Annotated in this window: 48 protein-coding genes (2 of these 48 only partly in view); 26 read left to right on the top strand and 22 right to left on the bottom strand. The window is 65.8% G+C overall.

What is annotated here, in order from left to right:
* From ACMVY4_RS19300 to ACMVY4_RS19275, 6 genes are all read right to left on the bottom strand, one after another.
* Positions 1-397 carry the beginning of a hypothetical protein gene (locus ACMVY4_RS19300; RefSeq protein WP_416897587.1) on the bottom strand. It extends 851 nt beyond the left edge of the window, so the window shows 397 of its 1,248 coding nt (coding positions 1-397); it begins with the start codon at positions 395-397; its stop codon lies off the left edge, out of view.
* Between the two features lie 68 nt (positions 398-465).
* Positions 466-2,799: an adenosylcobalamin-dependent ribonucleoside-diphosphate reductase gene (locus ACMVY4_RS19295; RefSeq protein ID WP_416897586.1), complete on the bottom strand. Its 2,334-nt coding sequence runs from the start codon at positions 2,797-2,799 to the stop codon at positions 466-468.
* Positions 2,800-2,948: 149 nt separating this feature from the next.
* Positions 2,949-3,683, bottom strand: coding sequence for a lysophospholipid acyltransferase family protein (locus tag ACMVY4_RS19290; protein ID WP_416897585.1), 735 nt, complete (start codon positions 3,681-3,683; stop codon positions 2,949-2,951).
* The gene (locus ACMVY4_RS19285; protein ID WP_416897584.1) at positions 3,680-4,282 is read right to left on the bottom strand and encodes a YdcF family protein; all 603 of its coding nucleotides are present in this window, start codon (positions 4,280-4,282) and stop codon (positions 3,680-3,682) included. Before ACMVY4_RS19285 ends, ACMVY4_RS19290 begins: the two co-directional genes overlap by 4 nt.
* Positions 4,279-5,133, bottom strand: coding sequence for a cell division protein FtsX (locus tag ACMVY4_RS19280; protein ID WP_416897583.1), 855 nt, complete (start codon positions 5,131-5,133; stop codon positions 4,279-4,281). Before ACMVY4_RS19280 ends, ACMVY4_RS19285 begins: the two co-directional genes overlap by 4 nt.
* Positions 5,130-5,840, bottom strand: a complete 711-nt coding sequence (locus ACMVY4_RS19275; RefSeq protein ID WP_416897582.1) for a cell division ATP-binding protein FtsE — start codon at positions 5,838-5,840, stop codon at positions 5,130-5,132. The genes ACMVY4_RS19280 and ACMVY4_RS19275 overlap by 4 nt, the downstream gene beginning before the upstream one ends.
* Before the next feature lie 143 nt (positions 5,841-5,983).
* Here ACMVY4_RS19275 and ACMVY4_RS19270 point away from each other — a divergent pair, with 143 nt between their 5' ends.
* Together ACMVY4_RS19270 and ACMVY4_RS19265 are read left to right on the top strand one after the other, a co-directional pair.
* Entirely contained in the window at positions 5,984-6,772 is a 789-nt protein-coding gene (locus ACMVY4_RS19270; protein WP_416897581.1) for a DUF3426 domain-containing protein, read from the top strand.
* Positions 6,773-6,777: 5 nt separating this feature from the next.
* The gene (locus tag ACMVY4_RS19265; protein ID WP_416897580.1) at positions 6,778-7,152 is read left to right on the top strand and encodes a response regulator; all 375 of its coding nucleotides are present in this window, start codon (positions 6,778-6,780) and stop codon (positions 7,150-7,152) included.
* A gap of 70 nt (positions 7,153-7,222) precedes the next feature.
* On the opposite strand, the gene ACMVY4_RS19260 is transcribed toward ACMVY4_RS19265, so the two are convergent.
* A complete protein-coding gene (locus ACMVY4_RS19260; protein WP_416897579.1) occupies positions 7,223-7,939 on the bottom strand; it encodes a TorF family putative porin in 717 nt (238 codons plus the stop codon).
* Between the two features lie 395 nt (positions 7,940-8,334).
* On the opposite strand from ACMVY4_RS19260, the gene ACMVY4_RS19255 reads away from it, so the two are divergent.
* The 3 genes from ACMVY4_RS19255 (at position 8,335) to ACMVY4_RS19245 (ending at position 16,074) form a co-directional block, all read left to right on the top strand.
* Complete coding sequence (locus tag ACMVY4_RS19255) at positions 8,335-9,405, top strand: hypothetical protein (RefSeq protein ID WP_416897578.1); 1,071 nt, start codon at positions 8,335-8,337, stop codon at positions 9,403-9,405.
* Positions 9,398-11,686, top strand: a complete 2,289-nt coding sequence (locus ACMVY4_RS19250; RefSeq protein ID WP_416897577.1) for a GAF domain-containing protein — start codon at positions 9,398-9,400, stop codon at positions 11,684-11,686. The genes ACMVY4_RS19255 and ACMVY4_RS19250 overlap by 8 nt, the downstream gene beginning before the upstream one ends.
* Before the next feature lie 260 nt (positions 11,687-11,946).
* Entirely contained in the window at positions 11,947-16,074 is a 4,128-nt protein-coding gene (locus ACMVY4_RS19245) for a calcium-binding protein (protein WP_416897576.1), read from the top strand.
* Between the two features lie 241 nt (positions 16,075-16,315).
* Here the strand turns inward: ACMVY4_RS19245 and ACMVY4_RS19240 are convergent, their stop codons facing one another.
* Complete coding sequence (locus ACMVY4_RS19240; protein WP_416897575.1) at positions 16,316-16,552, bottom strand: hypothetical protein; 237 nt, start codon at positions 16,550-16,552, stop codon at positions 16,316-16,318.
* Between the two features lie 86 nt (positions 16,553-16,638).
* Here ACMVY4_RS19240 and ACMVY4_RS19235 point away from each other — a divergent pair, with 86 nt between their 5' ends.
* On the top strand, positions 16,639-16,974 hold the full coding sequence (locus tag ACMVY4_RS19235; protein WP_416897574.1) for a hypothetical protein: 336 nt from the start codon (positions 16,639-16,641) through the stop codon (positions 16,972-16,974).
* 166 nt (positions 16,975-17,140) lie between these two features.
* The gene (locus ACMVY4_RS19230) at positions 17,141-17,551 is read left to right on the top strand and encodes a hypothetical protein (protein ID WP_416897573.1); all 411 of its coding nucleotides are present in this window, start codon (positions 17,141-17,143) and stop codon (positions 17,549-17,551) included.
* A gap of 99 nt (positions 17,552-17,650) precedes the next feature.
* On the opposite strand, the gene ACMVY4_RS19225 is transcribed toward ACMVY4_RS19230, so the two are convergent.
* Positions 17,651-18,532 carry an IS1595 family transposase gene (locus ACMVY4_RS19225; protein WP_416897572.1) on the bottom strand — a complete coding sequence of 294 codons (882 nt, stop codon included), beginning with the start codon at positions 18,530-18,532 and terminating at the stop codon, positions 17,651-17,653.
* 99 nt (positions 18,533-18,631) lie between these two features.
* Between ACMVY4_RS19225 and ACMVY4_RS19220 the strand changes: the two genes are divergently transcribed.
* Entirely contained in the window at positions 18,632-29,983 is an 11,352-nt protein-coding gene (locus ACMVY4_RS19220) for a matrixin family metalloprotease (protein ID WP_416897571.1), read from the top strand.
* Between the two features lie 28 nt (positions 29,984-30,011).
* On the opposite strand, the gene ACMVY4_RS19215 is transcribed toward ACMVY4_RS19220, so the two are convergent.
* The 4 genes from ACMVY4_RS19215 to ACMVY4_RS19200 form a co-directional block, all read right to left on the bottom strand.
* A complete protein-coding gene (locus ACMVY4_RS19215; protein ID WP_416897570.1) occupies positions 30,012-30,140 on the bottom strand; it encodes an aa3-type cytochrome c oxidase subunit IV in 129 nt (42 codons plus the stop codon).
* 89 nt (positions 30,141-30,229) lie between these two features.
* On the bottom strand, positions 30,230-31,114 hold the full coding sequence (locus ACMVY4_RS19210; protein ID WP_416897569.1) for a polysaccharide deacetylase family protein: 885 nt from the start codon (positions 31,112-31,114) through the stop codon (positions 30,230-30,232).
* Between the two features lie 34 nt (positions 31,115-31,148).
* Positions 31,149-31,955 (bottom strand): class I SAM-dependent methyltransferase, encoded by an 807-nt coding sequence (locus ACMVY4_RS19205; RefSeq protein WP_416897568.1) that lies wholly within the window; start codon positions 31,953-31,955, stop codon positions 31,149-31,151.
* A 38-nt stretch (positions 31,956-31,993) separates the two neighbouring features.
* Positions 31,994-32,755 (bottom strand): MBL fold metallo-hydrolase, encoded by a 762-nt coding sequence (locus tag ACMVY4_RS19200; protein WP_416897567.1) that lies wholly within the window; start codon positions 32,753-32,755, stop codon positions 31,994-31,996.
* 221 nt (positions 32,756-32,976) lie between these two features.
* Between ACMVY4_RS19200 and ACMVY4_RS19195 the strand changes: the two genes are divergently transcribed.
* From ACMVY4_RS19195 to ACMVY4_RS19175, 5 genes are all read left to right on the top strand, one after another.
* Positions 32,977-33,738: an enoyl-CoA hydratase/isomerase family protein gene (locus ACMVY4_RS19195; protein ID WP_416897566.1), complete on the top strand. Its 762-nt coding sequence runs from the start codon at positions 32,977-32,979 to the stop codon at positions 33,736-33,738.
* 3 nt (positions 33,739-33,741) lie between these two features.
* The gene (locus ACMVY4_RS19190; RefSeq protein ID WP_416897565.1) at positions 33,742-34,248 is read left to right on the top strand and encodes a prolyl-tRNA synthetase associated domain-containing protein; all 507 of its coding nucleotides are present in this window, start codon (positions 33,742-33,744) and stop codon (positions 34,246-34,248) included.
* A 29-nt stretch (positions 34,249-34,277) separates the two neighbouring features.
* Positions 34,278-35,129, top strand: a complete 852-nt coding sequence (gene cobA, locus ACMVY4_RS19185) for a uroporphyrinogen-III C-methyltransferase (protein ID WP_416897564.1) — start codon at positions 34,278-34,280, stop codon at positions 35,127-35,129.
* 4 nt (positions 35,130-35,133) lie between these two features.
* Positions 35,134-36,420, top strand: coding sequence for a cobyrinate a,c-diamide synthase (locus ACMVY4_RS19180; protein ID WP_416897563.1), 1,287 nt, complete (start codon positions 35,134-35,136; stop codon positions 36,418-36,420).
* A gap of 79 nt (positions 36,421-36,499) precedes the next feature.
* Positions 36,500-37,012, top strand: a complete 513-nt coding sequence (locus tag ACMVY4_RS19175; RefSeq protein ID WP_416897562.1) for a PAS domain-containing protein — start codon at positions 36,500-36,502, stop codon at positions 37,010-37,012.
* 19 nt (positions 37,013-37,031) lie between these two features.
* Here ACMVY4_RS19175 and ACMVY4_RS19170 read toward each other — a convergent pair whose 3' ends face one another.
* Entirely contained in the window at positions 37,032-38,825 is a 1,794-nt protein-coding gene (locus ACMVY4_RS19170; RefSeq protein WP_416897561.1) for a tetratricopeptide repeat-containing protein, read from the bottom strand.
* Between the two features lie 71 nt (positions 38,826-38,896).
* A complete protein-coding gene (locus ACMVY4_RS19165; protein WP_416897560.1) occupies positions 38,897-39,106 on the bottom strand; it encodes a cold-shock protein in 210 nt (69 codons plus the stop codon).
* Here ACMVY4_RS19165 and ACMVY4_RS19160 point away from each other — a divergent pair.
* The 5 genes from ACMVY4_RS19160 (at position 39,017) to ACMVY4_RS19140 (ending at position 46,203) form a co-directional block, all read left to right on the top strand.
* Complete coding sequence (locus tag ACMVY4_RS19160; RefSeq protein WP_416897559.1) at positions 39,017-42,730, top strand: hypothetical protein; 3,714 nt, start codon at positions 39,017-39,019, stop codon at positions 42,728-42,730. The genes ACMVY4_RS19165 and ACMVY4_RS19160 overlap by 90 nt on opposite strands.
* Before the next feature lie 120 nt (positions 42,731-42,850).
* The gene (locus ACMVY4_RS19155) at positions 42,851-43,321 is read left to right on the top strand and encodes a hypothetical protein (RefSeq protein ID WP_416897558.1); all 471 of its coding nucleotides are present in this window, start codon (positions 42,851-42,853) and stop codon (positions 43,319-43,321) included.
* Complete coding sequence (locus tag ACMVY4_RS19150) at positions 43,305-43,529, top strand: hypothetical protein (protein WP_416897557.1); 225 nt, start codon at positions 43,305-43,307, stop codon at positions 43,527-43,529. Before ACMVY4_RS19155 ends, ACMVY4_RS19150 begins: the two co-directional genes overlap by 17 nt.
* A gap of 2 nt (positions 43,530-43,531) precedes the next feature.
* Positions 43,532-44,050 (top strand): hypothetical protein, encoded by a 519-nt coding sequence (locus tag ACMVY4_RS19145; protein WP_416897556.1) that lies wholly within the window; start codon positions 43,532-43,534, stop codon positions 44,048-44,050.
* Positions 44,050-46,203: a hypothetical protein gene (locus ACMVY4_RS19140; RefSeq protein ID WP_416897555.1), complete on the top strand. Its 2,154-nt coding sequence runs from the start codon at positions 44,050-44,052 to the stop codon at positions 46,201-46,203. The genes ACMVY4_RS19145 and ACMVY4_RS19140 overlap by 1 nt, the downstream gene beginning before the upstream one ends.
* Before the next feature lie 6 nt (positions 46,204-46,209).
* Here the strand turns inward: ACMVY4_RS19140 and ACMVY4_RS19135 are convergent, their stop codons facing one another.
* Both ACMVY4_RS19135 and ACMVY4_RS19130 read right to left on the bottom strand, forming a co-directional pair.
* Positions 46,210-47,379, bottom strand: a complete 1,170-nt coding sequence (locus ACMVY4_RS19135) for a DUF1501 domain-containing protein (protein WP_416897554.1) — start codon at positions 47,377-47,379, stop codon at positions 46,210-46,212.
* 2 nt (positions 47,380-47,381) lie between these two features.
* On the bottom strand, positions 47,382-48,713 hold the full coding sequence (locus tag ACMVY4_RS19130) for a DUF1800 domain-containing protein (RefSeq protein ID WP_416897553.1): 1,332 nt from the start codon (positions 48,711-48,713) through the stop codon (positions 47,382-47,384).
* 155 nt (positions 48,714-48,868) lie between these two features.
* Here ACMVY4_RS19130 and ACMVY4_RS19125 point away from each other — a divergent pair, with 155 nt between their 5' ends.
* From ACMVY4_RS19125 to ACMVY4_RS19115, 3 genes are read left to right on the top strand one after another with little or no spacing between them, the layout of a single operon-like run.
* Positions 48,869-49,543: a cupin domain-containing protein gene (locus ACMVY4_RS19125; RefSeq protein ID WP_416897552.1), complete on the top strand. Its 675-nt coding sequence runs from the start codon at positions 48,869-48,871 to the stop codon at positions 49,541-49,543.
* Positions 49,540-50,148 carry a DsbA family protein gene (locus ACMVY4_RS19120; RefSeq protein WP_416897551.1) on the top strand — a complete coding sequence of 203 codons (609 nt, stop codon included), beginning with the start codon at positions 49,540-49,542 and terminating at the stop codon, positions 50,146-50,148. Before ACMVY4_RS19125 ends, ACMVY4_RS19120 begins: the two co-directional genes overlap by 4 nt.
* Entirely contained in the window at positions 50,141-51,583 is a 1,443-nt protein-coding gene (locus tag ACMVY4_RS19115) for an N-acyl-D-amino-acid deacylase family protein (protein WP_416897550.1), read from the top strand. The genes ACMVY4_RS19120 and ACMVY4_RS19115 overlap by 8 nt, the downstream gene beginning before the upstream one ends.
* 3 nt (positions 51,584-51,586) lie before the next feature.
* Here the strand turns inward: ACMVY4_RS19115 and ACMVY4_RS19110 are convergent, their stop codons facing one another.
* The 3 genes from ACMVY4_RS19110 to ACMVY4_RS19100 form a co-directional block, all read right to left on the bottom strand.
* Entirely contained in the window at positions 51,587-52,108 is a 522-nt protein-coding gene (locus ACMVY4_RS19110) for a hypothetical protein (protein ID WP_416897549.1), read from the bottom strand.
* A gap of 69 nt (positions 52,109-52,177) precedes the next feature.
* On the bottom strand, positions 52,178-52,816 hold the full coding sequence (locus ACMVY4_RS19105) for an FMN-binding negative transcriptional regulator (protein ID WP_416897548.1): 639 nt from the start codon (positions 52,814-52,816) through the stop codon (positions 52,178-52,180).
* Between the two features lie 78 nt (positions 52,817-52,894).
* Complete coding sequence (locus ACMVY4_RS19100) at positions 52,895-53,320, bottom strand: TIGR03668 family PPOX class F420-dependent oxidoreductase (protein ID WP_416897547.1); 426 nt, start codon at positions 53,318-53,320, stop codon at positions 52,895-52,897.
* Between the two features lie 66 nt (positions 53,321-53,386).
* Here ACMVY4_RS19100 and ACMVY4_RS19095 point away from each other — a divergent pair, with 66 nt between their 5' ends.
* The 5 genes from ACMVY4_RS19095 (at position 53,387) to ACMVY4_RS19075 (ending at position 56,582) form a co-directional block, all read left to right on the top strand.
* Positions 53,387-54,343, top strand: a complete 957-nt coding sequence (locus ACMVY4_RS19095) for an LLM class F420-dependent oxidoreductase (RefSeq protein WP_416897546.1) — start codon at positions 53,387-53,389, stop codon at positions 54,341-54,343.
* Positions 54,340-54,798, top strand: a complete 459-nt coding sequence (locus ACMVY4_RS19090; protein ID WP_416897545.1) for a PaaI family thioesterase — start codon at positions 54,340-54,342, stop codon at positions 54,796-54,798. The genes ACMVY4_RS19095 and ACMVY4_RS19090 overlap by 4 nt, the downstream gene beginning before the upstream one ends.
* On the top strand, positions 54,795-55,259 hold the full coding sequence (locus ACMVY4_RS19085; protein ID WP_416897544.1) for a PaaI family thioesterase: 465 nt from the start codon (positions 54,795-54,797) through the stop codon (positions 55,257-55,259). The genes ACMVY4_RS19090 and ACMVY4_RS19085 overlap by 4 nt, the downstream gene beginning before the upstream one ends.
* Positions 55,260-55,323: 64 nt before the next feature.
* Entirely contained in the window at positions 55,324-56,139 is an 816-nt protein-coding gene (locus ACMVY4_RS19080) for a lipid kinase (RefSeq protein ID WP_416900354.1), read from the top strand.
* 29 nt (positions 56,140-56,168) lie between these two features.
* Positions 56,169-56,582, top strand: coding sequence for a hypothetical protein (locus tag ACMVY4_RS19075; RefSeq protein WP_416897543.1), 414 nt, complete (start codon positions 56,169-56,171; stop codon positions 56,580-56,582).
* Positions 56,583-56,585: 3 nt separating this feature from the next.
* Here ACMVY4_RS19075 and ACMVY4_RS19070 read toward each other — a convergent pair whose 3' ends face one another.
* A complete protein-coding gene (locus tag ACMVY4_RS19070) occupies positions 56,586-57,593 on the bottom strand; it encodes an NADP-dependent oxidoreductase (protein ID WP_416897542.1) in 1,008 nt (335 codons plus the stop codon).
* 16 nt (positions 57,594-57,609) lie between these two features.
* Positions 57,610-57,671 carry the end of a haloacid dehalogenase type II gene (locus tag ACMVY4_RS19065; RefSeq protein WP_416897541.1) on the bottom strand. 646 nt of this gene lie beyond the right edge of the window, so 62 of the gene's 708 nt are visible here — the last part of the coding sequence; the start codon falls outside the window, past its right edge — the gene reads right to left on this strand; its stop codon occupies positions 57,610-57,612.

The raw sequence follows: 57,671 nt of genomic DNA, 5'->3' as shown, positions 1-57,671 counted from the left end.
CGTCGTCCTGGCGGTAGTGGAAGGCGGCGTGACTGACATCGACATTGCCCGGGCGGTCGGATGCGCCCGAGACGAAGAAGTTCACATTGGTCGCGCCGTTCGGATGGCAGGTGTCGCAGGAGATGCCGCGCCGGGCCGCATCGCGCCCGAGTGTCAGGGGGCTGCGGAACACCAGTTCCCCGAGCCGCGCCAGATAACCCATCTGGCCGCCCTTCATCTCGCTCTCGATCCAGCGTGCGGGGCGTTCTGTCAGCGTGGTCTCGATCTTCGAGCCCGGCGGCAGCCAGTCCTGCAGATCCTCGACCGCCGCCGCAGGCGAAGCCGCGAAGGCCGCGAGCACGGTGAGGCACGCGAAGCGCGCCGCCCATCCCTGCCGGACCTTGCCGAAGACGTCCATGCAGCGGGTATGCGCCCAAACGAGCGGCGGCTCAAGAGGATGCCGCCGCACCGCTCAGCCTTGTGATCTCAGCCGCATTTCGAATGACCACAGGAAAGGCATGTGTCGCAGCCTTCCATGCGGGCCAGGCTGGCCTCGCCGCAGCGCGGGCACTGGCGCATCGGCGCGCCGGCGCGCTTCTCCTCGCCGACCGCGAGTTTCCGGCTCTCGACCTCGATGGCCGGACGGTTGGGATCGGCCATGAAGCCGATCGAGATCATGTGCTGCTCGATCACCTGGCCGATGGCGGCGAGGATCGACGGCACGTACTTGCCCTTGATCCAGGCGCCGCCGCGCGGGTCGAAGACGGCCTTCAGCTCCTCGACGACGAAGCTGACGTCGCCGCCACGGCGGAACACGGCCGAGATCATCCGGGTCAGCGCGACGGTCCAGGCGAAATGCTCGACGTTCTTGGAGTTGATGAAGATCTCGAAGGGCCGGCGGCGGCCGTCCTGGACGATGTCGTTCAGCGTCAGATAGATCGCGTGGTCGCTCTCCGGCCAGTTCAGCTTGTAGGTCTGGCCGGGCAGGACGCCGGGGCGGTCGAGCGGCTGGGTCATGTAGACGACGCCGCCGGACTCGTAGGGATCCTTCGGCCGGGCAGGTGCGGGCTCCTTCGGCGCGAGCGGCAGTTCGGCCTGCGAGACCTCGTCGGCCTTCTTCTCGTCAGCCTTCTTCACCGACAGCACCGAACCCGTGACCTCGTTCGGCCGATAGGTCGTGCAACCCTTGCAGCCGCTGTCGTAGGCCAGCATGTAGACGTCCTTGAACGCCTCGAAATCGATCTCTTCCGGGCAATTGATGGTCTTGGAGATCGAGGCGTCGATGAATTTCTGCACCACCGCCTGCATGGCGACATGCTCGGACGGCGACAGCGACTGCGCGTCGACGAAATAGTCCGGCAGCGGCTTCTCGCCATGCATCTGCCGCCACAGCCGGTAGGCGAAGTCGGTGACTTCCTCGGTCCGGCGGCTGCCGTCGGGCATCAGCACCGCGCGGTTGTAGGAGAAGCTGAAGACCGGCTCCAGGCCCGACGAGATGTTGTCGGCGAAGAGCGAGATGGTGCCCGTCGGCGCGATGGAAGTGACCAGCGCGTTCCGGATGCCGTGCTCGGCGATGGCGGCCTGCACGTCGTCGTCCAGCTCCGCGATCGTTTCGCTGGCGAGATAAGGCTCCCGGTCGAACAGCGGGAACGGACCCTTCTCCTTCGCCAGATCGACCGAGGCGAGATAGGCGTGCCGGCGGATCGCGGCCATCCATTTCCCGGTCAGCGCGACAGCGTCGGCGCGGCCGTAGCGGGCGCGGCACATGATCAGGGCGTCGGCGAGGCCGGTGACGCCCAGACCGATGCGCCGTTTGGCCTGCGCTTCCCGGCGCTGTTCCTCCAGCGGGAAATTGGAGACGTCGGTGACGTTGTCCATCATGCGGACGGCGACGGTGACCAGCTCGGCCAGCGCCGCCTCGTCCAGATGCGCCTCGGCGGTGAACGGCTCCCGCACCAGCGCCGCCAGATTGACCGATCCCAGCAGGCAGGCGCCGTAGGGCGGCAGGGGCTGCTCGCCGCAGGGGTTCGTCGCCGCGATGGTCTCGCAGTAATGCAGGTTGTTCCGCTTGTTGATGCGGTCGATGAAGATCACGCCCGGTTCGGCATAGGCGAAGGTCGCCCGCATGATCCGGTCCCAGAGCTCCCGGGCTTTCAGCACGCGGTAGGTGCGGCCGCCGAAACGCAGTTCCCAGTTCTCGTCGGCCTTCACCGCGGCCATGAAGTCGTCGGTCACGAGCACGGAGAGATTGAACATCCGCAGCCGGCCCGCGTCTTCCTTGGCGGCGATGAAATCCTCGATGTCGGGGTGATCGCAGCGCATGGTCGCCATCATCGCGCCGCGCCGGTGGCCGGCCGACATGATGGTGCGGCACATGGCGTCCCAGACATCCATGAAGCTGAGCGGACCCGAAGCGTCCGCGCCGACGCCCTTCACCGGCGCGCCCTTCGGCCGGAGCGTCGAGAAGTCGTAGCCGATGCCGCCGCCGGCCTGCATGGTCAGCGCGGCTTCCTTCAGATGCTCGAAGATGCCCGACATGTCGTCGGGGACCTCGCCCATGACGAAGCAGTTGAACAGCGTCACACGACGGGCCGATCCCGCCCCGGCGATGATGCGCCCGGCCGGCAGGAACTTGAAGCCTTCCAGCGCCTCGTTGAACCGGTCCTCCCAGACGGCCGGGTCGGTTTCGACGCTGGCCAGCGCGCGCGCCACCCGGCGCCAGGTGTCGCCCAGGTTCTGGTCGACGGGCTGGCCGTCGGCGCCTTTCAGGCGGTACTTCATGTCCCAGATCTGCTGGGAAATCGGAGCGATCGCGTTCATCGTGAATGCTCTGGAGAGATGGTCGGAACCTGGGTGGAGATTACCTCAGACGGACCTGTCCGGCAAGGCCGCGTTCCTTTTTTGTTTCCAAGATCGGGCCCCGGTTTCCTCAACAGGCCGGCCGCTGGAAACGCCGAAGAAGCGGCGTGTTATCCACGCCCTGTGGACGATTTTCCGGCTTCCGCTTCCAGGGCGTCGGTAGCGCTCTCGATGGCGTCTTCCAGACGGCTCATGAACTCCTTGCGCGGCAGTCCTGCAGGAATGGGCTCCAGATATTCCAGCACGATCTCGCCCGGCTTCTTCGTGAAGGCGTTCCGGCCCCAGAACAGGCCGGAATTCAGTGCCACGGGAACGACCGGCAGGCCGAGATCGCGGTAGAGCGCCGCCACGCCGGGCAGATAGGCGCGTTTCTCGCCCGGGGCCATGCGCGTGCCCTGCGGGAAGATGATCAGATGCCGGCTGGCGTCGCGGGCGGCCCTTGCATGGACCAGCATGTCCTTCAATGCCGCCGTCTTGCCCGCACGGTCGATCGGGATCTGCTTCGTGTGCCGGCAGTACCAGCCGTACACGGGGATACGCAGCAGTTCCTTCTTCATCACGATGGCCGGGTCGTCGACCTCGATATGCCAGATGATCGTGTCCCACATCGACTGGTGCTTGCACGCGATGATCACTGGCCCGGGCAGCAGGTTTCCACGACCGCGCACGGTCCACCTAAGCCCCACCAGATGCCTGAGCCCCCAGTTCAGGCCCATGGCCCAGACCCGCTGGCCGGCCATCACCACCCGCCGCGGCAAAAGCAGCGCTGGCAGGAAGGCGACATTCATCACCGCCGACCAGAGCCAGAACCAGATGTTGAACAGCAGCGTGCGGATGAAGGTCATCGAACACTCACGTCGCCGATGTCGTCCAGCAACCGGGCGCGGACGAGGCTGAAGATGTACTTGTTGAACTCGACGATGATCCGCTGCAGCGCGCCGATGCTCTGCCACCAGCCCTGCGGATTGTCCTCCCCGGCCCGTGTCGGCAGCCGCTCCAGGCGGATCCCGTCCATGTGACGCCGCATCTCGACGATGCTCCGCGGCATGTGCGAGGCGGAGGTCACCACGATCACCGAACCGAGTTTGTTTCGCCGGACCCAGAGCGCGGTCTGCTCGGCATTGCCGACCGTGTCCTTGGCCTGTCGGTCCAGCTCGATGCAGCAGTCGAACAGCGCCGATTCACCGGGGAAGGCTTCTGCCAATTCTTCTCGGGCGGTGCCGTCGCCGACGCCGGTGATCAGCATCTTCGCCGAGGGCCGCTGCTTCAGAAGCTCCAGGCCGGCCGTGATGCGTCCGGCAGATCCCGTCAGCACGGCAATCCCGTCGGCAGGCGCAGGGGCCGGCGGCGTATCGGCGACACGCTCCGCAAAGGCCAGGAAGCCACCGCACCACAACGCCGAAAGCAACAGGAACAGGCGAATGACGAAACCGGTCTGACTCACCAGCGATTCCTCAACATCTCCAGTACCGTATAGCGCGCCGTCAGCGTGGCGACGAGGGCGATCAGCGCCGGCAGAAGCCCGATACACAGCCAGCCGGTCCAGCCGGGATTCAGGCCGGCGATCAGTTCGGCGCCTTCCAGCCGGGCTGCGCCGACGCCCAGCCCGACGATGACGGCGCCCGGCGCGACGCCGGCGATGCCGCCCGTGATGGCCTGCCGGAAACCATGCCGCTGGAAACGGCGGGCGATGTAGCGTTCCTCCGCCCCCATCTGGCGCAGAAGCTCCACCGTGGCGGACTGTGCCGACAGGGCGGCGCGTATGGCGAATACGGTGACAAGGACGATGACGGACACGGACAGCAGGGCGAGGCCCATGGCGACAATCCCGGCCAGTCCGGCGAGACGCTGGAGCGGCTCAAGCCAGCCGCGCGTGCTGTCGACCGTGGCGCCTGGCCATGCCTCCAGCGCCCGGCGGACCTCGCGTTCTGCGGCCGGGTCGGCAAGCTGCACGTCGATCAGCCAGGGCAGGGGCAGTTCCGTCTCGCTGGCCGTTGCGCCGCCGAGCCAGGGCTCCAGTAGCGCCCGCACTTCGTCGCGGGGCAGAAGTCGGGCCTGCGCGACCCTCGGTTCCGCTGCCAGCCCGGAGGCGGCAGCGCGGGCCGCGTCGCCGTCTTCTGCCGCGTAGCGCACGATCAGGCGGTCGTTACCGATCACACCCCATGACGCCGTGAGTTCGGCCAGAGAGAACGACACGCCGACGGCGACGGCCACGACCAGCGACAGCGCGGCGACGATCCAGGGCAGAAAGCGGCCAGACGGGTCACGGTCGAGAGCGAGGGCGCGGTCCTTCATGGTTGCGCCGCCGACGCCGGGTGCAGCCGCCCGTCTTCCAGATGCAGGATCGGGAAGCCGAATCGGCTTGTCAGTTCCGAATCATGCGTGGCGACCATCACCGTCGTGCCGAGCTGGTTGAGGCGGATGAAGAGCGTCATCAGCCGCTCGGCCATGTCGCGGTCGACATTGCCCGTCGGCTCGTCGGCGAGCAGCAGCTTCGGCCCGGCGATCACTGCCCGCGCGATGGCGATCCGCTGTTTCTCGCCGCCCGACAGGGTGGCCGGCAGCGCATCGGCCTGATCGGCCAGCCCGACCCAGGCGAGCATCTCCCGCACGAACTGTTCCGATTTCTCGTCGGACAGACCGCCTGCGAGCTTCAGCGGCAGGACCACGTTTTCCGCCGCCGTCAGATGGTTCAGCAGGCGGAAATCCTGAAAGACGACGCCGACACGGCGGCGCATGGCGGGCAGCGCCGTGGCCGGCGCCTCGTTGACGTCGGCGCCGAACATGCGCATCAGGCCGCGGCTCGGCCGGCGGGCCAGTTGCAGCAGGCTGAGCAGGGAGGACTTGCCGGCGCCGGAGCGGCCGGTCAGGAAATGGAACGAGCCGGCCGGCAGGTCGAGATCGAGGTCGCGCAGAACCTCGGGCCCGTCCCCGTAGCGGAGGCCGATATTGCGCAGGCTGACCAATGGGCCGCTGCCGGAACTGCCGGATAACTGGGTCAAACCTCGCGTCCGCCTTGAATGGCTGCCGACATCTCGCCTATATGCTCAGATCGTTTTGAGGCCGGAGTCCGTAAAGGGCCAGCCTGTCAGGAAGGTCGACGACCGTTCGATAATCGACAAGGACCAACTGGATCAATGACGGAATGTTCCTGACCTGCCCGTCCTGCGCTGCCAAGTTCCGTGTCCGGCCCGAGATGTTCGAGGCCGGACCCCGGAAGGTGCGCTGTTCCCGCTGCGGCCACCAATGGGTCGGCGAGCCGGACCTCGAGCCGGTCGAGCCTGCACCCGAGCCGCAAGGCTTCGATCCCGAACCCGAACCCGCCGAGGCGGGGTTCTCCGGCACGATCCCCGGGCAGCCTGCCGACTGGGAAGACATGATACGCGCCGAGCGGGATCCCGATCCGGATGATGCCTGGAACGGCGACGCGTTTCCGCTGTCCGCGGAGGCCCGCTCATTGGGCGGCAGGCCGGCGGGCCGAAAGACCCCGAGCTGGGTCTGGGCCGGCTGGGCGCTGATTGCTGCGGTGCTGGTTGTCACCGCTCTCGGGCTGGCGTTTCTCAAGCCCGTGCTGGTCGCGGCTTGGCCCCCGGTCGAGCGGCTGTATCATGTGGCCGGCGCGGCCGGTCTCTCGAATGCCGGGCCGGCGGTCAGCTACCGCATCGAACGGTCGTCGCTGACCGAGAGCGAGGGCCGGCGGCGCATGGAGATCAGATTGACGGCGACGAATGCGACCGACAAGCCGCAAGCGCTGCCGATCGCCGCGATCGACCTGATCGACCAGTCCGGCGAGGTCATTCGCACGGTGCCGGTGCGGATGCCCGGAGAAGAGAAGCCTCTCGAGGCGCATGAGAGCCGCGAGGTTCCGCTGGTTCTCGACGATGTGCCGAAGCGGCTGGACCGGGTCCGGGCGTCGGTCTGGCAGGGGGAGTGACGGGCATGGCGCGCATCCTGGTGGCGGAAGACGAGCCCGATATCCGCGACATCATCGACCGTGCCCTCTCGGGCGCCGGCCATTCGGTCGTGACGGCCGCAGACGGCGCCGCGGCGCTGGAGCAGATGCGCGGCCAGAAGTTCGATCTGCTGCTGACCGATATCGTCATGCCGATCATGGACGGCGTTGCGCTGGCGCTGAATGTCGCCAAGGCACATCCGGACGTCAGGATCCTGATGATGACAGGTTATGCCGACCAGCGGGACCGCGCGCACAACCTGGATCTGCTGATCCATGACATCGTGCTGAAGCCCTTCACCATCGGCGAGATCGTGCTGAAGGTGGACGAGGCGCTCAGCGCGCCGCACCGGCGCGGCTGAGCGATCATCCGAATCCGGCGGGCGGCGGCCGGAGGGCCAGCCGCCGCCCGATCCGGACCTGTCCGGGAGCCTAGAAGCTCCGCGAGACCGAGAAGATCACCGTCGCACCGCAACCGTCGCCGCAGGAGCCTTCGTCGGTGTCGACATAGGCAAGGCCGAAGTCGAAGCCGTAGAAACTGCGGGCCAGCGAGACCGACCAGTTCAGGTAGTCCGGCACGCCGAAGGTCGCTTCATCGTCGATGATCTGGTAGCCGATGGTGGCGCCAAGCTCGAAGTCGTAGGGCAGGGGCACCGCAACGCCGGCTTCGGTGTAGAAGGCATCACCCGACGCGCCGAAGTTCTCCGGCGAGTAGTTCATGCCCAGAGACACCGAGGCGACTTCGAAGTCGTAGCCCATACCCAGGGCCACCTCGACGAAGTCGAAGTCCTGGTTCCGGCGCGCGCCGGGGTACCAGTAGTAGATCACGCCGAGATCGTAGGAGAAGTTGCCGACGGTATTCGCGTAGCCGCCGTAGAAATCCATCTCGATATGGGCGTCGTTGAACTCGACGTTGGACGCCCAGGTGCCCAGATAGATGCCGCTGTCATGCGCCCAGTCGAAACCGCCCTGAATGGCCGGCTCGTTCTGTGTCTGGGTGATGCCACGGAACCGGTAGTCCGTCAAAAAGGCGACATTCGCGGAGAATTCGCCCGGGATCATCATTTCTTCCTCGTCCGCGAGGACCGGTTGAAGGCTGGCCATCCCCAACGCGAGCCCAACGCCCGCCATGGCAATCAGCTTCTTCATGGTACGCACTCCCTCTCTGCTGGTGCATTCGCCGCCGCAACGGCGACGTCCGCGCCATGGCAAGAGAGGGGCCATTCATAAAAAGGTCACAAGTCCTTCATATTGCAGAGAAAGTTAATCTGATGCCTTTTTCTGCACTGCACAACAAATAGACATTGCAACTTTCATTTGCACTTTATTTGAACTGACGAGGCGTATTGCCGTAAGGTCAGGTAAATCCGGGGCCGGGCGCGCCACCGACGGTGCAGTGCAAAATGCGCGGAGGCGGGGTCCCGTTCCGTCGGCAATTAGGATTCTTTCAGCTTTACCATGCACATGATAGGCTCCGGAAACCTGTGGGGACTGATTCATGCGCGCTCGAAGCCACATGCTTTCGACACGGCGCTGGTGCTGATATGGCCGTAACCGCCGTCGATCTCGAAGCTGAAAACCGGCAGCTGCAACGCACTGTCTCGGTCATGCGCGAGACGCTCGAGGACAAGGACCTCGAGATCAAGCGCCGTGTCCAGCGGGCGGAAGCCAACGCTGCCGGCGAGATTTCGACGCTCAAGGACACCGCTCAGGCGCTGCGCGACAAGATCGAGGATCAGCGCCGTGAGGCCGCGGTCCAGGTGCAGCGGGAAAAGCAGGCCGGCGCTTCCGAGATCGGTCAGCTGAAGGATACGGCGCAGGCCCTGCGCGACACGCTGGAGGATCAGCGCGCCGAAACCCGCCGCCTGGTCCAGCAGGAGCGGCAGGCGGCCGCGTCCGAGATCCAGCAACTCAAGGACACGGCCCAGGCGCTGCGTGACGAGATGGAGGAGCAGCGGCTCGAGGCGCAGCGCTCGGTGCAGGCGGCAAGGCAGGCCGGCGCCGCCGAGATCGCGCAGCTGAAGGATACCGCGCAGGCCCTGCGGGACACGCTGGAGGAGCAGCGCGCGGAGACGCAGCGGCTCGTTCAGGCCGAGAAGCAGGCCGCGGCGGCCGAAATCGCGCAATTGAAGAGCGCGGCCCAGGCGCTGCGCGACACGCTGGACGAACAGCGGCTGGAAGCGCAGCGCGCGGTGCAGGCGGAGAAACAGACCGCAGCCGCCGAGATCGCGCAGCTGAAGGAAACGGCGCAGGCGCTCAGGGATTCGCTGGAGGACCAGAGGGTGGAAACCCAAAGGCTGGTGCAGTCCGAAAAGCAGGCGGCGGCGTCCGAGATCGCCCAGTTGAAGAAGACCGCACAGGAACTGCGCGACGAGATGGACGAGATCAGGCGCAAGGGTCAGGCCGAGACCCAGCGGGCCAGGGCCGTAGGTGCTGCCGAAATATCGCAGCTTCAGAAGACGGCACAGTCCTTGCGCGACGAGATGGACGAGATCAGGCTGGATCACCGCGACCAGCGGCAGGAGATGGAGCAGGCGCACCGGGCCGAGCTGCAGCAATTGCATGCTACGATCCAGAAGCTTCGGGACCGCCTGGAGGAGAACGAGCATGTATGACAATCCGCGCACGACGAAGAAGGCGCAGAACCTGTCGCAGTCGGAGCACATCAAGCAGCTCCAGATGATGCTCGACGTCTCGCGCCAGGTCGCGGCGCTGGACACGCTCGATGCGGTGCTCGACACGCTGGTCAGTGTCGCCGTGGCCGAGACCAAGGCCGAGCGCGGCACGCTGTTCCTGCACGACGCGACGACGGGCGAACTGTTCAGCCGCGTGGCCCAGGGCCTGAAGCGTCACGAGATCCGCATCCTCGACAATGTCGGCATCGCCGGGTTCACCTTCCAGAACGGCGACGGACAGATCATCCACGACGCCTACAACGACGAACGCTTCAACCGCGACGTCGACGCGGAGACGGGTTTCACCACCAAATCGATTCTTGCCGCGCCGGTGCGCAACGCGAAGGGCGAGGTCATCGGCGTCGCCCAGGTGCTGAACAAGAAGGACGGCCAGTTCACCGAGCTGGATCTGGCCGTGCTGGAAGGCATGACGACCCAGTGCGCGATCACCCTGCAGTCGATGCAGCTGGTCGAACGCATGGAGGTCACGCGCCAGCGCGAGATCGAGTTCCTGAACATCGTTTCCGACATGACCTCGGAACTGGAACTGACCCGGCTGCTGCAGCGGGTCATGTCCGAGGCGACCCGGATGCTGGACGCCGAGCGGTCGACGCTGTTCATCAACGACGAGAAGACGAACGAACTGTTCAGCCATGTCGGCGAGGGCCTGGACTCGGTCGAGATCCGCCTGCCCAATCATCTGGGCATTGCCGGCGCCGTGTTCACCTCGGGCGATACGGTGAACATTCCCTACGCCTACGCCGATCTCCGCTTCAATCCGGGCTTCGACAAGCAGACCGGCTTCTTCACCCGCTCGATCCTCTGCGTGCCCGTGGTCAACAAGGCCGGCAAGGTCATCGGCGTGACCCAGGCGCTGAACAAGCGCGGCGGGCCCTTCACCGAGGATGACGAGAGCCGCCTGAAGGCCTTTACCGCGCAGATCGCGATCGGCCTGGAGAACGCCAAGCTGTTCGGCGACGTCCAGGCGATGAAGAACTACAACGAATCGATGCTTCAATCGATGTCGAACGGCGTCATCACCTTCGACGAGGAAGGCGAGAACAAGACCTGCAACGCCGCCGGCGCGCGCATCATGCGCACCTCCGCCAAGGAGATTCTCGGCAAGAAGCCCGAGGACGTCTTCGGCGAGGCCAACCAGTGGCTGATCGACAAGATCGCCCGCGTCGCCGAGAGCGATGTCGGCGAGAACATGATGGATACCGAGCTGGTCTTCGACGGCGACAAGGCGTCGGTGAACGTCACCGTGCTGCCGATGGAATCCGGCGAAGGCACGTCGCTGGGCACGCTGGTGATGATCGAGGACATTTCCGACGCCAAGCGCGCCAAGTCCACGCTCTCGCGCTACATGGACCCGGGTCTCGCCGACCAGATGCTCGCGGGCGGCAACCAGGACGACATCCTGGGCGGCAAGGACACCGTCGCGACCGTACTGTTCTCGGACGTGCGCAGCTTCACAACGATCACCGAGAAGCTCGGCGCGCAGGGCACGGTGGCCCTGCTCAACGACTATTTCGAGCTGATGGTCGACTGCATCTCCGAACAGGGCGGCATGCTCGACAAGTTCATCGGCGACGCCATCATGGCGGCCTTCGGCATCCCGCTGCCGCATGACGACGATGAGGACCGCGGTCTTCGCGCCGGGATCAACATGATCAAGCGGTTGTGGGAATGGAACAAGGCGCGGGCGGCCCGCGGCGAGATGGAAATCGACATGGGCCTCGGTCTGAACACCGATTCCATCGTGGCCGGCAACATCGGCTCGAAGAAGCGCATGGACTACACCATGATCGGCGACGGCGTGAACCTCGCTGCCCGTCTGGAAAGCGCCTGCAAGCAGTATTCGGCGCGCATCCTTCTGTCGGAGTACACCGTCGCCAAGCTGAAGGGCGTCTACCGCCTGCGCGAGGTCGACAAGGTGGTGGTGAAGGGCAAGACCCAGCCGGTCGGCGTGTTCGAATGCCTCGATTATCACACCGACGAGACCTTCCCGAACCTGATGGACGTGCTGGGCAACTTCAACGAAGGCGTCAAGCAGTACCGCAAGCAGGAGTGGGACCGCGCGGTCCACTATTTCCAGGACGCGCTGAAGGCGAACGAGCACGACAAGCTCGGCCACACCTACATCGAGCGCTGCGAGCTCATGAGGCAGAACCCGCCCGGCGACGACTGGGACGGCGTCTGGATCATGAAGGACAAGTAGGGGCCGTCGCCGCCGTCTTTCACCGGCCTGAAATTACAGACAATTTTCCGAGAATTCGTATCGAATCCCGTCCGGAATTCGATCCGTTCGCAGGAACTTGCCATCAGGCTTCCGCTCATGGCGACGCCCGGCCACTTGGCATGTGCCTCGCATACTGAGAACCAGTATCGGTTGCCGCAGTATCATGATGCCACGCTGACGGGCTGCGGGACCAAAATTGCAATGTCTTGTGCCATTGCTGCACAGGTGGGAGTGAAGCGATGTCTCTGCTGTTCCAGATTTCGGGCCTCGACGGGTGCCGCGGTATTGCCCGGGCCACGATCAACGGTGACGGCACGAGCGAGAACCTGCAGGGAACGTCGGACGACGACCGCATCTTCGGCGGTGGCGGCGACGACACCATCAACGGCCTTGCCGGCAATGACACCGTCCGCGGCGGGGACGACGACGACAATGTTCTGGGCGGCGGCGGCGACGACGTGGTGCGCGGCGATGCCGGCGACGACCGCGTGTTCGGCGGCGGCGGCAATGACAGCCTGACCGGCGACGACGGCAATGACAGCCTGGTCGGCAATGACGGCGATGACACGGTCCGCGGCAACAACGGCGACGACACCATCAAGGGCGACGCCGGCGACGACGAGATTTTCGGCGGCGGTGGCCGCGACGAGGTCGACTACCGGGCGACCGACGGCGACGTGAATGTCGATCTGGGCGCCGGCGGCAATGACAACGGCGTCGCCACAAGCGACGATTTCGGCACCGATCTGCTGGATTCCATCGAGATCGTGAAGACCGGCGACGGCAATGACTTCGTGGCCGGCGACGATTCCAACGAGGAGATCGAGACCGGCGCCGGCGACGACATTCTGGTCGGCAACAATGGCGACGACCTGCTGGAAGGCGGCGACGGCCAGGACGAGCTGTTCGGCGGCAACGGCCAGGACACGCTGCGCGGCGACGCCGGCGACGACTACGCCGAGGGCGGCGCGGACGACGACGTGCTGTTCGGCGGTGACGGCAGCGACGACCTGCAGGGCCAGGACGGCAACGACACGATTTCCGGCGAGGGCGGCGACGACTTCCTGTTCGGCGGCCTCGGTCTCGACGTCATCAACGGCAATGACGGCAATGACGACATCGAGGGCGGCGACGGCAATGACGACCTCCGTGGCGGCAACGGTAATGACGATATCCGGGGCCAGGGCGGCAATGACCGTATCACCGGCGAGGAAGGCGACGACTTCCTGTTCGGCGGCGACGGCAACGACACCATCAACGGCAACAACGGCGTCGACGAGATCGTCGGCGGTCTGCTGAACGACCTGCTGTTCGGTGGCGACGGCGACGACACGATGTCGGGCGACGAGGGCGACGACACGCTGTTCGGCGAGGGCGGCGACGATGAGCTGAACGGCGGCGCGGGCAATGACGATATCCGCGGCGGCGTGGGCAATGACATCGCCATTGGCGGGATCGGCCAGGATCTGATCCAGCTGATGTCCGGCGACGACTACGCCGAGGGCGGTGACGGCGACGACACCATCCGCGGCAACGAGGACGACGACATCCTGTTCGGCGGCAACGGCAACGACACCGTCCGCGGCGACGAGGGCGACGACTGCGTGCATGGCGACGAGGGCGACGACTTCGTCACCGGCGGCGCGGGCAATGACTCCATGGAAGGCAATGGCGGCGCCGACCTGCTGCTGGGCGATGATGGCGACGACTTCATCTCCGGCGGCGAGGGCGATGACGAGATCCAGGGCGGGACCGGCAATGACGATCTGGACGGCGACGCGGGCAACGACATCATCCTCGGCCAGGCCGGCAACGACATCATGTCCGGCGGCGACGGCGACGATCTGCTGAACGGCGACGTCGGCGACGACACCCTGTTCGGCGACGCGGGCGTCGACGAACTGCGCGGCGGCGACGGCAATGACGAACTGAACGGCGGCGATGGCGGCGACAGCCTGACCGGCGGCGCGGGCAACGACCTGATGAACGGCGACGCAGGCCGCGACTCGCTGGAGGCCGGTGACGGCGACGACACCGTCGACGGCGGCGCGGACTGCGACACCATCGACGGCGGCATCGGCAACGACGTCATCGACGGCGGCGCCTGCGACGACGACATCATTGCCGGCGAGGGCGACGATACGGTTCGCGGCGGCGAAGGCGCCGACGTGATCGAGGGCAATCTCGGCAACGACTACATCGAGGGCAACGAGGGCATCGACTTCGTGCTCGCCGGCCGCGGCGACGACGTCGTCTATGGCGGCGACAATGACGACTACCTCGGCGAGGACCTGATCGTCTCCGTCTCGAAGCCGCCCGAGCAGGATCACGACACCGGTTCCGGCGGTTCGAAGGGATCGTGGGGCTCGAAGGGTTCCTGGGGATCCAAGGGTTCCTGGGGTTCCCATGGCTCGAAGGGCGGCAAGGGGTCCGACGGCTCCCGCGGTTCGAAGGGCAGCAAGGGTGGCAAGGGCTCGGACGGCTCCCATGGCTGGAAGAGCAGCAAGGGTTCCGACGGTTCGCACGGTTCGAAGGGCGGCAAGGGCTCGGACGGCTCCTACAGCTGGTGGGGCAAGGGTTCCGATGGCTCGCACGGTTCGAAGGGCGGCAAGGGCTCTGACGGCTCCTACAACTGGTGGGGCAAGGGTTCCGATGGCTCGCACGGCTCGAAGGGCAGCAAGGGTTCGAAAGGATCGAAGGGCAGCAAGGGCTCGCTCGATTTCGACGATTACCTGACCGGCGGCATCGGTGACGACGAGATCTTCAACGAGATCCACACCGCCGAGGTCCCGTGCACGGGCATCTTCCGGCTCGAGTTCACGTTCTCGACGGACTTCCAGGAGTGGTGCCGCAAGTACGGCGCCGATTCGCAGATCGAGGTCCGCGTTGGCGGCGAGACGGTCGCGACGCTGAATGCGACGCAGACGCTGCAGTCGTTCAGCCAGGACCTGCTGCTGCATACCGGCACCACCGAGATCGAGTTCGTCGGCGTGGACGGCGGTTACTACGCTCCGGAAGTCGAGAGCGTCACCCTGCGCCAGGTGATCACCGAGACCCTGTTCGGCAATGAAGGCAACGACGTCGTCTACGGCGACGGCGGCAAGGACTTCATCGACGGCGGTATCGGCAACGATACGGTCGACGGCGGCGATGGCGACGATCTGGTCTGCGGCGGCGACGACGACGACATCATCCGCGGCGGCAAGGGCGCCGATACCATTCACGGCGGCCAGGGCTACGACATCGCCGATTACTCCAATGCCTGCGAGGGCGTGACCATCGCCTTCTCCAATACCGACCACAACGGTATCGGCGGCTACTACCGCTCGGTCGAGGCCGGCGGCCTGGCCGGTGAGGCGCTGGGCGACACCTTCATCGAGATCGAGGCGTTCCGCGGTTCCGACTTCGGTGACAGGATCTACAGCGCCGACTTCGCCATGAAGTACGAGCTCGGCGGCGGCAATGACGTCTTCGACACCGATTACTACGCCGATGTCGCGGACACCGTCGACGGCGGCGCTGGCAACGACACCATCTGGACCGGCAACGGCGACGACGTGGTGACAGGCGGCAGCGGCAACGACCGGATCGACGGCGAGAAGGGCGACGACACCATCGAAGGCGGCGCAGGCAACGACACCATGTCCGGCGGCGAGGGCGAGGACACCTTCGTCTTCGGCGAGGGCGACTTCGGCTGCGACGTCATCGAGGACTTCTGCAACGGCACCGACAAGCTCGACTTCACCGGCCTGGGCCTGAAGTTCTCGGACCTGTCGATCAGCCAGACCGGCTGGTGGGGCCGCGACACGCTGATCGAGGCGCCCGACGGCAGCAAGATCATCCTGAAGGGCTTCGCGAAGAGCGATCTCAATGCCCGCGACTTCGAAGGCCTCGAGCCCGAAGCGAACGGCATGAGCCCCGACGCCATCGTCGGCAACGACTGGTCGGAATACATCTACGGCACGCGCGGCGAGGATGAGATCCATGGTCTTGGCGGCAAGGACAAGATCTATGGCGGCTCGGGCGACGACGCCATCTTCGGCGGCGAGGGCCGGGACAAGCTGATCGGAAGCTGGGGCAACGACACGCTGGACGGTGGCGCCGACGACGACAAGCTCTATGGCGGTGCCGGCGCGGATACCTTCCGCTTCTCCGGCGACGACATCGGCTGCGACGTGATCGCGGACTGGTGCGAGGCAGAAGGCGACAAGATGGATGTCAGCGCGCTCGGATTGTCGTTCAGCGACATCCAGATCATCGACATCGGCCGAGACGTGCTTGTGAAGCTTGGCGACCATGGTTCGATCCGGATCGAGGACACCTATACCAGCTCGATCGGCGAGGACGACTTCACCGGCCTCGTCTGATCCGGCACCGAGGCAGCTGCACAGGCCGGTTTCCGCGCCCGGACACGGGCCGGCCTGCTGTGATCGCCATCGTAGCGTGCGCGGATCGAACTATGCCCTGAAGGCCCCAGAGGTTACAATTCCGCGGGGGTGTATCCCCTGAGCATACGGTGGGTCGCTTCGGCGGCTTTTTTTGATTCTGGAGGGCCTAATGCGCATCTGTCCTAAAGACGCGGGGGCCTTGGCGGCGATCCGTGAATTGTCAGAGCTTGCGGTAGGTCGGCCCGATGTTGTCGAACGCATCAAGCATCTCGTTGATGTAGGTGCGCCACTCTTTCGAAGTGAGGTCGATGCGGGCGCCACAAGCCTCGCAGGGGAGTTCGTCGCGGTCTTTGAGCCTAGCAGCGATCTCCATGCTCTCATTGCCGCACTTCGGGCAGGGGACCGGTAGCGGGACCACCCATTTGAGTTCGCTGCGGTTGGGATTGCTGTCGCTCATTGGTGGAGCTTGAGCGGCTCCAGGCGAGGAGTCAAATTGACCCGGTTGCGCGGGCGTGCCAGCCTTCCCGCAGAGAGGGAGGCACCATGTCTGACGGGAATTCTGATCAAGGCGCAACTGAATCAGTCTTCGCGCCATCTGGCACTCCGGTAGCCTACGCGGAGTTTGTGTCAAATCTCGCGTACAGCCGGGAGGTGGTGAAATACTATTTCGTTCGTAACGATCCGGCGATCAATGCCGTCGGACCGGCGCAACCCAATGTTGTCGCTCAGGTCGTTATGTCCACTCCCGGGTTCTTGGCCACGGCAGCGTTTTTTTCGCGCATGGTGAGCCAGATGGTTCGAGAGGGGGTCGTTACCCAAGAGCAGGTGGACTTTTGGCGTCAATCTGATGAGGGCCGTGAGGATGAAGCCGACGCGTGACAGCCTAGCGGATGTCACGCGGGGCCAGAGATATGCAGCAAACACAGCAACAGCCGCGGCTTCTTTTACGAACAGCCCCGCGCCCTCTGGTCGAGATTTGCTTCGCCAATTTGGCGTAGAATCACCACATCCAAGGGAAACGCCCGGCACCGAGAGGACCGCTGACATGGCAGAGATTTCACGAGAGGAGGTGCAAGCAGAGCTTCGCGCAGTTCGCGCAGAGAATGACGCGCGCTTTACTCAAGTGCTGTCAAGCGTTGATGGCCTAACTAAGCACTTCGATGCAGAACTTACGAAGTTTCATGCTGCAAGGGAGAGTCTTCCGACAAAGTACGGCATGCTCTGGACGACGGTTGTTTCGGTTGCAAGTGGTGTTGCTGCCACCGTCACTATCATGCTTGGCGTTCTGGCGATTGCTGGTGACAGGTTCGACGGCGGCATCGGGGCCGCGACCGTGTCCGTTGAGCAGGCTGTCGAGGCAAGGCGCATCTCACGAGAAAATGCTGAACAGGTTGAGCGCCTAAATTCCAAGATGGATACGCTGCTGGACGTGTTGAGGGGGCGGGTTGAGGAATGACCACGCTCAAGAAGGCGATCAAGGAAGGCAAGCTGGAGCAGTTCATCCGGGAGCACGAGAACGACGCTCCCGGCGATCTGGAGAAGCTGGATAAGGCCCTCAAGCGTCCGGATAAGTCGAAAGCAACTCCGAAAGCATCGTCTCAGGACGCATCCGACGATTGAAGCGGTACTCGAATTCCTTGGCGTAGTGCTCAAGGTATGCTGGAGAGACGCTGGTATGCGTTCCCTTGATGGAGCACTTGAGGTGCCGCCAAAAGTTCTCGATGGCGTTCACCGTGGTCCCGTCGTCGGCAACGTACCGACCGTCAGTGTGATTGACGCGGGTGTGCTGGTATCCCGCCTTTGAGAGCGCATCGTAGGACTTCAGTTCGTCAGTGTTGATGGCGGTGCCCTTGACGACACTGGCTTCGATCACCGGCAGCAGGGTGGCGCGGCGGACGTTCGGGACAACCCGCACCATCACGTCGCCCTCGCGTTCCAACATACCGAGCACGACCGTCTTGCCAGCGGCTCCGCGACCGCGCTTGCCGCCCCTGCGGACACCGCCGACCAGCGTCTCGTCAATCTCGACCGTCCGGCCCGAGCCGCCGAGCGGGTCTTCGCCGTCGATCTGGGCCATGTGCTCGCGCACCTTCTGGCCCATGCGCCACGCCGTCTTGTAGGTCACGCCGGTCTGGCGCTGGATCTCCTTGCCGGACACGCCGTGCCGGGTCGTGGTGAACAGGAAGATCACATAGAACCACGTCTGGAGCGACGTGCGGGACTTCTCGAAGATCGTGCCGACTGTCGGGTGAATGTGGTGACCGCACCACTGGCAGGAGAAGGCGCGTTCGGCCTTGATCGGATACCAGCGGGCTTCGCGCTCGCACTTGGGGCAGACGTGATCCTGGCCGAAGCGAACGTCAAACAGATGCGCCAAGCAGGCATCGTCATCGGGGAACTGCTTGAAGAATTCACGGACTGTCGTCGGCTTGGGCATCGGATCATCTCTCCTATGCCCTTTAGATGGTGGTCGTCCCACCGTATGTCAAGGGGATACACCCCATTCCGCGCATCTGACCCCGGAGGTGCGTGCGTGATGACCTCGACCGACATGCTGAATGTCTACGAGCTTGCCGTCGAAGCCCTGGAGGCGGAGGCGGCGGTCGAAGAGATCGCGGTTGCCCGCATCTGCTCATGCTGCGGCGGCGACCACGATACCCACGAGCACGCGCTGATTTCCGGCGATCCCGAGGCTCCGGGCGGCGGATCGTCCGAGATCGATCCCGGGACGCCGGCGGCGAACTTCGTCGCCGAGGGCTCCAAATGGGGTGAGAACGGCACGCTGGGCACGCCCGGCGGGGTCGTCACCTGGTCGATCGCCGAAGTCAACGTCTCGGCCTTCAACGGCGACACGGTCGTTCCGCTGTCGAGCTTCATGCCGGCGGGCTTCGAGGCCGACATCCAGGCGGCCTTCGACGCGTGGGAAGCCGTCAGCGACATCCGCTTCGTCCGGGTCCAGGATGAAGGCGGGCTGGTCGGCGACGAACCGATCGGCGACATCCGCATCGGCGGCACGACCATCGACGGTCCGAACAACACCCTCGCCTTCGCCTTCTTCCCCGGCGAGTACACCGGCGGCGCGGTCAACATCAACGGCGAGCTGACGACCGACGCCATCAATGGCGACATCGCCTTCGACACCGTCGAGGCCTGGCAGACGTCGACCGCCGGCCCGGAAGACGGCGTTTCCGTCTTCCTGGTCGCCCTGCACGAGATCGGCCATTCGATCGGTCTGGATCACGAGGAAACCAACCTCGCGATCATGAACGCGATCATCAACGAGACGCTGACCGGTCTGCAGGCCGACGACATCAATGGCGCCCAGGCGATCTATGGCAATGCCGGCACGGTCGCGGATCCGACCGAGGTGACGGGCAGCGCGAACGGCGACACGATCACCGGCGCCGGGACCACCAACGCGATCTTCGGGCTGGACGGCAACGACTCGCTGACCGGCGGCGCCAGCTTCGACGTGCTGCAGGGCGGCGCGGGCGACGACACGCTCTCGGGCGGCGGCGAACGCGACAAGATCTCGGGCGGCGACGGCAACGACCGTCTCGACGGCGGCGCGGGCAACGACGTCATGTCCGGCGGGGCAGGCAACGACACCTATGTCTTCGACAGCGCCAATGACGCCATCTTCGAGGCGGCGGGCGGCGGCACGGACACCGTCGAGGTGGACGGCGTCAACTACTCGATCGACGCGAACATCGAGATCGTCCAGGTCATCGGCAACACCACCATCATCATCTTCGGCAGCGCCAACGCCGATGTGGTCCTGGGCAGCGCCGTCGGCGACCAGCTTCAGGGCGCCGCGGGCGCGGACACGCTGACCGGCAATGACGGCAACGACACCCTGTTCGGCGGGGCCGACGGCGATACCCTGACCGGCGATGTCGGCAACGACCAGCTGCAGGGCGGCACGGGCGCCGACCTGCTCCGGGGCGGTAGCGGCACCGACCTGCTGTTCGGCGGCACCGGGCTCGACACGCTGGACGGCGGCGCCGGCAGCGACCAGCTCAGCGGCCAGGACGGCAACAACGAGGTCTTCGTCTATTCCGAGGGCGACGAATCCCTGACCGGTTTCGAGGGCGGCGCAGGATCGGGCGACGTCATCGACATCAGCGCCCGCAACGACGTGACCGACTTCGCCGGAATCCAGGCCATCGCCAGCCAGAACGGCGCCAACGGCATCATCGACTTCGGCGGCGGCGACCGCATCATCCTGTTCGACGAGAACATCAGCGCCCTGACCGAGTCCGATTTCGTCTTCGCCGTAGCCAATCTGACCCTGACCGGCGACGAGAATGCGAACACCCTGACCGGCGGCGACGGCGACGACACCATCTCCGGCCTGGGCGGCCCAGACAACCTCAGCGGTGCGGGCGGCAATGACTCGATAACCGGTGGCGATGGCAACGACACAATCGACGGCGGCGCCGGGAATGACACGGTCGTCTATGCGGGTTCTGCCGCAAACTTTGTCGTATCGGTCTCGGACATCGACGGTTCGATCACAGTGTCCGACACGCTCGGCAGTGAGGGCACGGATGTCCTGTCGGGTATAGAGCAGGTCCAGTTCTCGGACGTTACATTCGACGTCGACGGTACCGGGTCGGGCGGCAACGACACGATTTCTGGCGGTGCAGACAATGATGCCATCGCTGGACTTGGCGGCGACGATATCCTTTCCGGTGCCGATGTCATCGACGGCGGTAGCGGCGATGACGACATATCCGGCGATGCAGGCAATGACACGCTGACCGGTGGTGCCGGTGGTGACCTTATCGATGGCGGCGACGGTATCGACTTCGTCGATTACAGCCAGGAAGGCGGTTCATCAGGTGTCACGGTCGACCTGGGGGCAGGGACAGCGACCGACAGTTTCAGCAACTTCGACACGCTGGTCGGCGTTGAATATGTCGTTGGAACAGATTTCGCCGACAGCCTTCGGGGCAGCGACAATGTCAATTTGATCCGGGCGTTGGATGGCAATGACACGCTCGATGCTCTCGATGGGAATGATACCCTGGTTGGTGGTCGAGGCGACGATTTCCTGCAAGGAGGCAGCGGGGATGATCTGTTCGTCTTTGTCGCGGGCGATGGCGATGACACTGTTTCGACCGGCCAGTTCGGCGATCAGGACTCGATCCTGTTCGAGAGCGGCGTGGCGTTGGGCGATATCCGCTTGGTCCGGTTTGCCAATTCGAGCGATATCCTGCTCTTCAACGACGGAACCGGCGACCGCATCGAGATCTCGGGCGCGATCAATAGCCAGACCAATGCGCTGAACGGCACGCTGCGCCAGATCGATTTCACCGACGGCGGCCAGATCCTGTTCGACAACGGGCTGAACATCCTGGGCGACAGCCTGACCAACAATCTGGAAGGCTCGACGCTCGGCGATACGATCGATGGCGCCGGTGGCAACGATGCGCTGCTCGGTGGCGAGGGCGGAGACACGCTCATCGGTGGCGTCGGGAACGATTTCCTGAACGGCGATGCGGGCAACGATGTCTTCTCCTTTGGTGCCGGCGATGGCGATGACACTGTTTCGACCGGGCAGAGCGGCGATCAGGACTCGATCCTTTTCGAGAGCGGCGTGGCGTTGGGCGATATCCGCTTGGTCCGGTTTGCCAATTCGAGCGATATCCTGCTCTTCAACGACGGAACCGGCGACCGCATCGAGATCTCGGGCGCGATCAATAGCCAGACCAATGCGCTGAACGGCACGCTGCGCCAGATCGATTTCACCGACGGCGGCCAGATCCTGTTCGACAACGGGCTGAACATCCTGGGCGACAGCCTGACCAACAATCTGGAAGGCTCGACGCTCGGCGATACGATCGATGGCGCCGGCGGCAACGATGCGCTGCTCGGTGGCGAGGGCGGAGACACGCTCATCGGTGGCGTCGGGAACGATTTCCTGAACGGCGATGCGGGCAACGATGTCTTCTCCTTTGGTGCCGGCGATGGCGATGACACTGTTTCGACCGGGCAGAGCGGCGATCAGGACTCGATCCTTTTCGAGAGCGGCGTGGCGTTGGGCGATATCCGCTTGGTCCGGTTTGCCAATTCGAGCGATATCCTGCTCTTCAACGACGGAACCGGCGACCGCATCGAGATCTCGGGCGCGATCAATAGCCAGACCAATGCGCTGAACGGCACGCTGCGCCAGATCGATTTCACCGACGGCGGCCAGATCCTGTTCGACAACGGGCTGAACATCCTGGGCGACTCGCTGTCGAACAGTTTCGAGGGCTCCAGCCTGGGGGACACCATCGACGGCGCCGGCGGCAATGACAATCTCCAGGGCCAGACCGGTGACGACACGATCATCGGCGGGGCGGGGGACGATTTCCTGAACGGCGATGCGGGCAACGACGTCTTCTCACTTGGCGCCGGGGATGGCGATGACACTGTTTCGAATGGCCAAAGCGGCGATGAGGACTCGATCCTGTTCGAGAGCGGCGTGGCGTTGGGCGATATCCGCTTGGTACGGTTTGCCAATTCGAGCGATATCCTGCTCTTCAACGACGGAACCGGCGATCGCATCGAGATTTCGGGCGCGATCAACAGCTCAAACAATGCGCTGAACGGAACGCTGCGCCAGATCGAATTCACCGACGGCGGTCAGATCCTTTTCGACAATGGGCTGAACATTCTCGGCGACAGCCTTGCCAACAATCTGGAAGGCTCGACGCTCGGCGATACGATGGATGGCGCCGGCGGTGACGACACGCTGGAGGGGGGCGACGGTGCCGACACGCTGATCGGTGGCGTCGGGGACGATTTCCTGAACGGTGATGCCGGTACAGACTCGATCTTCGGCGGCGAAGGAAATGATTCGCTTGTTGGCGGAGCCGGGGCCGGTGCGTTGCTTGATGGCGGCGCGGGCGACGATTCTCTGGAAGGACTGGATTCGAATGACGAGACCTTTGTCTACTCTGCCGGTTCCGACACAATTGACGGGTTCCAGGCGGGAGCAACGTTCGGTGACGTTGTTGACCTGACCGCCCGTGCTGAGGTTACGAGCCTCGCAGCGCTCTTGGGGTTCACGACGCAATCTGGTTCTGATGTCCTGGTCGATTTTGGAAGCGGTAACCTGTTACGTCTCCAGGGCGTTGATACAGGTGACCTTACTGACGCAGATTTCACGTTTGCCGCCTCTGCCGGTGAGTCCCTGACCGGCGACGGCGACGCGAACACGCTGACCGGCGGCGACGGCGACGACACCATCGTCGGCCTCGGCGGCGCCGACAGCCTGAGCGGTGCGGGCGGCAATGATTCGATCAGCGGCGGCGACGGCGCCGACACCATCGACGGCGGCGCCGGCAACGATACGCTGCGGGGCGATGTCGGTACGGACCGTCTGGTCGGCGGTACGGGCGACGATGTTCTCGATGGCGGGGCGGGGACCTTCGACGTCGCAGACTACCGGGCGGATTCCGGCGGCGTTTCGGCGGACCTCGCAGCCGGCACCGCAACCGGCGCCGGCATCGGCACGGACACGCTGATCGGCATCGAACGGCTGGAAGGCGGCAGCGGAAACGACAGCCTGGCCGGCGACGACAATGCCAACGTCATCTCGGGCGACCTCGGCAACGACACGATGGACGGCCGGGGCGGCGACGACCTGTTCGGTTCCAATCTGGGCACCGGCAACGACACGATCATCGGCGGCGCGGGCACCGACACCTTCCGGCTGGTGAATGCCGGCGACGCCGCGGTGCTGGTCACCGTCACGTCCACGGGCGACAACGATACGGTGGCCAGCGGCGCCGAGACCTTCCAGCTCTCCACCGTCGAGACGATCGAGTATCTGGGCGGCAATCTGAACGACACGCTGGACGCCAGCGGCGCGACCGCGAACCTGCGGCTGAACGGCGCCGGGGGCGACGATCTGTTCACCGGCGGCTCGGGCGCCGACACGGTCTTCTATTCCGGTGCGGCGGCGAATTTCGACGTCTCGATCTCGGATGTGGACGGGACGCTCACCGTCGCCGACACGGTGGGCGGCGAAGGCACCGACACGCTGACCGGGATCGACCGGATCGACTTCGGCGATATCGGCTTCGACATCGACCAGACCGCGACCGGCGGCAATGATTCCATCACCGGCAGCGGCGAGAATGACGGCATCGCGGGCCTGGCCGGCGACGACACGCTGAGCGGCCTCGCCGGCTACGACGTGCTGGTCGGCGGCGCGGGCAATGACTGCCTGTCCGGTGGCGACGACGGCGACGATCTGGACGGTGGCGTTGACGACGACACCCTGCTCGGCGAGGGCGGCGATGACACCATCAATGGCGGTGACGGGACCGACCGCCTGATCGGCGGCGGCGGCAATGACAGCCTGAACGGCGGCGCGGGCGCCGGCGACGTGGCGGACTACAGCGGCGAGACCGCCGGCATCAATGCAAACCTGACGACCGGTCTGGCGACCGGCGCAGGCTCCGACACGCTGGCGAATATCGAGAACCTGGAAGGCGGTTCGGGCGCCGACAGCCTGAGTGGCGACGCCGGGGCCAATGTCATTGATGGCGGCGACGGCATCGACACGATGAACGGCGGTGCGGGCAACGACACGCTGAATGGCGGCATCGGCAACGATGTGCTGAACGGCGGCACGGATGCGGACACGGTCAATGGCGACGCCGGCGAGGACACGCTGGGCGGCGGCGGCGGGGATGACGTGCTGTCCGGCGGTGAAGACGCGGACCAGATCTTCGGCGAGCTGGGCAACGACACCATCAACGGCGATGGCGGCGCCGATGATCTGCGGGGCAACGAGGGCGACGACCTTGTCTTCGGCGGTGACGGCAACGACACGATCAACTTCAACAGCGGCGAACTCGACGGCAACGACACGATGCATGGTGACGCCGGCGACGACGTCATCCTCGCGCATGCCGGCAACGACGTCCTTTTCGGCGGCATCGGCGCGGATTCCCTGCTCGGCCTCGGCGATGACGATTCCATCGATGGCGGCGTCGGCAACGACACGCTGGAAGGTTTCACCGGCAACGACACGCTCATCGGCGGCGACGGCGATGACAGCCTGAGAGATATCGACGGCACGGACCTGCTGAACGGCGGCGCGGGCAACGACACCATGCAGGGCGGTGTCGACAACGACACGCTGATCGGCGGCACCGGCGACGACAGCATGTTCGGCGGCAGCGGCGGCGACCTGATGGATGGCGGCGACGATGCCGACAGTCTCTTCGGTGAGGACGACTCCGACACCCTGACCGGCGGCGGGGGCGCGGACCGTCTGGACGGCGGCGCGTTGAACGACAGCCTGGACGGCGGCGCGGACAATGACACGCTGCTCGGCCAGACGGGCGACGACACGATGCTGGGCGGCGACGGCCTCGACCTGATGCTGGGCGGCGACGGCAATGACAGCCTGGAAGGCGGCGCCGGGAACGACGATATCCGCGGCGGCAACAATGACGACACCCTCGCCGGCGGGACGGGCAACGACATCATCCGCGGCGAGGCCGGCAACGACCTGATCCTCTACACCGCCGGCATCGACACCGTCACCGACTTCACTGCGGGCGCCGGGGTGGCCGACGTCATCGACGTCTCGGCCTTCACCGGCATCACCAACCTGACGGAACTGCTGGCGATCTCGCGGAACTCGGGAACGACGCTGGTCATCGAGTTCAATGACGGTGTGGACGAGTTGCTCGTCCAGGGCACGAACACCGGCGATCTGGTCGCTGACGACTTCATTTTCGCGGTCCCGGACAATGCCGCGCCGGTGCTGGCCTTTGCCGCGCTGGATCCTGTCGACATCGCGCTCAGCGCCGTCGCCGCCGGGACCGGCGGGTTCCGTATCGACGGGCTGGCCGGCAATGATTTCTTCGGCCGCGAGGTCGATTTCGTCGGCGATCTGAACGGCGACGGGTTCGACGACTTCCTGGTCGGCGCGTCCGGCGACGACCCCGACGGCTACAATTCCGGTTCGGTGTTCGTTGTCTTCGGAAAATCCGACGGCACGGCGGTGGACCTGACCGATATCGAGGGCGGCACCGGTGGCTTTGTGATCGCCGGCGGCGGGACCAGTGACGGGCTCGGCAACACGGATCAGGTATCCAGCGCCGGCGACGTCAACAATGACGGTCTCGATGACGTCATCATCGGTCTCAACACCGCCGACCCCAACGCCAGCAATGCCGGTCAGGCCGTCGTGATCTTCGGCAAGGCCGACGGTACGGCCGTCGACATCGCCGATGCCGTCGCCGGGACCGGCGGCTTCGCCATCAACGGCGTGGCAGACGCCGACAATGCCGGCCGCGGCGTCCAAAGCGCGGGCGACGTCAATGGCGACGGTTTCGACGACTTGATCGTCGGCGCGATGGGCGACGATCCGAACGGCAACCAGTCCGGCGCGGTCTTCGTCGTCTTCGGCAAGGCCGACGGCACCGCGGTCGAGCTCTCGGCCGTACAGGCCGGGACCGGCGGCTTCGTCATCAACGGCGTCGAGGCCAACGACCTTCTGGGACGCGATATCTCCAGCGCCGGCGACGTCAATGGCGACGGTCTCGACGATCTGCTGGTAAGCGCCTATGGCCGCGACCAGAATGGCAATGGCGGCACCGCCTACATCGTCTTCGGCAAGGCCGACGGCACGGCGGTCGAACTGTCCGCCGTCGAGGCCGGCACGGGCGGTTTCCAGATCGTCGGGGATTCGACCACGAATCTCAGCACCGACGTCGCCGCGGCAGGCGACGTGAACGGCGACGGGCTGGCCGACGTGATCGTGAGCGCCGAGAACGGCAACGGTACCGGCGAGGCCTTCGTCATCTTCGGCAAGGCGACCACGGGCGCCGTCAACATTGCAGACGTTCGCGGCGGGACCGGCGGCTTCGTCATAAGCGGGGAGTCGGCCTACGACTACGCCGGCGCAAGCGTCGACGCGGCGGGCGACCTGAACGGCGACGGGTTCGACGACGTGATCGTCGGGGCCTCCCAGAGCTATGGCGCCAATGCCGGCACCACCTATGTCGTCTTCGGCAAGGCGGACGGCACAGCCGTCGATCTGTCCAACGTCACCAACGGAACCGGCGGCTTCAGGATCACCGGCATCACCGCCGGGGATCTGGCCGGGCAGGCAGTCGCCGGTGGGGGCGACATCAATGGCGACGGTCTGGGCGATGTCCTCATCGGCGCCTCCGGCGCGGACCCGAACGGCACGAGTTCGGGCCAGGCCTTCGCCGTGTTCGGATCCGTCCGTTCCGAGACCGATTTCGGTACTGCGCCGGCGCTTGCGGTGACCGAGGATGCGGTGCTCGCCATCTCCGGCCTGTCGGTCAGCGACGCAAACGATGCCCAGACGACCGTGATCCTCTCGGTCGCCAACGGCACGCTCGACGTGACGGATTCAAGCGCGACCATCAATGGCGACCAGTCGGCGAGCGTCACCGTGTCCGGCGCCTTGGCGGACGTGAACGCCGCCATCGGTTCGCTGACCTACACGCCGGACGCGAACTTCAACGGTTCCGACACGCTGTCGCTCTCGGCGAGCGATGACGAGGCCGCCAGCGACGCCGAGACGCTGTCGATCACCGTGGCCAACGACAATGCAGATGCCCTGTTCTCGGACGGCAGCGACACGGTGGATTTCGACAATGTCGCCTCAGGTCAGGCCGACGACGGCAATCTGACCGACGCGGGCGATGGCGACGATCAGGTGTCGCTGCCGACCGATACGCTCGAGGCGGCGCAGGCCGGATTCACGGTCGGCGGCACATTCCTTGGCGGGGCCGGCAACGACACGATCACCGGCCGGGATCTGAACGATGTGATCACTGGCGGCGCGGGGAACGACTCGCTGACCGGTGGTGCGGGCATCGACCGGGCCAACTATGCCGGTAATCTGGCCAGCTTCACCTACAGCCTGACGACGCTGGGCATGCTCACGGTGACCGATACCGTGGGCGGCGAGGGCGCCGACACCCTGACCGGTATCGAGACCGTCGCCTTCGCCGACCAGAACCTGGCCATGACCGTGCAGAGCGAAGGGGCCGACAGCTTCTTCGGCGGCACGGGTGGCGACGTGATCGCCGGGCTGGGCGGCGCCGACGACCTGCGCGGGAACAATGGCAACGACCTGATCGACGGCGGCGGCGCGGGCGACCTCATCGTCGGCGGCGCCGGCCTCGACACGCTGCAGGGCGACGCGGCACGCGATACCATTTTCGGCGGCGACGACAGCGATTCCATCCTTGGCGGCGACGATGTGGACTCGCTCCGGGGCGACGGCGGCGACGATTTCATCGACGGTGGCGCCATCACCGACTTCATCTCCGGCAATGACGGGGCGGACACGCTGATCGGTGACGACGGCAACGACCGGCTGTTCGGCGGCATCGGGAATGATTCCCTGCAGGGCGACACTGGCAACGACCAGATGTTTGGCGAGGCGGGTTCTGACACGCTGTTCGGCGGGGCCGGCGTGGACCGGCTGGACGGCGGCACGGAGGCCGACAGTCTCGACGGCGGCGACGACGGCGACGTGATTCTCGGCGGTGGCGGCAACGACTCGCTCTTCGGCGGCGCGGCGCTTGATCAGCTCTTTGGTGGCGATGGCGACGACCTGATCCAGGCCGGAGCGGGCAATGACATCCTCCGCGGCGACGCCGGCGACGACACGATGGAAGGCCAGGGCGGCGGCAACATCATGCAGGGCGGCACCGGCAACGACCTGATGACCGGCGCCGAGGGCATCGACATCATGGAAGGCGGTGACGACAACGACACGCTTAGCGCGCTCGCCGGCAATGACCGCGTCTTCGGCAACGCCGGGGCGGACCGGATATTCGGCGGCGCCGGTATCGACCGTCTCGACGGCGGCATCGGCGACGACAGCATCGAGGGCGGCGATGACGGCGACGATCTGGTGGGCGGCGCGGGTCTCGACACGCTGATCGGCGACGACGGCAATGACCGGCTGTTCGGTCAGGACGATGACGACCAGCTGTTCGGCGGTCTGGGCGTGGACCGGCTCGATGGCGGACTGGGTAACGACCTGATCGACGGTGGCGACGGCAACGACACCATCATCGCACGCGACGGTTACGACACCATCGACGGCGGCGGCAACAATGACCGCATCTTCGGCGAGGAGGGCGCAGACAGCATCGATGGCGGTGTCGGCCTCGACACGGTGCTCGGCGGCATTGGCAACGACACCATCACCGGCAACTCCGGCAACGATCAGCTGTTCGGCGAGGACGGCAACGACAGTATCGACGGCGGCGGTGGCGACGACCGGATCGATGGTGGCGCAGGCGACGACGTGGCCGGCGGCGGCATCGGCAATGACACGGTTATCGGGCGCGGCGGCGCGGATACCATGTCAGGCGGCAGCGGTGACGACCTGTTGTTTGCCGGCGCCGGCAATGACAGCGTTTCGGGCGATGCCGACAATGACCGTCTGGTTGGTGAAGCTGGCGACGACACCCTGCTCGGCAGCACCGGCAACGACTTCCTCGAGGGCCGGGACGACAACGACAGCCTTGATGGCGGCGACGGTGTCGATCAGTTGCATGGCGGAACCGGTGCCGACGTTCTCGATGCCGGGAACGGCGCCGATATTCTGGCCGGCAATGCGGGCAACGACACCATGACGGGCGGCGCCGACGCCGACATCTTCCAGTTCGGGAACGATATCGGGGCGACGGATGCGGATCTCATCCTGGATTTCGAGCAGGGAACCGACCGCTTTGTGCTCTTCGGCCTCACCGTCGATACGGTGGCCGATGCCGACGCGGACGGCGACACCCTGGTCGACGATACGCTGGTGACGTTCAGCAACGGCGCAACCGTCGGCCTGATCGGCGTGACAGGGCTGCAGGAAAGCGATCTGTTCTAGGACGGCCCGGGTAGGGGCCAGGGCGTCGTCAGGCGACGAAGATGCCCAGCAGCGCCAGCAGGATGATCATGAAGACGATGCCGAACTTGGTCATGCCCATGAAGCTGCCGTACATGGACTTGTGCTGGGAGATATCCATCGAACCCGGCTCGAACATGATGCTTTCCCCTCGATTGCTGCAAAGCGTTCCGAACGTGGCCGGAAGATAGTCTCAATTCCCGGCGCGCTGCAAGACGCCGCGTACACCTATGCGGCGGCTTGACGCCTCATGACATGCCCGGCGATATCGGCCAGCGGCGCAACCCAGACATCGCCGCGCGCCTCGACGTGATCCATCAGGCGTTCCAGGATGTTCATGCGGTGGTGCCGGCCGATGACCGACGGGTGACAGGTCAGCGTGAAGACGCCGCCTTCGCCGACGATGCCGTCCAGTTCGGCCTTCCAGATCTCGAAGACCTCGTCGGGGCCGTGGAACTGCGCCATCAGGTGCGGCGGCATGAACCACATGAAGTAGGGCGCGTCGTCCAGACACCAGTCAATGGGGAACTCCAGCAGGTCGGGCTGATCGGGATAGATGTCGGAGAGCAGATGCGGCGCCTCCCCGGCGAACAGGCTGAAATCGTAGGCGAACCCGCGCTCCTGCAGCAGCCGGGCGGAATGCAGGTTCATGTCCCAGGCCGGAGACCGGTAGCCCGTGGGCCGCAGACCGAGATGCTTCCCGAAGGCGTCGAGACATGCATCCAGCACCGCGGCCTCGGCCTCGGGGTCGTCGCGATACATCGAGACATTCTCGTGCTCGTGACCGTGCGCGCCGACCTCGTGGCCCTGATCGACAATGGCCCGGAAGGCATCCGGCCAGCGTTCGACATTGGCGCCGGGAATATAGAAGCTCGCAAGGACGTCGCGGCGCTTCAGGAATGCCAGGATCCGCGGCAGGGCCGTATGCAGCCCGTAGAGCCCTCGGCTGTAGCCCTGCAAACGCTTGGGCGACTTGGCGAACAGCGCCTCGCCCGTGCGCGGGCCGGCCGGATCGGGCCTGGCCGGGGAATAGGCATAGGTGACGTCGCAGTCGAAGGTCAGCGCCATGGCGCCCGTAGCGCCGTCGGGCCAGGGGCCCCGAAACTCGTTCATCTTGGATCTCCTCCCGATGCAACAGTCTCGCGTCTCAGGTGCGCACGGTCCAGAGGCTGGCATCGTGATTGGCCTTCGGGCGGGGGATGAAGCCGGTCTGGCGCTCGACCGCCGCGGCCATGGCGGACCGGGCGAACTGGCAGGCGAAAAGCGGTTCCAGCACGCCGCCCATCAGCATCGGCGCCAGCGCGTTCTGTTCGTTGTAGCCCCGCAGCGACCATTCGGGCGGGTAGGGCAGCGGCAGGAAGATGTCGTGGATGTGGACGATCACCCCGGCGGGCAGGGCTGGCACGATCTCGCCGAACAGCAGGTCGACATCGGTGCCCGGCATCAGGATGTGGCTCGAATCGATGAACAGAATGTCCCCGTCGCGCAGCGCCTCGAAGGGCTTCCGCGGCGCCTGCTGCACCACCTTCCGGTGGATCTGGACCGGCAGTGCGGAGATGTCGGCGCGCGGCTCCGGATCGATGGCGGTCAGCAGACAGTCGAAGCCACCGTCCAGAATCGCGCGCGCCATGAACCGTGTGGAATGTCCCGATCCGACCTCGACGATGCGCCGCGGCTGGCGCGTCCGGACAATGGCGTAGGCGGCGGCGGCATCGAGACCGGCGAACCAGTCCTGGTTCCAGCGCGGCTTCGGGGCCGGATCGTCCAGCCCGATGCCAAGCAGGTCCTTGCGGTACGTCGATATCGTCTCGAGAACGGTCTGGAAATCCGGCCGACGCTCCTCGAAGCGGCGCATCAGGCCGGTGTGGACCATCTGCGCGTTCGCCTGCCCGGCGTAGCGGTAGGGGATGAACCAGCCTTCTGGCGTGCCGCCATCCAGGGTCCGGCGGCCCATCTGCCGCCAACGTGCGCGAAACCTGTCGTCCGGCGCGCTCAGGGCTTCAGCACCATGCCTTCCTTGGCCACGATCGAACCGGGCCGGGCCTTCTCCACGTCGCGGGCGACGCCGTCCATGAAGTCGTCGTCATGTTCCGGGTCGTGGTGGAAGACGACATAGGTCTTCACATTGGCGGCGTCGCAGAGCCGGACGCCGGCCTCCCAGGTCGAATGGCCCCAGCCGACGCGCTGCTGGTACTCCTCATCGGTGTAGCTGGCGTCGTAGATCACGATGTCGGCGTCTTTCAGGAACGCCTCCAGCGCCTTGTCATTGCCCTCGGGCGGGTGCTCGGTATCGGTGATGTAGCAAATCGAGCGGCCGTCGAACTCGATCCGGTAGCCCGTGGCCTCGTTCGGATGGTTCAGCGCGCAGGTCTTCACAACGACGCCGTCGGCGGCTTCGATGTCGTTGCCGGCCGGGAAGTCGAGGAACTCGATATCGGCGTTGAAGATGGTCGGCGGCACCGGGAACAGCGGTGCGATCATCATGTCCTCGATCACCGTCTGCAGCTTGTGCCTCGGGTAGAGGTTCCCTGCCCAGACCCGGAACTTCCAGCCGGGAATGAAGAAGGGCACGAAGAAGGGCAGACCGCAGACATGGTCGAAATGCGTGTGGGTCAGGAACAGGTCCGCTTCGCGAGGCGGCGTGGCGGCCAGCTTCTTGCCCAGATAGCGGATGCCGGATCCGGCATCGAACAGCAGTGTGCGGTCGCCGCAGGTCACCTCCAGCGACGAGGTGTTGCCGCCATAGCGGATCACATCTTCTGCAGAGCAGGCGATCGATCCCCGTACGCCCCAGAAGCGGACGGAAAATTCCCGGTCAGTTCCCAATGGGCCCCCCAGCCATAGCAGTTCCGCCCCCTTCAATGCGCAACGCCGTCGCTTTGACTAGCAATACTGCGGGAAACTCGCAACAAAGGGAATATTGCCCGCTGTCACCCATCGGGTCATCCAAGGTGCTGAAAAAGGTCGAATCTTCCATGACGGACACTCTCGAACTGTCGCGTGACGGGCATGTGGCGCGTCTGAAGCTGAATCGGCCCGAGAAGCACAATGCCCTGGATATCCCCGGCATGCGCCGGCTCGGGGATGCGGTCGAGGAGCTGGCGGCTGACGGGAGCCTGCGGGTGCTGGTCCTGACGGGTGCCGGGCCGAAGACCTTCTGCGCCGGCGCCGACCTGTCGAATGTCGGCGACGACTGGCCGTGGGAGGACGATCCGCTGAGCCGGATTACCGACCTTCTGGAGGATTTCCCCTGCGCCACGGTCTGCGCGCTGAACGGATCGGTCTATGGCGGCGGCACCGATCTGGCGCTTGCCTGCGACTTCCGCATCGGGCAGACGGGGCAGCGCTGCTTCATTCCGCCGGCGCGGCTCGGTGTCCACTATCAGGTCAGCGGCCTCAGGCGGGCGGTCGAACGGATCGGTCTGAATGCGGCCAAACGGCTCTATCTGGGCGGTGAGACCTTCGATGCGGCGGAGATGCTGCGTGTCGGTTTCGTCGATCATCTGGTCGCCCCGGAGGAATTCGAGAGCCGCGTGGAGGCCTATGTTGCCGAGGTCGCCGGCATGGCGCCGCTGGCCATCCGGGGCATGAAATACGTATTGAATGCCGTGGCCCGCGGCAGGCTGGACCCGGCCCGTGCGCGCCGCGGCGTCGAGGCCTGCGTCCGCTCTGCGGATTTCCGGGAAGGGCAGCGGGCCGTGGCGGAAAAGCGGAAGCCCGTGTTCAGGGGAGAGTGAGACTTGGCGGCGACACGCGATGAGCTGATGGCCTTTCTGGATGGTCTCGACGTCGAGACCGAGACGGTGGAGCATCCGCCGGTGTTTACGGTCGAGGAGGCGCAGGCGCATCGCGGCGATCTCGACGGCGGGCACACCAAGAACCTTTTTCTGAAGGACAAGAAGGGCGGTCTCTGGCTGGTTGTCTGCCTCGAGGACCGCCGTGTCGACCTGAAAGCGCTGCGCAAGCGCCTCGGGGCGCCGCAATTCAGTTTCGGCAAGCCGGATCTGCTGATCGAGGTTCTGGGCATCGAGCCCGGGTCGGTGACCCCGTTCTCGTTGATCAACGATACGGAGGGCCGGGTCACGGCCGTGTTCGACAAGGGCATGCTGGAACTGTCGCCGCTCAACTTCCATCCGCTGAAGAACGATGCCACGACGCAGATCACGCCCCAGGACCTGCTGAAATTCGCCCGTGCGACCGGACATGAGCCGGTCATCAGCGAGATCGACGAGACCGATGCGGCCTGAACGGCATCCCGCTAGACTGTGACACCGAGATGAGTACCGACGGAAAATCACCGCTGCCGCCCATGGACTGGCCAGACTTCCAGCCGGGCTGGGTCTGGCTGACCGGCGCGGGTCCGGGCGATCCGGGCCTGCTGACGCTGCACGGGCTGAATGCACTGCGGCAGGCGGATGTCATCGTCTATGACGCGCTGGTCGACGAACGCCTGCTCGGCTGGGCGCGGACCGGCGCCTTGATCGAGTATGCCGGGAAGCGCGGCGGCAAGCCGTCGCCGAAGCAGCGGGATATCTCGCTGCGGCTGGTCGAGCTGGCGCGCTCCGGCAAGCGCGTCCTTCGGCTGAAGGGGGGCGATCCCTTCGTGTTCGGCCGTGGCGGCGAGGAAGCCCTGAGTCTTGTGGAGGCCGGCGTGCCGTTCCGGATCATTCCGGGTGTTACGGCCGGTGTCGGCGGGCTGGCCTATGCCGGTATCCCGGTGACCCACCGCGACGTGAACCAGTCGGTCACCTTCCTGACCGGCCATGACCAGAACGGCCTGGCGCCGGACCGCATCGACTGGGACGCCATCGGCCGCGGCTCGCCGGTGATCGTCATGTACATGGCGATGAAGCACCTCGACCAGATCGCGGCCAAGCTGATCGCCTCGGGACGCAACGCCGCCGAGCCGGTCGCCATCGTCTGCAATGCCAGCCTGCCCGACCAGCAGGTACTGGAAACCACGCTGTCGCGGGCCGCCGCCGATGTCGCGGCATCGGGCCTGACACCGCCGGCGCTGGTGGTGGTCGGCGGCGTGGTGCCGCTGCGCCAGGCGCTGGACTGGCGGGACGGGCTGGCCGATGCATCGGTTCTGGACGCGATCGGCCGCCGCACGCGCGACGCCGGCTAGCGCGATGCAGGCCAGGGGGTTCGTGATCGCCGCGCCCGCCTCCGGCGCCGGCAAGTCCACCGTCACGGCGGGTCTGTTGCGGGCGTTCCGGAATGCAGGCGTCGCCGTGGCGGCTGCCAAGTGCGGGCCGGACTACATCGATCCCATGTACCACGCCATCGCCGCAGGCGCGCCGTCGGTCAACCTTGACCCCTGGGCCATGGACGAAGCGACGCTGCGCGGGCTGGCGGCGTCGCAGTCGGTGAGGGCCGATCTGCTGGTGGTCGAAGGGGTGATGGGCCTGTTCGACGGCGCCCGTGACGGTACGGGCTCGACCGCCGATCTCGCCGCGATGCTGGGCCTGCCGGTGCTGCTGCTGGTGGATGCCTCGCACCAGGCGCAGTCGCTGGCCGCGCTGGTTCACGGCTTCAACACGTTCCGCAGCGATGTCGGCGTGTCGGGCGTGATCTTCAATCACGTCGGCGCACCGAGCCATGCAGAGATGATCGAGGCGGCTCTCAAGCCGCTCGGCGTGCCGGTGCTGGGCGCCATCCCGCGGGACGAAGGCTTCTCGATCCCGTCGAGGCATCTGGGGCTGGTGCCCGCCGCCGAGATCGTCGGCGTCGAGGCGCGGATTGCCGCCATCGCCGATGCTGTATCGCGCAGCGTCGATCTCGACGGACTCCGCGGGATGGCCGCGCCTGTGTCACCGTCGCCGGAGGCGCGAACCCTGCCGCCGCCGGGTCAGCGTGTTGCCGTCGCTTCCGATATCGCCTTCTGCTTTGCCTATCCCCACGTGCTGGAGGGTTGGCGGCGACAGGGCGCGGAGATCGTCTTGTTTTCGCCGCTTGCGGACGAGGGGCCGGATCCGGCTGCCGACGCCGTCTGGCTGCCGGGCGGCTATCCGGAGCTTCATGGTTCTGCTCTGGCCGGAGCGGAGAACTACCGTCAGGGAATGCGCGCCGCCGCGGAGCGGGGGACGCTGATCCATGGCGAATGCGGCGGCTACATGGCGTTGGGCGAGGGCCTGACCGACGCCGGCGGCGGACGGCACGCCATGATCGGTCTGTTGCCGCTGGAGACGTCGTTCGAGAAGCGTCGGCTGCACTTGGGGTACCGTCGGCTGAAGCCGCTGCCGGGCGCCCCGTGGTCCGCGCCGCTGAAGGGCCATGAGTTCCACTACACCACGATCCTGAGCGAGGCTGGCGGCGATCCGCTGTTCGACGCCGAGACCGCAGACGGCAGGCAATTGCCGCCCATGGGCCGTCGCATCGGCCGGGTTTCCGGGTCCTTCGCGCATCTGATCGCCTGATCTGCAATGCGTGCGACCCGCCATTGCGCCCGACCGGCGGCCGGCCATTCTGCAGGCTGGCGTCCGGCGAGGTCTGAACATGCACAGACTTGGACAGTTGGGAGACGACGCGCGCGCTGTCTTCGTGTTCTGGCGGACCGCCCGAAACGGACGGCTCGTACCGACCCAGCGCGATATCAATCCGGCCGATATCCGTCGGCTGCTGGCAGATGTCTGGATTTATCGCTACGAACCTGCCCGCAACGATTTCGTCTGCAGGCTGGCCGGCGAGAACATCAACGCCGCGTGGGGCGGCAGTATCCGTGGCCTGACCCTCAGGGAAGTGGTCGGCATCGATCGTCATCCGGAAGCGATCCGGCGCTGGCGTGCGATCATCGAGGTGCCGCAAATTCAGTACGGCGTGGTTGATGAAGTGCGCGACGGCGTCGAGACGCGCACCGGCGAACGCCTCGTTCTGCCGCTGTCGGACGATGACGGACATCCGGACAGGGTGTTCGGCTACAGCCGCTACGACTACGGACAGACCGACCGGGAACGCGTGCCGCCGGTCTGGTCCGACATCACAACCCTGCGCTGCGACGAACTCGACTGAGGTTCATCCGGGCAGGGAGTCAGCTTCCAATGCGGCGAAGGTGATACATCGGGAAGCTGCCGTAGCCCTTGGCCAGCGGCTGGGTGCCGACATAGTCGCAGCGGTAGTCGTCGGGGCAGGACATGGCCAGCGAGGCGGCTGTCTGCTCGGTCACATAGACCGAACCTTCCGGGGTGATGGGCTCGATCCGCGCCGCGCGGCTGACGTGGAAGCCGAAGCAGTTGGGCCGCTTCAGCACCGGATCGTCGGCCACATAGACAGGCCCGTAGTGAAACCCGAGCCGGAGCCCGAAGGTTTCTGGCAGCCCGATGCTGTCGCGATCGATGGCTGCGACCGTCTCCTGCAGGTCGAAGGCGCAGTTCGCCGCCGCGCCGAGATCGTCGAAGACGAGAAAGATCCCGTCGCCCCAGGTGTTGGAGAACTTCAGGTTCGCGTCATAGCGGGCGAAGACTTCGGCGCACATGCCCAGCACGCTCGTGATGTAGGCGGGCAACTGGCGGTCGGTCAGTTTGCTGAAGCCCTTGAAGTCGCCGAAGATAAGCCCGCGGCGGCTCCGGCTGAACGCCCGAGCGGGCGCGTCACCGGCGCTGGCGCGGCGGAAGTCCGGGTCCGGCTCGACGCGGATGACGGTCTGTCCGAAACCAGCGCGCCGGGCCGCTTCCATGTCATGGGTCGTGCCGGCCGCCGCGGAGGGTCCGGCGGTGCCGTCCCAGACGCTGAGCTGATGCGTCTCGGCGTCCAGCCACTGCGCCCGGAGCCGGGTGAGGCCGAGGGCATACTCGGTTGCGTAGCCGAACAGGTCATCGTCGCCGAGATACTCGTCCTGGGTCACGAAATGGACGGTACGGGCCTGGTCCAGGCAGACATGGAACCGGTCGACCCAGTCGCCGCCGGAGGGGCGTACGGAGATATCGATGAATTCGTCGGTCTCGAACGGCAGGACGACGACCAGTTCCACGCCGGCCTCGAGTGCGGCTTCGGCCGCCAGGATATCGGCGCCGGCGGCAAGGCTGCCGATCGCGCGGCCGAAACGCCTGCCGGCGAAGAAGGCTGTCATTTCGCGGCGGACTTCGTCCTCCTGATCCGCCGGGAAGCGGCCCGGCTTGCCGGGCGCCGCGATGATATGGCCGCTGTAGTGGACGATGCCGGGCTGGCGCAACGCATCGAGCAGCGTGTCGTCGAGCCCGAGGTTCCGGCAGATCAGGCGGAGCTGCTTTCGTGTGGTCGACCGCACGCCGGCTCCCGCATCCGGCAGGGACGCGGCGCGTTGCAGCGACCGGTGAGCCTCGTCGGTGCGCCCCAACAAGAGCAGCGCTTCGGCGCGGGTTGCCTCGGCATAGTAGCCGTCGGTGTCCAGATGCAGGTCGGCATCGTCCAGCGCCGACCGCGCCCATCGATCCGCCTGGTCCGCATTACCGGCAAGCGCCGAGAGCGTGGCGACATTGATTGCAGGGAAGTATCCCGGATCGACCTCGTGGGCGGCCGTGTAGTCGGAAATGGATTGCTGGAGGTAGCCGCTGTCGAGCCTGCCATCGGCGCCGATGGCGAGATCCTTCGAAAGCCGCGCCTTGAGGCTGAGAACCTCCCGGCTCCGGATCCGGTCCAGACCCAGTTCGTCGAACTGCTTCCATGCTTGCGCGACAGCGCCCGTTCGCGCCAGTGCAAGCACCAGCGCGTGCCGCAATTCAACCTCGTCCGGCCAGAGCTTCAGGGCCTGGTCGGCTGTGTCATGCGCGATCAGATACTCGCCGTCGCCCAGTGCGTTGCGGACTTCGGCGAGTGCCGCTTCAACAGTTTCGAAGGATCCGGTCATGGCAGACGCAAGACACCCCCGCAGCGGTCAGCTGCGGGGGCGTCAATCCTGTTCCGGTTCCTTCGGGCAAATCAGTCGGCTGGCGCGAGGTTCTCGGCAGCCTTGCGGCCGTTTCGTCCGGTCTCGAGCTCAAAGCTGACGCGCTGGCCTTCTGTGAGCGACTGCATCCCGGCGCGCTGGACGGCGGAAATATGGCAGAAGGCATCGGGCCCGCCCTCGTCAGGGGTGATGAACCCGTAGCCCTTGGTCTGGTTGAACCACTTCACGGTTCCTGTCGGCATAGTCTGTTCCTTCAACGTGGACTTCAGCGTCGGGGCAACACCCCGGCGGTACTCGGCGTCCCGGCGACCGACTGCGTACGGGAAGCGAAGCGCAACTGCCCGCAATCACCCGACAAAGACACCAGCGCCGGAAGCATGAACCCTGCGGCCCCCGAACACAAGGGAGGAGCGGCCCCGCCGCGCATCCGGCCGATGCGGTTGTCCACATGCCAGGCGCACCTCTCCGGCGCGTCCGGCGGTTGGCCTGACCGCCTCGATCCGCGCGAGAAAGTTGCGAACTGTGACAGGGTTAACTTGCGGTTAACCACGGCTTCGCGGCATTCTTTCGAAAAGAGGGAATGCGTACAGGCAAGAGGGAGCGCTGGCGCAATGAAGTTCTCGTCATCGACCATTCGGTGTTTCGTTTGTGTTGTAGCCGTGCTGTCCGTCCTGACCGTTTGGGCGGACATCGCGCATGCGCAGTCGGCTGAGGACATCCAGAAGCAGATCGACGAGGCGCGGGAGGAACTCCGTGCCGTCGAGGCGGCGCGCGAGCTGCTGACGGATCAGATTCTGGGCCTGCAGCAGCAACGCGATTTCCTTCGCGAGGATCTTGCGGCCGTCGAGAATTTCAAGCGCCTGCCCGAGCGGATGATTTCCACCGCGAATTCACTGATCCGGCAATCGGAACGGCTGATCGCGAAGGCGCTGAGCCCGGTCGAGAAATTCAAGGCCATCAAGGCCTACCGGGAATCGCAGGAGTCGGTTGAGGACTTCAAGAAGCTCTTCAGGACTTTCCGCGGTCAGGAGCCGGATCGTACAACCCTGTCGCAGTACGATCTGCACGCCACGATCCTGGAACTGGAGGCACGCAAGCTTCTCGTATCGGATATGGCCGAACCGCTGGCGATTGCGGGAAAGTCCATCGTCAAGGTTGTCGACATCATCCGCACCGGCCAGGCGCTTGCGAACTTCGCCGGCAACTCGATCAGCCGGAAGATGCTGGTCAAGGGTACCAAGACCGGCCTGAAGCTGAAATCCGTTGCGCAGGTCAGCTTCGATCTTGCCGATGTCGCGAAACGATCGGCGGATCGAATTCGCCAGTCGAAGCAGGCCTTTGGTGTCGAGTCCGCCGACATGTCGAGATTGCTGGACAAGGTCGGTGGCGTTCATCCCGACAACCTTCTGCAGCGGGTCAACGACGCCACCGACATTCTTGATGAGAACGTCTCCGACGAGGATGTCCGACTGGCCATCGACATGGCCGCCGCGGACCCGACATTCGAGGATAAGATCCGCCAGATCGACGAGGCCCAGCAGACCTTCAATCAGATCGCCGCGAATTTGTCCGGCAGGGTCAAGGTCGGCCGGCAGGGCCTGATTGAGAACCTGGGCCAGTCGGAGATCGTCCGCCAGGCGACCGATCCGGTGATCAAGGCCGCGCAGGACATCCTGCAGTCGATGCAACGCATCAAGATCAAGGTCGATGCCGAAGCCGACCGTGTTACCGACGCGCTCAATCCGGTTCTCGAGGCGCTGGAGGCCAACGAAAGGGCGCTCGCGGCGCTGACGGCCGAGGCCAACGCCATCGACGACCGGATCAACGATCTGCGACAGCAACTCTTCGTCGCTCAAATACGCGAGCAGAAGATCGAGGATGTGTCGTCGCCGGTCGTCACGGGTATTTCAATCGGCCTGCAGGGGCCGCGTCAGATCTCCAGCAACCGGTTCGGCGAACTGGCCGGGTTCCGCAACCACACCGCACTGAACATTTCCGTCTCCCTCGGAACGCTGGAGAGCCGCGAATGCCGGCATAGCTGCCGCAGGAATGATCAGGGACGACTGATCTGCCAGAACGCGCGGCGCAACGTGTTTGTGAGACGTGGAAGTTTCCAGCTCGACACGAACCGGATGAACCGCTTCGGCGTGTCGATCCGGACCGAAGGGGTGGTGCAATTCGACAATGACCGCGGCGCCCCAATCCTGCGCGGCGCCCGAAACGGCTCGGGCATCGCGCATGCGCAGGTCAATGGCGCGACGGAAATCCGCCAGGTCGACCATGTCTGCGGCTCCGAGGACCAGGTAGTCCGGGGACGCCTTGAGGCCACCAGCCCGGGCATCGGGGTCGTTTCGGTCGATCCGGAGAAGATCGACATCAACGGGCTGACCTCCCGGCAGGGCAGCCGGGGAAGGCTTGATTTCTTTGGGGAGGCCTTCGGAAATCTCCGCGTCCGCATCCCTGTAATTCTGGAAAGTGGCCGCGAGGTGATGCGAAACATCGTGGGCGGCGTCCAGGTCGAGACCCGCGGTGACACATTCATCGCCGACATGTCGGCGCAGGGCGGCGAGATCACTGTCTTTGCCAAGGACGAGCTGTTTGGCGCCATGGATGTTGTCCTGAAGTCGGTGATCAAGCCTGGGGGAACCAGCCAGGTCGATCTGGGCCGCTTCATCATCTCGAACACCGGGTTTACCGAAGAGTCCGAGTTCCCGGATGGCCCATGGGTGCTCGATGGCGACGATTTCCTGCCGCCGGGCGAGACAGCCCGTTTCCGCATTGTGAAGGATGGCGGCGCCGATCCGTCCGACCTGCAGGTCGAATGGCGTGTTTCCGGAGTTCGGCGCGATCAGCTTGTCCTGCGCCAGGACGGGACCTTTCAGGGCGACAACGCCAACCTCGCCATGGCTTTCGATACGCAGAAGGTGATCGATCCGGGCCGGAGCGAACTGCACCGTTTCGACAACCGGGACATCTCCGTCCGGGCCGAAATCCGTTACCGCGGCCGGACGGTCAAACAGCTGGCTTTCAGCGGCGTCCGGCTTGCTCAGCCAATCTTGGAGCGTGTCCAGATAGGGCTGCGTGGCGAAGGAGAAAGTTTCGTTCCGGTCGCGCGGCAGGATTTCATCACGCCCACGGTCGACGCTCGTTCGCGGCTGGCGCGGATATCGATCCGTGGCCAGCTCAAGGGGGGCGTCGACGCCTTCCTGCCGCTCAACGATTTCGAACAGATCCTCTCAGGCGGGGACGGCGTGATCGACCGAAACGGCGAGATCAATCTGGAGCCGCTCGGCACCGCCAATGGCGAGATCTCGAAGGCTTCCGTGATCTTCATCTCCGCCAAGTACCAGGCCTTCGTCGGATCGGCCCAGGGGCGGACCTTCTACGTCGTGGACGGAGAGAAGGAGGACCAGTTCGGGCTTTCCGTGAACAAGCTCTTGCTCGAACTGGTCGATGAACAGGGACCGGACATCGTGCGCGCCCGGGTCGTCGGCCCCGGCAATTTCGCCGGCTTCAACGCCGTCTTCCAGCGGGGCGGGGAGGAAGTCGCCGTGCCTCTCGTACCGGACGGCGACGACGAGATCGCCGATCTGGAGACGGCCCGCAACAGCGTCACCCAGGTCGAGATCCGCAACCAGGGCGGCCAGCGCGATCGCCAGGCTGGTCACCGCCATTCACGGCCAGCCCCTCGGCCGCCTCAAGATCGCTCTGGATCATCCGGCGACCGCGAAGCCGGGACAGGTGGTCGTCGTCAGCGCGCAGATCCTGAACATCGAGAGCAAGGGCATCGAGGCCAACGGCATCCGCTGCAGCTGGGAGACGGACCCCGATGTCGCGGTCTTCGATGCGGCGGAAACGCAGCTTGAACCGATGACCATCACCACCGGCTTCTGCGTCAACGTGCTCAGGGTCAATCCGGAACTGCCGGGCAATCAGGCGGTGGCGCTGCCGGTCCGGCTGTCGCTGCAGCAGGAGGGCGTGCAGTGATGCGCTGGCTGCCTCTCCTTGCTGCGGTCGGCCTTGCGCTCACGCTGACAGCCGTTCCGGCGCTGGCCCAGGGGCAGTCCGACGCCACGAGCGAAGGCGTGATCCAGGTGCAGCCGAAGACCGATCCGGCGCAGCGGCAGGACGGCTTCCTGAATGCGGGCCGCGCCCGGAACATCGAGGGGATCGAGATCCTCGACGTGGAGAACCGCACGGGCAACAACCCGGTCTCGACCATCGATCCGGTCGCCGAGGAGGACCCGGAGCGCGCCGGCATCCAGAACGACGACGATGACGACGACAACAATCTGGCCGGCCTCGACAACTGCCTGGGTTCGGTCCAGATGCTGGAGGATCTTGCCGGCGCCGGCGCCAATTTCTTCTTCGCCTCGCTGGACATCGACGCCAATACCGGCGACTGCCAGTTGCGCTCGGATTTCGAACGGGCAGGCGCTGGTGGCGCAGGTGGATAACACGGGCGCGCCGGCAACCAACGCGGATTTCTTCAGCTTCGGCGTCTTCAACTTCGATCCCGCGCCGAACTTCCGCACCATCGCCATCGGATCGCAGATCACCATCACCACCGTCGCGGTCACCGGTCTGCGGGTGACAGTCACGGTCGTGGTCAACGGCGCCGGATCGAACTTCACACTGACCGTACTGAGCATCGCGGAGGGATGAGCATGCTGAGATGGGTTGCCTTGGCGCTCGTGCTCGTCGGCGCCGCCGCCGAAGCGGCGGATTTCCGGAAGATCCGGCCCATCGGCCCCAACCGGCCCGTGATCCAGCAGCAGGCTCCGACGGTCGGTCCTGCGCTGGGCGACAACCAGGTCGCGGCGCCCGAAGGCGCCGGTTTCGTCGCGGTCGATCCGGCGGCAGTCCGGGTGGCGTTCACGGCGCTGCTTGAGAAGTGGAACCAGCCGGAGTTCGCCGCCGCCGTGCAGAATTCGCTGTTCGACGGCGACCGCTTCATCGAGGTGCTGTTCCAGGATGTGCCGCGCAACGCCCGGCTGCGGGTGCTCGGGGTCACGGGCGTGACCACGCTGGACCAGGCCTTCATCGAGGTGAACGGCGAGGTCCAGCGTTCCAGCATCGTCTCGCTCAGCGCCAATACCCAGGTCGAGTTCGTCGATGCGAATGGCGACTTCCAGCGGCGTGAGGGCACCAACGAATTCCTGATCAGGGTGAGGACCAGCGACTGATGCGCCGACTGACCCCGGCTCTTGCGGCGCTGGCGACCCTGACCGCCGGCGAGGCCCTCGCGCAGGACAGCGGCTTGCCGCTCATCCTGCAAGGCTGGTCGGTCAGCGGCGAGGCCCGCGCCGAGGGCGACTACTACATGACCAACGGCGCGGCGGCGAACAGCGCCTTCCCCTTCGACGGGGGGCACGCCGTCACCGGCTTCTCGGCGCAGTTCATCCGCGAGATGACCGGCAATCAGACGCTGGAAGGCCAGATCAGCATGTCCGGCGACGCCTCGGACTATTTCGAGGCGAGCGACAACGCGGTGACGCTGGAGCGGCTGGGTGTCGAGTATGTCAATGGCGATGCCGCGGTGCCGTTCCGGCTGGAGATGGGCGACTTTCTCGCCTTCTACACCCGGCCGACGCTGCAGCGGAGCCTGAAGGGCGCGCAGCTGGAACTGCAGCCGTCATCGCTGCAGTCCGACCAGATGGCGGGCTCGGTCCAGTTCAGCGCCGGCAACACCGCGCCCGCCTACAACCTGATCGGCCAGGACAATGCGAGCTTTCTCGGGGCGTCTCTGGTCGTGAACCACGTGACTTTCGGCGACTATGCGGCGCAGGTCGTTCACGGTTCCCAGGAGTCCTTCGATGGCACCGGCGATGCGCTGAACCAGTGGGTGACCTCGCTCGCCGGATCGCGGAACTTCGCCGCCGGCAGCCAGACCCTGACGCTGGATGCCGAGATGGCCTTCCTGTTCGGCGACGTGAATGACGGCAATGTGGTCCGCGATGAACGGGCGCTGGCCGGCTTCGTCGATCTCAGTGGCCGCAGCGAGGACAACAAGCTGCGCTACGGCGTCGAACTGGAGCGCGCGACCGACGGGTTCACGCCGCTGGGCGGCCAGGCGCGGGCGGACCGCTACCGCGGCGAGGGCAATGTCAGCTATCGCTTCGAGAGCAATCACAGCCTCCGCTTCTCGGCTTCGCAGACCGAGGAGGAACTGACCGACGACAAGACGCTGCGGCGGTCGGCGCGGGTGTCGCTTTCGGGACCTGTGCCGGAGTTGATCCTGGAGAACTGGACCTTCTTCTCGGACGTCTTCCGCGTCCACAACCGCAACCAGTCGCGATCGACCAACAACGTCACCTGGACCGGCAACGCGAATTTCTCGGGTCCGCTCGCCGAGGGCTACAACGGCTCGGTCGGCTTCTTCGTCAACGATCTGGACGACCGGCTGAACAACAACGACACCGTCACCTACCAGGCGACCGGCGAGGTCAGCCACCGCCGCACCATCGGCGAGTACAACCTCGACGGAGCGCTGGGCATGACCGCGCGGACCACCAACGCCCAGAACGACCAGATCGAATACGGCCCGACAGCCCGTTTCGGCGTCAGCCGTGAGAACCACTCTCTGCGTCTCGACTACCGCCGGCTGGACACGCGCAACCAGGGCAACAATGCCAGCGACCTGATCACCGACAATCTGAGCTTCAACTACAGCTATTTCACCGGCCCGCACCGCTTCGAGGCGCGGCTGGGCTATTTCGGACGCAACCCGGATGGCGACGAGCAGACCGACACCTTCTTTGGCGGGCTGACCTACCGCTACCGCTTCGGGGAGCCGCCGCGTCCGGCGATCGCCGCGGCCGCGCCGCTGGCGACCCTGTCGGACAGCCTGAAACTCAGCTCGCTGCCGCCGGGCATTCCGGCGCGCACGGCCGACATCATCCTGCCCGCGCTCGGCGTCGATCAGCGGCTGGGCGACCAGCCCCTGCTGATCGCCCAGGTCGACATGTACCCGGTCGATGGCCGTCAGCGTCTGATCGTCGAGCAGGCCGACGGCATCGTCCGCCGCACCGGCGCCGTGATCGATACGCTGGGGCTGGACGCCGACGAGATCGCCGATCAACTGGACCGACTGGAACGGTTCCTGATCGGCCGCTACGGGCCGCCGGTCCGGCAGGAACGGGAAGGCGAGATCGCCGACTTCTTCGGATCGTCTTCGGTCCTGCCAGTCATCCTGACCGAGTGGCGGCTGCCGACGGGCGGGACGCTCCGCCTCGGTATCCCGCCGCGGCTCGGCGTTCAGCCGCGGATCGAGGTCATCGCCGCGCAGGACTTCCCGGCGGGCGACCGCGGCGACTGGGGTTTTGCGACGGTGAACTGACGCCGCTCAGGTGCGGAACAGGCCTTCGAAGGCGCGCGACGGGCGGACGCCCGGCAGGATCGTCTGTCCCAGTGGCGCGCTGGCGAAGGCCAGATGATCGTGAAGTACTGCCCGGAAGAGCTGCCGCACGTCCAGCGTGGGTCTGAGGTCGCGCGCATCCAGCAGGTCGCGCGGGCCGAGGCCCGGCCAGTCGGCGATCACATGGCCGCCCTGCACCGCGCCGCCGAACAGGAAGGCTGCGCCGCCGTTGCCGTGATCGGTGCCCTGATTGCCGTTGATCGCCGCAGTCCGGCCGAACTCCGAGACCACCAGCACCGCGGTCTCGTTCCAGACCGGCTGCAGACCCTCGATCAGCACTTCGAGACCCCGGTTGAGATCGCCCAGCTTGCGGCCCAGCGCGGCGTCCATCCGCACATGCGTGTCCCAGCCGGCATTGTCCAGCGCGACGATGCGCGGGCCGTCCGGTTTCGACATCAACTCGGCGGCCCCGGTCATCAGCGGCACGATGGAGCGGCCTTCGGCCCGGGCGCCGTCCATCGGGGAGTCCATGCTGCCGGTCATCGCCTGCTGGTCGATGGCGCGTTCCAGATAGGGGCCGAGGAGCCTGTCGGCGGACCAGAGGTCGGCGATCCGGGCGAGGGTGCTGTCATCGGCCGGCGGCAGGCCGTTCGGCGACCAGGATCCGACCTGGGCCTGGCCGGACAGCACCAGCGAAGGCCGCGGACCGATATTCATCGCGACCGCCTCGGGCAGTTGCGCGGCCAGCACAGCCCGGTTCAGCCAGCCGTCGGCGCTGCCCCTCGGTTCGGGCAGGCCGGACTCCAGCACGTTCTGGGCGTCGAAATGGGAGCGGTCGCGATAGGGCGTGCCGATGGCGTGGAAGGCGACGAGCTGCTTCCGACGCCAGAGACCGGCGAGCGCGGTCAGGTCCGGATGCAGGCCGAAATCGCGGCGTCCGCCCAGATGCAGCGCCTTCGTCGCGTCCGGGCGGTGCCGCGCGAGATCCGGGTCGCCGATGGGCGGCAGCACGGCCAGCCCGTCCACGCCGCCGCGCAGGATCACCAGCAGGAAGCGTTTCGCGCCGGGCGCAGCGGCTCGCGCCAGCCCCGGAGTAGACGCGGCCAGGGTCGCGGCCGAGGCCGAGCGTATCAGGAAGCGTCGGGAGATCGTTGCCATGGTCAGCGCCTCTGGAAATCTGGTGCGGCGAAGGCGAGGGCCAGCCCCTGTTCGGCGCTTTCGGCGCGGGCAATGGCGCGTTCCGTGGCGGTGCCCATCAGCGGACCCAGCGCCTCGGCGGCCAGCTTGCGGGCGTCGCGGCGCACCGGCGCCCGTTCGGCCCAGCGATTGGCGAACTCGACGCGCCGCATGGCCTGGTCCGCGCTCAGCCATTGCGGCGCCGTATCGGCCCAGCCTTTCGGCGATGGCGCGTTCCAGGGCGCTTGGCCCAGCAGGTCCAGCGCCGCGACCGTCCAGCGCTGGGACTGGTCGAAAGCGCTGGCGCGCAATGTCGAGATCAGCAGGTCGTTCGGGGTCTTCAGCTTGGTCAACGGCTGCCACGCACTGTCCAGGCCGACGAGTGCGCCGTGGATGGCCGGCAGGCTGCCGCCGGTTTCCTGCCAGACGGCCACGATCCGGTCGATGTCGGCCGGCGCCGGCGCGTCGTCGGTGAAGTGCCGCACCAGCTGGGTGGCGACGTGGCGGATGGTGGCGGGGTGGCGCGCCAGATCGCGCAGCGCCGCTTCCGCCTGGGCCTTGCCATCCTCGGCATAGCGGCGGCCCAGCAGGGTCTGCGCGCCCGGTTCGTGGGCACGGGCATAAAAGCGGAAGGTGCCGGGCTCTGGCGAGTTGTCGGGTTTGGCAATGCTCCAGCCGGTCAGCATCTTCGCCAGCGCGACGACGTCGGCCTGGCCATAGCCGCCATCGACGCCGAGCGTGTGCAGTTCCAGCACCTCGCGGGCGAGGTTCTCGTTCATGCCGATGTCGCGGCGCCGGGCGATCCGCGAGTTCGGTCCGATCGAGAGGGCGTTGTCGAGGTATAGGATCATGGCGGGGTGCCGGACGACGGCCAGCAGCATGTCCTCGAAGCGCAGGTTCAGGCTGGCGCGGATCGCCTCGCGCTCGTAGGCCCCGGCCAGTCCGGCAAGGATCGCCCGGCGCGCCGAGACCGTGAAGTGGTTGGACCAGAAATGCACCAGCCGCTCGGCGAAGGGCGTCCGGGAGCGTACGGCGGCAGCGGTTCTCAGGGCAGCCTCTTCCAGATAGGTCTGCCGGAAGTCCTGCTTGAACAGGCGGATGATGGCGCGGTCGCCCCCCTTGTCGCGTTCGCGCATGAAACGCGAGATCATCAGGGCGCTGGTCGGCCGGCTGTCGAAAAGGCCATGAGACGTATCGGGCTTTATCAGTTCGGCGATCAGGCTGCCGCCCGGGTCAGCCGCCCGACCCTCGATCTCGCCGGGGCGGGCGCCGAGTCCGAAGCGTATGCTGGCGATGGCCGCCTGCTGGAAGGTCATCTCTCCGCCCTCGTTCCGCGACCGCGCAATTCTAGCCGCCATCGCGATGCAACCGGGCCATTACCCGGTAACCGATTGTAAGCCCGACCCCCCGCCGGTAGCGTGCAGCCTAGCATGCTGTGACCGCCTTCGCAGCGGCTTCGGGGAGAGTGATCATGGCAAATCTTCACGGCGACAGGTCGAAGACCGTCGTCATCAACACCAACCAGATGAACTGGCAGGCAAGCCCCTCACCGGGCGTCTGGCGCAAGCGGCTGGAACTGGTCGGCGATAACGAGAAGGGCATGGTTACTTCGGTCGTGCGCTTCGATCCGGGCGCCGGATTTCCGATGCACGATCACCCACTTGGCGAGGAGGTTCTGGTGCTCGACGGCGTCTTCGCCGACGAGTTCGGTCGCTACCCGAAGGGCAGCTTTACCCTGCTGCCGACCGGATCGCGGCACGCGCCGAAGACCGATGAGGGCGCGCTTTTGTTCGTGAAGCTCTGCCAGTATCCGGGCGAGGAGAGGCCGACGCGGCGGGTCGACACAAAGGACGAGGCCGGCTGGCGCGAGATCAAGCCGGGCCTCGAGCGCTTCTATGTCTTCGACGAGGCAGGCTATCCGGAAAAGATCTGGCTGACCCGCATGGCGCCGGGGACGAAGGCCGACGACCATGTCCATGAGGGCGGCGAGGAAGTCTTCGTCATCGAGGGCGAGTTGCGGGACGGCGGCGGCCGCTACCCCGCCGGCACCTGGATGCGCTTCGCCGACGGATCGCGTCACCAACCATTCTCGGACACCGGCTGCACGCTCTACGTGAAGACTGGTCATCTGAAGGTGGCGGCATGACCGAACTGCTTCACTTCACCGATCTGAAGAGTCCCTTCGCCTACATCGTCATGGACGACATTCTGGCGCTGGAGGAGCGCTATGGCGTCAACTTCCGCTGGATCCACTACACGCTCCACATCCCGGAGTTTCTGGGCGCGGTCGAGACCCGCTCCGAGAACGAATGGCGCAAGGTGAAATACGCCTACATGGACGCCCGGCGGCTTGCGAACAGGAAGGGTCTGACCGTTCTGGGGCCGCAGAAGATCTTCGATTCCCGGCCTGCGGGCATCGGCATGACCTACGCCGAGGAAGAAGGCGTGCTGTATCCCTATATCCGGCGCACCTTCGAGCGTTTCTTCCAGCGCGATCTGGAACTCGGCGATCCCGAAGCGGTGAAGGGCGTGCTGGCCGAGGTCGGGGCGGACCCTGCCGGCTTCGACGACTGGTTCGCCGGGCCGGGGATGGAGCGCCATGAGCGCGAGCGGCAGTTGTGCATCGACATGGGTGTCTTCGGCGTCCCGACCTTTGCGGTCGATGGCGAGCTGTTCTGGGGCGGCGACCGGCTGTGGATGGTCGAGGAGAAGCTGGCCCAGATCACCGGCAAGGACGTATCCGGTGCCTGATCATGATCTTCTGATCCGCAATGCGCGCCTGATCGACGGCTCCGGCGGGCCGTCGCGGCAGGGCGATCTCGCCATTTCCGGTGGCCGCATCGCCGAGATCGGGACCGTCGACCCGGGCGCTGCGCGGGAGGTGGTCGATGCGAAGGGACTCGCGCTGGCGCCGGGCTTCATCGACAGCCACTGCCATGACGACCGCGCGCTGATCGACATCCCCGACATGACGCCGAAGGCGAGCCAGGGCGTGACCACGGTGATCAACGGCAATTGCGGCGTCAGCGCCGCGCCGTTTCTGCCGGGCCGGCCGGAAGGCCCGCCGCCGCTCAACCTGATCAACCGCTCCGGCGAGCCGGGCTTCGAGAGTTTCGACGACTATTTCGGCGCGCTGGAGGCCAGGCCCGCCGCGATCAACCACGCCTGCCTCTGCGGCCACATCAATCTGCGCAATGCCTTCATGGACGATTTCGACCGACCGGCGACGGCAACCGAAATCGGGAAGATGTGCGATCTGCTGGACCGGGCGTTGTCGCAGGGCGCGTTGGGCCTCTCGACCGGGCTCTACTATCCGCCTGCCGAACACGCGCCGACCGAGGAAGTGATCGGGGTCTCGAAGGTGCTGGCGAAGCACAAGGCGCTCTACGTCACCCACATGCGCGACGAGGCCGATCACGTCACGGACTCGCTGGAAGAGACCTTCACCATCGGCCGCGCCGCGGGCGTGCCGGTGATCGTCTCCCACCACAAGTGCACCGGCGCGGCGAACAAGGGGAAGTCGAAGCTAACGCTGGAGATGATCGCGGCGGCGCGGGAGAATCAGACCGTCGGCGTCGACGCCTATCCCTACACCGCGTCTTCGACCATCCTGCAGCCCGACCGCATAGACCAGAGCAGCCGCGTGATCATCACATGGTCGAAGACCATGCCCGAGGCCACGGGCCGCGACCTCTCGGAGATTGCCGACGAGATGGGCTGTTCGATGATCGAGGCGGCGGAGCGGCTGTCGCCGGGCGGCGCGATCTACTTCACGATGGACGAGGACGATGTGAGCCGGATCCTCGCCTGGCCGGATACCATGATCGGCTCCGACGGCATCGTCATGGACCGCCACCCGCATCCGCGGGCCTGGGGCACCTTCCCGCGCGTGCTTGGCCATTACGCCCGCGACCGCGGCCTGTTCACGCTGGAGCAGGCGGTCCGCAAGATGACGTCGCTGACCGCCGAGACCTTCGGACTGAAGGGCCGGGGACGTCTGGAAGAGGGCTTCGCTGCCGACCTGGTGCTGTTCGATCCGGACACGATCATCGACAGCGCGACCTTCGCTGAGCCGAAGACGCCGGCGGCGGGGATCGAGCGGGTCTTCGTGAACGGTCAGCCGGTCTGGCAGGATGGTGCGCCTACGGGCGCCCGGCCGGGCCAGCGCGTCAGGCGCAGCGCGTAGGCGTCACTTCCCGCCGCCGGCCTGGGCGCGGGGATCCTCGATGCCCATTTCCTCGACGGCGGCGAGCCAGTCTTCCTCGAAATAGGCCTTGTCGGCGCAATCGGTGTTGTAGGTGTCGATCGCGGCGTTGAGCTTCGAGCGACGTTCCGCGAGCGTCGGCAGGAACCTGGTGTTGTAGCGGTCGATCATGGCGCCGTGCCGGTCCACACGCTTGTTGTAGGCATCGACGGCCTTTGCGTCGGTGCCGTCGATCTGCTTGCGGCGGCGGTCGAGATCGGCGGCCAGATCGCGGATCTCCTGCTGGAATCCGGCGAGGGTCTTCTCGTAGTCGGCCAGCTGGGCCTCCATGGCGACGATGTCCTGATCCGTCTTCAGGCAGGCGCGGATGTCGTCGGGGGTCAGTGTGTTCTCGTCATATATCTTGATGACTTCGGCTTCCGGCTGATTGTCGCCCGCGGTCTGCGCCAGGGCCTGTCCGGCGAGCAGAACCGCAGCCGCCGTCATCAGCCATATTCCGTTGCGCATGCCGTCCTCCGTTGGGTCCGGGCGGAAGCAGGTCCCGGAACCTTCAGCTTCTACAACATACTGAACCCGTCATGAACCTTCGGCGTCGCTGCTCCTCGGCGGGTTCTTCATGTGCGTTGCCAGATCATGGTCGCCGGGGCGGTCAGAGCGCACCAGCCCCTCGATGGAGCGGGCGATATCGGCCTCGGACTTGTTCTGGCTCAGCTTGGCCTTGCCGAACAGCTCGTCGATCGGCACGCGGAAGCCGACGATGCCCTTTATCATGCCATCCCGGTATTTCTGTGGCAGCGCATCGAAGCGCCAGCCGCTCTCCGCTTCATAGTCGTGGCCCAACGCGGCCATCTGCGATTCCATGGCGGACTTGTCGTCCACCCGTTCGGCTCGGCCGATGCAGTGAACCGCCAGATAGTTCCACGTCGGCACGGCCGGCGCGGTCTCGTACCAGGTCGGCGATACATAGGCGTGGGCGCCGGAGAAGACGCAGCGCACCGGCCGGCCATCGAGGGTCGCCGCCTGCGGGTTGGCGCGCGCCAGATGCATGTAGAGCGTGCCCATCGGTCCCTCGTCGGGCTCCAGATGAAAGGGCAGGTGGCTTGCCGAGGGCGCTTCGTCCGCGCTGCCGCTGACCAGCACGCCGAACGGGTGCTGGCGGATCAGGTCATGGCATTCAGCCGTGTCGGACATACGGAAGTGGCGGGGCGTGTACATCGGCGGACTCTCGGGCTGCGTTCTCGTCGGGCCATAACTGTGCGGGGCAGCCGGAATGGCAACGGAAATCTGGCCCTGTCAGCCCGAAAGGTCGCCCCAGCTGGTGACGGTCTCGACCGTGATCTCGATCATCGGGCGGCCTTCGAGGTCCATGCCGGCATAGGCCGGGTAGCGTTCGCGGAGCAGTTCGATGGCTTGCGGGTGGTCGCCGCCGGTCGCCACGATCCGGGCGCGGCCGCGGAACATGACCCATCCCAGTTTCGACCAGTCGTCGTCATAGCGGTCGACCAGCATGCAGACCTGCCCGTTTTCGGCGATGTTACGCAACCGCTTCAGCTGCAGCGGATCGCCTGACTTCGGTTTCTCGTCGATGGCGATGAAGATACGGCTGTCCACGATGGCGAAGCAGATGGCGACGACATGCGGTACGGCTTCGGCGCTGGCGGTGGCGAGATGGCCGACGCGCCGCTTCAGGGCGAAGTCGCGTGCGCCCGAGGATATCATGCTTCTACCGTTCCGGTGCTGACGCTATGGTCGCCGCCGCTCTGACGGAATGGGATGGGAAGAGACATGGATTTCGGATTCGCCTGGTTCACCCGCGGCCCGCTCGCCAACGCCGCCGGCCTGCGCACCCTCGCCGAAGCGGGCGAGCGGCTGGGCTATGCCTACATGCTGGTCCCCGATCATATCGTCATTCCGACCGACATCGACAGCACCTATCCCTATAGCGCCGACGGCAGCTTCCCCGGATCGGGACCGGGCGAGTGCATGGACCAGCTGACCGCCTGCGCCTACGCCGCGGCGCTGACGGAGAAGCTCCGCATGCTGACTTCGGTGATGGTGGTGCCGCATCGGCCGGCGCTGCTGACGGCGAAGATGATCGCGACCATCGACAACCTGTCCGGCGGGCGCATCACCATCGGCTGCGGCGCAGGCTGGATGGAGGAGGAGTTCAAGGCGCTTCAGGTGCCCGACTATGCCGACCGCGGCGCGGTGACGAACGAATATCTCGAGGCCTTCCGCACCGTCTGGACCAACGAGATCGCGAGCTTCGACGGCAGTTATGTGAAGTTCGCCAACGTCTCGACCCGGCCGCTGCCGGTTCAGAAGCCACATCCGCCGCTCTGGATCGGAGGCGAGAGCGCACCGGCCCTGAAACGGGTCGTCAGCCATGGCGATGGCTGGTATCCCATCGGCAACAATCCGAAGTTCCCGCTGGATACCCATGGCCGGATCGCACGGCGGCTGGAACGCCTCAAAGGCTTCGCCGACGAGGCCGGCCGCGACATGGCGAGCATCGATCTGGCCTACTGGAGCCACTGGAATACCATCGGCGAGGAAGTGAAGAACAGGGACGGGGACCGCATGATTCTGACCGGTTCCGTGGCGGCGGTGGCCGAGGATGTGGCGAAACTGAAAGAAGCCGGGTTCAACCACCTGATGCTCAACCTGGCGGGGCGCGACGCTTCAGCCAGCGTCGGTCGCATGGAAGCCTTCATGGCGGACGTGGCGCGGCAGGTTTCATGAGTTTCGACATTCCGGAGGGGTTCCGGACCACCGATATCCCGTCGCCCTTCGCTGCCGAAAACGGGCCCCTCTACTACAAGGTGGAGGATGGTTACCTGCTGATGGGCTTCCGTGTGGAACGCCGTCACACCAATGCCGCCGACGGGCTGCATGGTGGCATGCTGATGACCATGATCGACATGCAGCTCAATTCCGCGCTGAACTATCAGCTGAATACCGCGCAGTTCATTCCGACGGTGGCGGTGACGGTCGATTTCATCGCGCCGGCTGCGATCGGCGACTGGGTACAGGGCCGGACCGAGGTTCTGCGCCGTGGACGCAGCACGGTCTTCACCGACTGCCGCATCGTGAAGAACGAGGGCGTGCTGATCGCCCGGGGGAGCGGGATCTTCAAGGTCGCAGACCGCCCCGACAACGAGAACGACATGCTGGACCCGAGGAAGATTTTCCCATGAACGCACCCGCAACAGCCGATGTCCCGGCCGGCTTCAAGGTCTTCGGCGCCCATGACGGCATGTTCGGGCTGGTCGGTCCGGTCTACGCCCGCGTCACGGACGGCGAGGCCCATCTGGCCTTCCGTGTCGAGAAGAAGCACCTGAACCCGGTCGGCACCTGCCATGGCGGCATGCTGGCGACGCTGGTGGATGTCCAGATCGGCTTCGGCGCAGCCGTGCTGATGAAGCGGCGTCTGTTCCTGCCGACCATCAACCTGAACTGCGACTATCTCGCTCCGGCGAAGCTGGGCGCCTGGGTGCAGGGACGCACGGAACTGGTGAAGGCGACGCCGCGCATGGCCTTTTGCAATGCCTGGCTGGAAGCCGATGGGGAGATCGTTCTGCGGGCGAACGGCATCATGAAGATTCCGCGGGATCAGGATGGCCGCTACGCGTTCCGTCCCGAAACCGACGCAGGCTGAGCGTGTCCGCGGGCCGCGCGCTGCTTATCGTCAACAAGGATAGCGGTGCTGCCAGCCGGCCGACATCGCTGTCGCGGCGCTCGAGAAAGCCGGTTTCGAAGTCGAGTTCCAGCGGCCCCGCTCGCCCGGCGACATTCCGAAGATGATCCTGGACGGTGCGAAGACCGCCGACCGGATCGTGCTCGGGGGTGGCGACGGCACCTTCAGCCGTTCCGCCTCGGCATTGATCGCCGCGGGCCGCCCTGTCGGAGTCCTGCCGCTGGGGACCGCCAACGATCTCGCCCGCACGCTCGGCATTCCGTTCGACCTGAAGCGCGCTGCGGCGATTGCTGCGGGCAGGGCGACCATGCGGATCGATCTGGGCACCATCAACGACAGGCCGTTCTTCAATGTTGCCAGCATGGGGTTTTCGGCCCGGGTCGCCCGGCATCACGAGAGCGGGCGGAAGCAGAAATGGAAGCTGCTCAGCTACCCGATGAGCTGGCTCGACGCCCACCGCGATACCGAGCCGTTCCGGGTTCAACTTTCCTGGGGCGAGCACCGGCGCACCTTCAAGTCCACACTGATGGCGGTCGGCAATGGCGTGCATTACGGCGGCGGCCTGACCATCCAGGAGGATGCGGCCATCGATGACGGCTGGCTGGACGTCTACTACATCCGGCCGCTGGGTCCGCTGGGCATGCTTAAGCTTTTGCCGTTCCTGAAGTTCGGCGCGCTGCGGCGGCGCGAGGATGTGAAGACACTCCGGCTGCGTTCGCTGCATCTGGAGACCGATCCGGTCCAGGACATCAATGTCGACGGCGAGGTCATCGAAACCACGCCCGCGCGCTTCGGCATTCTGCCGCGGGCCTTGGAGGTTCTCGTTCCAGACACCAGATAAGCATTGGTTGAGTAGAACGGACCGGAACGATGGAGCTTCTGAGAGACGATCAGGTCGTCGCGATCAACGACGTGCTTGTGGCGCTTTACGATCTGATGGAAGTGCTGCACGCGGCGCGGGACGAAGCCCGCGAGGCGGAGGATGTCGATGACGCGCTGGGCGTGAGCTTCGGCGAGCGCGCCGAGCGTCTGTCCGAGCAGGCCCGGCGGCTGGGCGCCGTCGTCGAGCGTCTCGGCGACTCACCGGCCGGTCCCTCGGACGAGCGGCTGATCTTCGATCAGGCCGGCGTGCGGCTGAAGGCGTCGCTCAGCCACGACACGGCATCGGCCCTCCACAACTCCATCTCGAATGCCGAGCGGAACCTGTCTGCGGCGATCGAGACCGCATTGCCCGACATCAGGGACGAGGAAGCCCGGGAGATCGTGGAAGCACTGAAGGGCTGATCGTCAGACCGGATCGGGTGCGACGCGGACCATGCGCTTGCCCCGGTTGTCGCCAGCAAGAAGCCCTGTCAGCGCGCGCGGCGCGTTCTCCAGGCCTTCGACGACATCCTCGACGACGCGGATCTTGCCTTCCTTCACCCAGGCCATGAGTTCCTGGGTCGCCTTCTCGTCGCGGTCGGCAAAGTCCATGACGATGAATCCCTCCATCCGGAGGCGCTTCACCACGACCATGCCAGGCAGGTTGCGCGGCCCCGAGGGCGCGGTCGAGTTGTACTGGCTGACGGCGCCGCAGCAGACCACGCGGCCCTTCTGGTTCATCTGGAACAGCACGGTCTCCAGGATTTCGCCGCCGACATTGTCGAAATAGACATCGATTCCGTTGGGGCATGCGGCCTTGAGCTCGCGGAACAAGTTGCCGCCGCGATAATCGATGCAGGCGTCGAAGCCGAGTTCCTTCACGACCCAGTCGCATTTGTCCTTGCCACCCGCGATGCCGACCGCGCGGCAGCCCAGCGCCTTTGCGATCTGACCGACGAAGATGCCGACCGAGCCCGCCGCCGCCGACACGACGACCGTCTCGCCCGGTTCGGGCCTCCCGACATTTACCAGCCCGTGATAGGCGGTCTTTCCGGCAATGCCGAGGATCGAGAGCATGTGCGAGAGCGGCCGGTGGTCGGGCAGCTTCTGCGCGTGCTTCGCCTTGACCGTGACGTAGTCCGCCCAGCGCGCCTCGACCGCGACGATCTCGCCCGGCTTCAGCCTGTCGTCCTTGGATTCCGCGACTTCGCCGATGGAATAGGTGTGCATGACGTCGCCCGCCTTCACCGCCTCGCGGTAGGTCGCGCCCTGCATCCAGGCCCGGTTGGCCGCGTCGATCGACATCAGGATTGTGCGGACGACCACCTCGCCTTCGCCCGCGGCCGGCATCTCGCCGTCACGCAGTTCGAAGTGGTCGTTGGTGAGTTCGCCCCTGGGCAGTTCGCGGATCACGACCTGTCGGTTCTGGGTCACGGGAGTGTCTCCTCTCTCAGGCGTCGAGCTGCGCGGCAAGATCGATGAAGTCGGCGGCAACGTAGTTCCAGTCGCCGG

The organism is Minwuia sp., from assembly GCF_048007105.1.
GTDB lineage: Bacteria > Pseudomonadota > Alphaproteobacteria > Minwuiales > Minwuiaceae > Minwuia.
This window is presented reverse-complemented; position numbering and strand designations above follow the sequence as displayed.

Excerpts from the sequence above, each read along its gene's own strand:
- ACMVY4_RS19295 (WP_416897586.1), bottom strand. The coding sequence starts at position 2,799 with ATGAACGCGATCGCTCCGATTTCCCAGCAGATCTGGGACATGAAGTAC.
- ACMVY4_RS19290 (WP_416897585.1), bottom strand. The coding sequence starts at position 3,683 with ATGACCTTCATCCGCACGCTGCTGTTCAACATCTGGTTCTGGCTCTGG.
- ACMVY4_RS19280 (WP_416897583.1), bottom strand. The coding sequence starts at position 5,133 with ATGAAGGACCGCGCCCTCGCTCTCGACCGTGACCCGTCTGGCCGCTTT.
- ACMVY4_RS19270 (WP_416897581.1), top strand. The coding sequence starts at position 5,984 with ATGTTCCTGACCTGCCCGTCCTGCGCTGCCAAGTTCCGTGTCCGGCCC.
- ACMVY4_RS19265 (WP_416897580.1), top strand. The coding sequence starts at position 6,778 with ATGGCGCGCATCCTGGTGGCGGAAGACGAGCCCGATATCCGCGACATC.
- ACMVY4_RS19260 (WP_416897579.1), bottom strand. The coding sequence starts at position 7,939 with ATGAAGAAGCTGATTGCCATGGCGGGCGTTGGGCTCGCGTTGGGGATG.
- ACMVY4_RS19255 (WP_416897578.1), top strand. The coding sequence starts at position 8,335 with ATGGCCGTAACCGCCGTCGATCTCGAAGCTGAAAACCGGCAGCTGCAA.
- ACMVY4_RS19250 (WP_416897577.1), top strand. The coding sequence starts at position 9,398 with ATGTATGACAATCCGCGCACGACGAAGAAGGCGCAGAACCTGTCGCAG.
- ACMVY4_RS19245 (WP_416897576.1), top strand. The coding sequence starts at position 11,947 with ATGTCTCTGCTGTTCCAGATTTCGGGCCTCGACGGGTGCCGCGGTATT.
- ACMVY4_RS19240 (WP_416897575.1), bottom strand. The coding sequence starts at position 16,552 with ATGAGCGACAGCAATCCCAACCGCAGCGAACTCAAATGGGTGGTCCCG.
- ACMVY4_RS19235 (WP_416897574.1), top strand. The coding sequence starts at position 16,639 with ATGTCTGACGGGAATTCTGATCAAGGCGCAACTGAATCAGTCTTCGCG.
- ACMVY4_RS19230 (WP_416897573.1), top strand. The coding sequence starts at position 17,141 with ATGGCAGAGATTTCACGAGAGGAGGTGCAAGCAGAGCTTCGCGCAGTT.
- ACMVY4_RS19225 (WP_416897572.1), bottom strand. The coding sequence starts at position 18,532 with ATGCCCAAGCCGACGACAGTCCGTGAATTCTTCAAGCAGTTCCCCGAT.
- ACMVY4_RS19220 (WP_416897571.1), top strand. The coding sequence starts at position 18,632 with ATGACCTCGACCGACATGCTGAATGTCTACGAGCTTGCCGTCGAAGCC.
- ACMVY4_RS19215 (WP_416897570.1), bottom strand. The coding sequence starts at position 30,140 with ATGTTCGAGCCGGGTTCGATGGATATCTCCCAGCACAAGTCCATGTAC.
- ACMVY4_RS19210 (WP_416897569.1), bottom strand. The coding sequence starts at position 31,114 with ATGAACGAGTTTCGGGGCCCCTGGCCCGACGGCGCTACGGGCGCCATG.
- ACMVY4_RS19205 (WP_416897568.1), bottom strand. The coding sequence starts at position 31,955 with ATGGGCCGCCGGACCCTGGATGGCGGCACGCCAGAAGGCTGGTTCATC.
- ACMVY4_RS19195 (WP_416897566.1), top strand. The coding sequence starts at position 32,977 with ATGACGGACACTCTCGAACTGTCGCGTGACGGGCATGTGGCGCGTCTG.
- cobA (WP_416897564.1), top strand. The coding sequence starts at position 34,278 with ATGAGTACCGACGGAAAATCACCGCTGCCGCCCATGGACTGGCCAGAC.
- ACMVY4_RS19180 (WP_416897563.1), top strand. The coding sequence starts at position 35,134 with ATGCAGGCCAGGGGGTTCGTGATCGCCGCGCCCGCCTCCGGCGCCGGC.
- ACMVY4_RS19175 (WP_416897562.1), top strand. The coding sequence starts at position 36,500 with ATGCACAGACTTGGACAGTTGGGAGACGACGCGCGCGCTGTCTTCGTG.
- ACMVY4_RS19170 (WP_416897561.1), bottom strand. The coding sequence starts at position 38,825 with ATGACCGGATCCTTCGAAACTGTTGAAGCGGCACTCGCCGAAGTCCGC.
- ACMVY4_RS19160 (WP_416897559.1), top strand. The coding sequence starts at position 39,017 with ATGGCAGAAGGCATCGGGCCCGCCCTCGTCAGGGGTGATGAACCCGTA.
- ACMVY4_RS19165 (WP_416897560.1), bottom strand. The coding sequence starts at position 39,106 with ATGCCGACAGGAACCGTGAAGTGGTTCAACCAGACCAAGGGCTACGGG.
- ACMVY4_RS19155 (WP_416897558.1), top strand. The coding sequence starts at position 42,851 with ATGCGCTGGCTGCCTCTCCTTGCTGCGGTCGGCCTTGCGCTCACGCTG.
- ACMVY4_RS19145 (WP_416897556.1), top strand. The coding sequence starts at position 43,532 with ATGCTGAGATGGGTTGCCTTGGCGCTCGTGCTCGTCGGCGCCGCCGCC.
- ACMVY4_RS19140 (WP_416897555.1), top strand. The coding sequence starts at position 44,050 with ATGCGCCGACTGACCCCGGCTCTTGCGGCGCTGGCGACCCTGACCGCC.
- ACMVY4_RS19135 (WP_416897554.1), bottom strand. The coding sequence starts at position 47,379 with ATGGCAACGATCTCCCGACGCTTCCTGATACGCTCGGCCTCGGCCGCG.
- ACMVY4_RS19130 (WP_416897553.1), bottom strand. The coding sequence starts at position 48,713 with ATGACCTTCCAGCAGGCGGCCATCGCCAGCATACGCTTCGGACTCGGC.
- ACMVY4_RS19125 (WP_416897552.1), top strand. The coding sequence starts at position 48,869 with ATGGCAAATCTTCACGGCGACAGGTCGAAGACCGTCGTCATCAACACC.
- ACMVY4_RS19120 (WP_416897551.1), top strand. The coding sequence starts at position 49,540 with ATGACCGAACTGCTTCACTTCACCGATCTGAAGAGTCCCTTCGCCTAC.
- ACMVY4_RS19110 (WP_416897549.1), bottom strand. The coding sequence starts at position 52,108 with ATGCGCAACGGAATATGGCTGATGACGGCGGCTGCGGTTCTGCTCGCC.
- ACMVY4_RS19105 (WP_416897548.1), bottom strand. The coding sequence starts at position 52,816 with ATGTACACGCCCCGCCACTTCCGTATGTCCGACACGGCTGAATGCCAT.
- ACMVY4_RS19100 (WP_416897547.1), bottom strand. The coding sequence starts at position 53,320 with ATGATATCCTCGGGCGCACGCGACTTCGCCCTGAAGCGGCGCGTCGGC.
- ACMVY4_RS19095 (WP_416897546.1), top strand. The coding sequence starts at position 53,387 with ATGGATTTCGGATTCGCCTGGTTCACCCGCGGCCCGCTCGCCAACGCC.
- ACMVY4_RS19090 (WP_416897545.1), top strand. The coding sequence starts at position 54,340 with ATGAGTTTCGACATTCCGGAGGGGTTCCGGACCACCGATATCCCGTCG.
- ACMVY4_RS19085 (WP_416897544.1), top strand. The coding sequence starts at position 54,795 with ATGAACGCACCCGCAACAGCCGATGTCCCGGCCGGCTTCAAGGTCTTC.
- ACMVY4_RS19075 (WP_416897543.1), top strand. The coding sequence starts at position 56,169 with ATGGAGCTTCTGAGAGACGATCAGGTCGTCGCGATCAACGACGTGCTT.